The following is a 57168-nucleotide window of genomic DNA, read 5'->3' as shown; positions in this document are numbered from 1 at the left end:
CTGGCGGCTCGATCTCGCGGCGCTGGAGGCGGCGATCACCCCGCGCACCCGGCTGCTGCTCTGGTGCCACCCCCACAACCCCACCGGACGAGTCTGGACTCGCGACGAGCTGGCCGGCCTGGCCGAGCTGGTGATGCGTCACGACCTGTACGTGGTCTCCGACGAGCTGCACTGCGACCTGCTGCTGGACGAGGGCGCCCGGCACGTGCCGCTGGCGGCGGCCTTCCCCGAACTGGCCGCGCGCACCCTGACCCTCTGGGCCCCCTCCAAGACCTTCAACCTGGCGGGCCTGACCACCGCCTGCGCGGTGATCCCCGATGCCGCCCTGCGCCGGCGCTTCGCCGCCGTGGCCAGGGGACTGACGCCGGACGGCAACGTGCTGGGGCTGGTGGCCGCGGAGGCCGCCTACGGCCAGGGCGAGCCCTGGCGCCAGGCGCTGCTCGAGGTGCTGCGCGGCCATCGGCAGGCGCTCGTCGAGCGGGTGGCCCGCTGGCCGGGGGTCACGATGAGCGCGCCCGAGTCCACCTACCTGGCCTGGCTCGACCTGCGCCAGGCGTCGGCCCTGGCGGACTGCGAGTCGCCCCAGCAGGCGCTGCTCGAGCGCGCCGGGGTGGCGCTCTCGGACGGCGCCGACTTCGGCACGCCGGGGTTAGCGCGGCTCAACTTCGGCACCACGGCGACCCAGCTCGAGGCCGCCCTGGCACGCCTGGACGGCGTGCTGGGCGGATGACTCAGTAGAGCAGGGCGAACAGCTTGCGGCGGTAGGTGACCGTCAGCGGGTGGTCGGCCCCCAGGGCATCGAAGACCCGCAGCAGGGTCTTGCGGGCGGCGTCATCGCCCCAGGCGCGGTCGGCCTTCATCAGCGCCAGCAGGGCATCGAGGCCGACCTCGTAGTCGCCGTCGGCCACCCGGCGCAGGGCGCGCAGGTACTGGGCCTCGCTGTCGTCGCGCTCGCCCAGGGCGGCCAGCGCCTCGGCGTCGGGGGCCTCCTCGCCGAACTCGATGCTGGCGCGCACACCCCGGGCCGGGGCGGCGTCGCGCTCCTCCGGGGGCAGGTTGTCGAGCAGTGCGCGGGCGTCGGCGGCGCGGCCCTCGGCCACCAGGGCCCGGGCCAGCTCCACCTGGAAGGGGTAGTGCTGGGGGTTCTGCTGCACCAGCTCCTCGTAGAGGGCGCGGGCGGTGGCGGCATCGCCGGCGGCCAGGGCCTCGGCGGCCTGCTCCTCGGGGCTGGCCGGGGCGTCCTCGGGGGCCGGGAAGTAGCGGCCCAGCCATTCGCGGACCTGCTTCTCGGGCAGGGCGCCCTGGAAGTGGTCGACCAGGCCGCCCTGGCTGATCAGCTTGACGTCCGGCACCGAGCGCACGCCGAGCTGGGCGGCGATCTCCTGGTTCTCGTCGATGTTGAGCTTGGCCAGGATGAAGGCGCCGCGGTATTCGCGGGCCAGCTTCTCCAGCACCGGCATCAGGTTCTTGCAGGGCTCGCACCAGGGGGCCCAGCAGTCGAGCAGCACCGGCACCTGCATGGAGAGCTCCAGCAGCTGCTGGATGTTGTCGGCATCGGCGTCGACGATCACCTCGGGCATCGGGTCGGCGCCGGAGGCGGCCGAGCCGGCGTCGCTGGCGGGGGTGTCGGCGGCGAGGGGTTCGCCGGTGCGCGGATCGACGATAGGCATGGTCGGGTTTCCCGGGATCGAGTGGATTTGTCCACGAGATGCGGGTGACGAGTGCGGGATTCAAGGGGGAGGGGCGAAAAGGGAGGGGATCGACAGGGGGGTCGACCCAACGAAAAAGCCGGTTCCCTGAGGAACCGGCTTCTTGCGATGTTTGGTAGCGGGGACCGGATTTGAACCGATGACCTTCGGGTTATGAGCCCGACGAGCTACCAGACTGCTCCACCCCGCATCAACGTGTAGCGCATTCTACAGGGATTACCCCTTTAGTCAAGGATTGAGTTCAAACGCCTGTCCCTAGTCAAGGATTGAGTTCAAACGCTCGTCCCAGGGCCATGCGGTGGTCCATACTCTCCGGAGTTGTCATCAAACTGGCAACGCTAAAAAGAATAATTGGTGTGCAGGCCGAGGTGGCCTGGTCACAGCGTCATGACAATCAGGGAGGTTACAATGGCCAACAACGCAATCGTTGCTTGGGTGACCGGTGGAACCGGCGGTATCGGCAGTGCCATCTGTCGTTCGCTGGCCGATGAGGGCTATCAGGTGGTGGCCGGCTACCACAATCCGGAAAAGGCCAAGAGCTGGCTCGAAGCCCAGAAGGCGGATGGCTACAGCAACATCGATATTGCCGGGGTGGACCTGGTGGACTTCGAGGCCTGCGTGAACGGGGTCAAGGAGATCGAGGCGAAGCACGGCCCGATCGGCGTGCTGGTGAACTGTGCGGGCATCACCCGGGATGGCACCATGAAGAAGATGACCCCCGAGCAGTGGCACGAGGTCATCGACACCAACCTCAACAGCGTCTTCAACACCTGCCGCAGCGTGCTCGACAGCATGCTGGAGCAGCAGTACGGCCGAATCATCAACATCTCCTCCATCAACGGGCGCAAGGGCCAGTTCGGCCAGGTGAACTACTCGGCCGCCAAGGCGGGGATGCACGGGCTGACCATGGCACTGGCCCAGGAGACCGCCACCAAGGGCATCACCGTGAACACCGTGTCGCCGGGCTACATCGCCACCGACATGATCATGAAGATCCCCGAGAAGGTGCGCGAGTCCATCCGCGAGACCATCCCGGTCAAGCGCTACGGCAAGCCGGAAGAGATCGGTCGCCTGGTGGCCTATCTGGCCCACGAGGAGTCCGGCTTCATCACCGGCGCCAACATCGACATCAACGGCGGCCAGTTCATGGGCTGATCGCCCCGGTTTCCTGCGCCCCTGGTCATCGATCGGCCAGGGGCCGCCGTAACGACAAGAAGCGCGAGGCGATCCCTCGCGCTTCTGCCTTTTCTGGCCTCAGGGTTCTGGTCTCAGGGTGGGGGGAGGCGGGTCAGGCGCTCCAGCAGGCGATCCAGCTCCCCCACTTCGCGGCTCCACAGCGCCGGTGCGACCGGTCCCGTGGCCAGCAGCTCCCGCAGCACGCCGTGGACCTCCTCGGCGCGGGAGAGCTCGCGCCCGAGGTTCTCGTTGAGGCGCTCCACCTGGATCGCCAGGCGCAGCGGGTCGTCGCGATGGCTGACGCTGCCCACGGCAAGCAGGGAGAGATGCACACGCACCCTCGCCAGGCGCTCCGCCACCTCTTCGTCGGTTTCGGGCGCCTGGCGCGCGGCGTTGCGGCGGGCGTGGGCGCTGCGCATGTCATCCGCCAGGCGCGGCGACTCGGGCAGCGCCACCTCGCGGGGCTCGCCGCCGGCCAGGCGCTCGGCGCCGGCCAGGCGCTCGGCGTCGGCTGCCAGGTGGGCGAGCAGCAGCGGCTGAACCTCTCGCCAGCGCTCCACCTCTTCCACCACTGCCAGGCGCTCGAGGCGCTCGCGTCGGGCGCGCACGATGCCCGACCAGCGCCGGCGCATGCCCTCGGTGCGACGTCCGCCGGGGACGGGGAGGGGCTCCAGAGCGGCGGCCTCGGCAATGGCGGAGGCGAGCACCGCCTCGTCGGCGCTGCCGGCGGGGTGCCAGGCGTCCAGGCGTTCGATCAGCGCCTGCATGGCCTCCTGGCGTTCCCGGGCCTGACGGACGCGGTCGTCGCGCTCGGCTTCCCGGGAGGCAAACACCTGGTCGCACAGGCCGCGAAACTCCCGCCACAGCGCCTGCTCCTCGCCCCGTGGGGCGCGCCCCAGCTCGCGCCAGCGCTGCTGCAGCGCCTTGACCGCTTCGGCACGGCGGGCCGCGGGCATCGCCTGGCCCAGCAGGGCGCGCACCTGCTCGATGAGATCGCGCTTGGTCTCGGCGACCGCCCGGGCGCGCTGGTTGATCAGCGCCTGAAGCGCATGGCGGATGCGGGCGAAGCGACGCCCGATGGTCTCGGCCTGGTCGCGGGGCACCGGCGAGGCGCGTCGCCACTGGTCCCTGGCGCGGTCGCGGATCTCGCGCAGGGCGTCGGGATCGGCCTCCTCGGCGGGCTGCTCGAGCAGCGTTTCCAACTGATCGCAGAGGGCCTGCCGGGTGGCCAGGTGGGTCTGGCGCTCGGCGTCGAGGCGTTCGCGCCATGGGGCGAGCCGCTCATGGATGCGGTCGGAGGCGGCCCGGAAGCGGGCCGATTGTTCGCGATTGGCGGCGGCGTCCCCCAGCGCCTTCCACTCCTTGACCAGCTGGCGGTGGCGGCGATCCAGCGCGGCGTCGACGAGGCTCGCCTCCTCGGCCAGGGCCTCGATGGCCTGCAGCAGCTGGTCGCGCTTGGGGCCGGCCACGAAGCTGCGCCAGTCGCGCAGCTCGGCGAGACGGGCCCCCAGCTGTCGAAGGCGCGCCCGGTGGGGCTGGGGCACCCTGGCGTCGAGCCCGTCGGCGGCCTGGCGCAGGCGCTGGTGAAGGCGGCTGGCGCCCTTGAAGGCGCCGCGCTCCAGCAGGCTCTCCAGGTCGTCGAGGTCGGCGATGAAGCGGGCCAGGCGTGCCGTCTGATCTTCCTCGTCGCCCGGGGCATCCGGCTGTGCCAGACGCTGTCGGGCCCGCTGCAGCAGCGGGGCAGGGGCCAGGCCACGAGGCCAGTCGATGGCCCCCAGGAGTGCCGTGAGGCGGTCGTCATCGCCGTCGGTCAGGGCCCGCTCGAGCTCGTCGGCGCGCTCCTCCAGGCGCACCCAGGCCTGGCTGATGCGCTCGAAGCCTTCGCGGACGGCGTCATAGCGCTGGCGGAGCGCCTGGTCCGCCAGGTGCTGATCGGAGAGCGCCTGCCAGCGCTGGGCCAGCAGCTGCTTCTGGGCGCGCAGGCTGGCAATGTCCTGGGCCGTGACCACGTCGCTGCGCCCCAGGGCCTCGAGCCCCTCCTCCAGGGCCTCCACCAGCGCCTCCCTGGCCTGCTCGGCGTCCTCGCGGCGGGCCTCGGCGGCTTCGCTGGCGCGCAGCCGGGCCTCGTGGTCGCCGATCACCTTGCGACAGCGCAGGCAGGCATCGTGGAAGCGGCGCTCCTGAGTGGCATCGGGGAGATCCTGAAGCGCCATCCATTCGCGCTCCAGGTGGCGAAAGCGGCCGCCATAGAGCGGCTCCCAGGGGGCGGTGGCGTGGCGTTCCAGATCGGCCAGCAGCCCCTCGCGGCGCTCCCGGGCGGCGGCCAGCTGCGCCGAGTCGGCGCGCAGACGGTTGAGGCGCTCCCTGGCCCCGCGCATGACCTGGCGGTCGCGTCGCGCCTGCTGGGCCATGCGAGCCAGTCCGGCCTCGCTGTCGACCCGCGCGGCGGCGGCGTGGCGCACGGCGGCGATGCCGTTGTCGCAGGCCTGGCGGATCAGGGCCTCCTCGCCGTCCAGCCTGGCCAGTGCCGCCAGGCGCAGCTGCTGGTTATCGCCCTTCAGACAGAGTTCGGCGAGCAGCGCGTCATCATCGAGCCGTTCGATCAGGGCGATGCGCGTGCCCAGTTCCAGGTTGCCGTTGCCGCCGGCGAGCAGGGCGATCAGCCGGTGAGCGAGCTCCGCTGAGGCATCGCCCCTGCCGAGCAGGGTGATCAGCCGCTCAGGGTCGTCGAGGCGGGCCAGCGCCTCGCTGCGCACGCCGGGGTTCTCATCCAGGGCGAGCCGCTCCAGCGCCTGGCGGTGCTCCTCGCGGCTGAGGTCGAGGCGTGCGACGGCCTGTCGCCGTACCAGGGGGTCGGGGTGCTGCCAGCGCGGGGCAAACAGGCGGCGGAGGAGTCCGGACATGGGCGATCCTGATCAAGGGGCGCATCACGCACCGGGACGCGCCAGTCGGTTATTGTCGGGAGGGCCGGGAAGGGCCGCCAGGCGAGGCTCGGGCCTGGCCTGGGTATCTAAGCATGCGGTGCCGCTGGGGAAAAGCCCGTGCTGTGGCCGCCTGGAGACACTGACAGTGTAGGCTTGCTGGGCGTATGATCAGTTGCAGGGGGCGCGGCACTCGCTTAGCTTTGGTGGCGTACCCCGACCAACACCGATGTGGAGTTCGGCAATGAGCCTCAAAGTGGACAGGGATAGCATGGCCTTCACCTTCAAGGGCGGCATGCTGCCGATGACGGTGATGGAACTGAGCAGCGCCGACCCCGAGCAGATTCGTGAGCAGCTCGCCGGCAAGCTCAGTCAGTCCCCGGCCTTCTTCCAGCACACCCCGGTGGTGCTCAGCGTCGAGAAGCTCGACGAACCCCACCTGGCCCTGGAGCGGATCTGCGCGGTGTGCCGTGCCCACAAGCTGCTGCCGGTGGCGGTGCGCGGCGGTGCCGAGCCGGTCAAGCAGTCGGCCTGGGCGCTTGGCCTGGGCTGGTTCCCGCCCCTGGAGGCGAGCCGCCCCAGGAGCCTCGAGAGCGTGCCGCCGGTCGAAGCCGCGGTGGTCGCCGAGGAGGAGGCAGCGCTGACCTCCCCGCCGGGCGTGGCCAGCGGCGGGAGGATCTTCCGTGGCACGGTGCGCTCCGGCCAGCAGATCACCTCCCCGGAAGGGGACCTGGTGGTCATCGGCGCGGTGAACGCCGGCGCCGAGGTGCTGGCCGCGGGCAGCGTGCATGTCTACGGCGCCCTGCGCGGCCGCGCCCTGGCCGGCATTCATGGCGACCCCCTGGCTGCCATCTTCTGCCGTGAACTCCACGCCGAGCTGCTGTCGGTGGCCGGAAACTACAAGCGACTCGAGGACATCGACCCGCGCCTGCTGGGCGCCACGGTGCAGGTGCGCCTCGACGGAGACCAGCTCGGCATCACCGCGCTGACCTGAGGCACGGCAGGACCGAGAGGGTCATCTCTCTACCATTCAAAGACAGACAGGAAGCGACTCTTGGCCAAGATCATCGTTGTGACCTCCGGCAAGGGAGGCGTCGGCAAGACAACCAGCGCGGCAGCCATCGCCACCGGCCTGGCGCTTCGCGGCAACAAGACCGTGGTCATCGATTTCGACGTGGGGCTGCGTAACCTCGACCTGATCATGGGCTGCGAGCGCCGGGTGGTCTATGACCTGGTCAACGTGATCCAGGGCGAGGCCGGGCTCAGCCAGGCGCTGATCCGCGACAAGCGGGTCGACAACCTGCATATCCTTCCGGCCTCCCAGACCCGCGACAAGGACGCCCTGAGCCAGGAGGGCGTGGAGAAGGTGCTCGAGACCCTCGCCAAGGACTTCGACTACATCCTCTGCGACTCCCCGGCGGGCATCGAGCGCGGTGCCCAGCTGGCCATGTACTTCGCCGACGAGGCGATCGTGGTCACCAACCCCGAGGTCTCCTCGGTGCGCGATTCCGACCGCATCCTCGGCCTGCTGGCCTCCAAGACCCGGCGCGCCGAGCGCGGCGAGGAGCCGATCAAGGAGCACCTGCTGGTCACGCGCTACAACCCGGAGCGGGTGGACAGTGGCGACATGCTCAACCTCGACGATATCCGGGAGATCCTGGCCATTGACCTGATCGGCGTGATTCCCGAGTCCGAGGCGGTGCTGCGTGCCTCGAACCAGGGGGTGCCGGTAACCCACGATGCCGCAAGCGGCGCCGGCCAGGCCTACACCGACACGGTGGCCCGCCTGCTCGGCGAGGAGGTTCCCCTGCGCTTCCACGAGTACCAGAAGAAGAGCCTGCTGAGCCGCATGTTTGGAGGTGTTCGCCGGTGAAACTGCTTGAATTCCTGAAGCGAGAGCGCAAGAAGAGCGCGTCGGTCGCCAAGGAGCGGCTGCAGATCATCGTGGCCCACCAGCGCAGCCAGCGCGGTCAGCCCGACTACATGCCCCTGCTCGAGAAGGAGCTGCTGGAGGTGATCCGTCGCTACGTCCAGGTGGATGACGACGCCATCAACATCAGCCTCGACAGCGAGGACAACTGCTCGGTGCTGGAGCTCAACGTCACCCTGCCGAAGGGGGCTCCGGGCTGAGCAGCTCCGGCTGAGACCGGCGCGGGGCTGTGCTAGGCTGTGTCTCCATCCCGTCTGACCGTCGGAGAGCCCGCCCATGGCGCCGCCCGCTGCCCCGCTGACCTTCCTGTGGCATGACTATGAGACCTTCGGTGCCGATCCGCGCCGTGACCGCCCGGCGCAGTTCGCGGCGATCCGCACCGACGCCGACTTCAACGAGGTCGGCGAGCCGGTGGAGTGGTTCTGCAAGCCCGCCGACGACTTCCTGCCCCACCCCCAGGCCTGCCTGATCACCGGGATCACCCCCCAGCAGGCGCGCCGCCGGGGCCTGCCCGAGGCGGAGTTCGCCGGCCGCATCGAGGCGCTGATGAGTGCGCCCGGCACCTGCGTGCTGGGCTACAACAGCCTGCGCTTCGATGACGAGGTGACGCGCCACCTCTTCTATCGCAACCTGATCGATCCCTACGCCCGAGAGTGGCAGAACGGCAACTCCCGCTGGGACCTGATCGACGTGGTGCGGGCCTTCCACGCCCTGCGCCCGGCGGGCATCGAGTGGCCGCGCCGCGCCGACGGCGCGCCCAGCTTCCGCCTCGAGGACCTGACCGCCGCCAACGGCATCGCCCACCAGGGCGCCCACGATGCCCTGGCCGACGTGCGCGCCACCATTGCCCTGGCGAAGCGGCTGCGCGAGGCCAACCCCCGGCTCTTCGACTACCTGCAGGGGCTGCGCGGCAAGCGCGCGGTGGCCCGGCTGCTCGACGTGCCGGGGCGCAAGCCGGTGCTGCACATCTCGCGTCGCTACCCCGCCAGCCGCGGCTGCGCGGCCCTGGTGGTGCCGCTGGCCGAGCACCCCACCAACCCCAACGGGGTGATCGTCTACGACCTGTCGATGGACCCGACGCCGCTCTTCGACCTTTCCGCCGAGCAGATCCGCCAGCGAGTCTTCGTCAGCAGCGACGACCTGGCCGAGGGCGAGGAGCGTATTCCCCTCAAGGTCATTCACATCAACAAGTGCCCGGTGCTCTTCCCGGCCAGCGCGCTCAAGGACGTGGAGGGGCCGCACCGGGGCGAGTATGGCGAGATCGTCACCCGCCTGGGGCTCGACGTCGATGCCTGTCGCGAGCACTGGAAGCGCCTCGCCGCCCGCCCCGAGGTGGCGGCGCGGGTCAGCGAGGTGTTTGCTGCGCCGCCCCCGGCGGGCCCGGAGGACCCCGACCTGATGCTCTACGCTGGGGGCTTCTTCTCGCCGGCGGATCGCCAGCAGATGCAGCGGGTGCGTGACAGCGACCCCTGGGACCTGGTGGGGGCGCGCTTCGCCTTCCAGGACCCGCGCCTGGAGGAGATGCTGTTCCGCTACCGGGCGCGCAGCTACCCGGAGACCCTGGAGGGGGAGGAGCTGGCGCAGTGGGAGGCCTATCGCTGGGCGCGCATGAACGATGCCGCGGTGGCCGGCCTCACCCTCAAGGGCTTCGCCCGCGAGATCGAGCGGCTCAACCAGGGCGAACTCGGCGATCGCGAGCGCCAGGTCCTCGAGGAGCTGGTGATGCATGTGGAGGCGATCATGCCCCCTCAGGCCTTCGACTGAGCGCCCGAACATCGGCGATGCCTCGAGACCAAGAGGCCTTGAAGTGAAACAGCAGCGCCCGGCCATGGCCGGGCGCTGCTGTTGTTGCGGGGCAATGCATGCCGGCGCGAGGCCTACTCCTCGATCTCCGGCAGCGGCTCCAGGTGCTGGGCGAGGGCCAGCACGTCGTCCGGCTCGTCACCCGGGTCGAAGGCGACCCGGGCCACCGCCGCCTGGCGCAGCTCGGGCCACAGTTCGCGCAGCTCGTCGGCGCTGACCGCCAGGGCCCGCTCGGCGAGTCGCTCGCGGCGGTCGAACTCGGTGTCGCCGAAGGACATCGCCTGCCACAGGCGGCCGGCGCGGCCGGCCAGGCTGGTATCGCGCTGGGTCAGGCGGTCGTGGACCGCCTGGCGATAGGGCGCCAGGGCCTCGTCCTCCAGGGCCGCCAGGGTCTCCTCGAAGTCGTCCAGGAAGGCGTCGATGCGCGCCTCGATCGCCTCGCTCCCGGTATCCGGGGACTGCACCAGCAGCGCGAGCCCCGGGGCATCGAGCATCGGCGAGTAGCCGGCATGGACCACATAGCCCAGCTGCTCCTCGGTGCGCAGCCGCTGGTAGAAGGGGGTGTCGATCAGCCGGCCGAGCACCGCCAGGCGGGCCTGGCTGGTCAGCGAGCGGTCGGGCCCCTGGAGGTAGCGCAGCACCACCGACTCCTCGCGGCTGGTGTGGGGGGTCAGGCTCGGCAGGTCGGTGTCGGCGCGCAGCGGCGTGAGGTCGGGAATGGCCGCTGCATCGAGGCTCGGCGCCAGGCGTTCGGCGACCCGCCGGCCCAGGGCCTCGGCCTCCTCGGCGCCCAGGTTGCCCACCGCCATGGCCTCCAGGCGAAGCTCGGCCAGCAGGGCATCGCGGTAGTCGCGCAGGTCATCCGCGTCGAGCTCACGGCTCGCCTCCAGCAGGGCGGCGCTGGGCCACTGGGGGCGTACCAGCGCCTCGGCGAGGGTGCGACTGGCCTGGCGGTGCAGCGCCGCCTGGGGGGCGTTGCGCCACTCCCGCTGCAGCCGGTAGCGCACCCGCGCCACGCTGGCGTCGTCCACCTCGCCCTCCTGCAGCTGCTCGAGCACCCGCTCCATCATCCGCTCCTGGCGGTCGCGCCAGCCGGAGAAGGCCAGGGTGATGCCGCGGGCGTGGGCATAGGCCTCGACGTGCTGGCCGGCCAGGCGTGCCGGGTAGAGGGCCTCGTTGAGGCTGTCGTCCAGCCAGCCGGCGAGCAGGCGGGCGAGGGCGGCGTCCCGGGCGGAGCTGGCCGCGCCGGGGTGCTGTAGGCTGAAGCGCCACTCCACCTTGGGGGTGTTGAAGGTGGCATCGGCCATGTGCCAGAGGTCGAAGGCCGGCTCCGCCACCAGCCGCCGCGGGCGCTCGTCCTGGTCGTCGAGCAGGTCGAGGTCCTCGGCGATGTAGGGGTTGGGGGCGGGCAGGGCCAGGCCGGAGAGCGTCGGCGCCTCGTCGTGTCTGTCTTCACCCCAAGGGGCGTGAAACCAGGGGGAGCGCTCCTCGCCCTCCACGTCCGGAGCGCTGTAGAGGCGGATCAGGTTGTCGGGGGTGAGGGCGTCGAGGTAGGCCTCGCTGCGCTCGCGCTCGAAGCCGTCCATGCGATAGGCCGCATACTGCACGTCCTCCACCGGGAAGCGCGAGAGGTTCATGGCCAGGCGCATGGCCTCCTGCAGCGGCGCGCCATGCTGCTGGAAGCGGAACTCCTGCTCGGCAAGGCGCGCCTTCTCGTCGTAGCGCCACGCCTCCAGGCCCTCCTCGCGGACCTGCTCGATGGCGGCGAACAGGGTCGCCTCGATGGCATCGCGGGCCTCGGCGCCGGCCGGTGTCAGGCTGACGTTGACGCTGAACAGGGCGTGCTGGCCATCGCCGCGGGCGACCCCCGCCGAGAGGCCGTCGGCCCAGCCGGCCTCGCGCAGCACCGCCAGCAGGCTGCCGTCCCCCTCGTGGCCGAGCAGGTGGGCGATCAGGTCGGCGGGCTTGTGGCGGTACTCGGCGATGGGATCGGGAATCGGGAACAGCAGGCGCAGCTGGCGGCTGTCGCGCACCGACTGCAGCGCGACCCGCCGGGGCAGGGTGTCGGTAAGCGCCAGCGGTTCGGTGATCTCGGGCGCCGCGAGCCCGCGGTCGGCGATGTCGGCGAAGCGAAGCGGCTCGCCACCATGGCCTCGAGCTCATCCAGCGGCTGGGGTGCCACCAGTGCCAGGTGCATGACGTTGGCATCGTAGTAGCGCTCGTAGAAGTCGATCACCCGGTCGCGCAGGCTGGGCTCGCCCTCGGGGCGGTCGGCCAGTGTCTCGCGGCTGCCCACCGAGAAGCCGGTGGTGGGGTTCTCGGGGGTGAGCAGGCCATTGAGCACGTCGTTCTCGCGGCGCACGTCGTCGCGGATGCGCGCCATGTACTCGGAGTGCACGATGTTGCGCTCGCTCTCCAGCTGGTCGGCGTTGAACAGCGGCGAGATGAAGAACTGGCTGAAGCGGTCCAGGGCCCCTTCCAGGGCGCTCGGGTCGATATCGAAGAAGTAGTTGGTGTCCTGGGGCGCGGTGAAGGCGTTGTGGGTGCCTCCGTGGCGCGAGATGAAGCCCTGGTAGGCGTCGGCCTCGGGGAAGGGCTCGGTGCCCAGGAACAGCATGTGCTCCAGGAAGTGGGCCAGGCCGGCGAGGTCCTCCGGGTCCTGGGCGCTGCCCACCGAGACGTTCATGGAGGCGGCGGCCTTGTCGGCCTCGGGGTCGCTGACCAGCAGGGCGGTGAGGCCGTTCTCCAGGGTCAGTATCCGGTAGTCGCGGCTGTCGTGGGGGCTGACCCGCGGCGTGGTCACCTCGGCGATGGCGTCCGCGTCGGGGTGGGGCTCGGCCACGGCGGGTGCGGCGATCAGCAGGGCCGCGGCGGCGGCCAGTCCGCAGCATCGGGCAGTCAGGGTGGATGGCATCGTCTCTCCTGTGGATCTGGGCGTCGTGGCTCGGCGCATCGCGGTTCGCGGCATCGGGGCCTCAGTCGGGCTGGCGCAGCATGGGGCCGACCGGGTGGGCGCAGGCGGCATCCTGATGCGCGGGGCTGTTCACTCGTCTTGATACCGGGAAAGCGCCCAACAGTTCCCGTGGGGCGGGGACGAGCATGGCCTGGGCTGCCTCCGACGGCGTCTCGGGGTCGAGCCAGCGACGCGCGTCCTCGGGGGCGATCACCGCCGGGAGCCGATCGGTGAGCGGGGCCAGCAGCGGACCGGCGGGCACCGTGATCAGCGCCAGGGAGTCGGTGTGCTGGGCCAGGCTGGTGTGAAAGCGGCACCAGAGCCCGGCCAGCAGCAGCGGTCCGCGGTCGACCCGGGTCACCAGGAAGGGCTGCTTGAAGCGCGGCTGCGCCTTCCAGACGTAGACGCCGCTGGCCGGGACCAGGCAGCGCCGCGCCTGGAAGGCCTCGCGGAACATGGGGCGCTCCTCCAGGGACTCGGCCCGGGCGCAGTGGGGAGCATGGTCCAGCACCTCGAGCCAGGGGGGCGTCAGGCCCCAGAAGAGTCGGCCCAGGCGCGGCACGCCGGCCTCGAGGCGAATGGCCGAGAGCATGCGCCTCGGCGCCAGGTTGGGGCTGGTCACCAGGGGGGCGTCGATGACCAGCCCCGGCAGCAGGCGCTCGAGGTCGAGGGGGGCGATATGCAGTCGTCCGGCCATGGGCGCTCCGCGGGGGATGGGTCGCTCAGGGTAACCAAGGGGCGGGCCGGAAGAAAGGGTGAGGCCGGCTCGGTGACCGCGGCGGAGAGGGGAAATCGGGACGGTGAGGGCGTGGGTATCGAAAACAGTGTTCGAACTGCGCTATCCTTGGGTTCCGGAGTGCGTCGACGTCGCCGCGCTCCTGCTTATGCAATCGCCCGCTCGAGGCTCGCGAGGAAACGATGGCCCGTCCCAGACAGCATGCTCCCGAGGCGCTCCATGCCCAGGTCATGGCGGCTTGCGATGCCTGGCTGCAGGAGAATCCGGTGCACACCCTCTCCCTGCGCGCCCTGGCCCGGGAGGTGGGCTGCGCCCCGAGCACCCTGCTCAAGCTCTATGGCAGCTTCAACAACCTGCTCCAGCACGTCAACATCGAGACCCTGGCCCACCTGCGCGAGGTGATCGAGCCGCTGAGCAGTCAGGCCGCGCCGGAGCAGCGGCTCACCGCCCTGGCGCGCGCCTACTGGCAGTTCGCCCAGCACGATGCCTACCGCTGGCAGCTGCTGTTCGACTATCCCCTGGCTCAGGAGGGCGAGCTGGACCAGCGCCAGAGCGACATGATCGAGGGGCTCTTCCTGCGCGTGGAGGCGACCCTCAAGGAGTACCAGCCGGCCCTGGATGACCTGGAGGCGCGTCGCCTGGGGCGCACCCTGTGGGGCAGCGTCCACGGCCTGGTGCTGCTCGGGCTCAACGAGCGCCTGGGCTACTGGCAGGGCCAGCAGCTCGAGGTGGGCGAGCTGCTCGACCAGTTGCTCTGTACCATCCTGGCCGGGCTCAAGGCTAGGTCGACCGGGACGTGAGCATGACGGGTTGGGAGGCCTTGGGGTGGGGAGTGCTGGTCGGCCTGGGGGCGCTGCTGGCCTGGCGGGTCGTTCGCCGCCCCAGGCCCCTGGTGCGCTGGCTGGTCTACCTGGCGGTGCGCCTCATCTACCGGCTGCGACTGAGTGGCACGGCCCATATTCCCGACCGCGGGGCGGCCCTGGTGGTCTGCAACCACGTCAGCTTCATGGACGCCCTGGTCATCGGCGGCGTCAGTCGGCGCCCGCTGCGCTTCCTGATGGACAAGCCGATCTACGACTCGCCCTGGCTCAACTGGCTGTTTCGCCTGGTGGGGGCGATTCCCGTGGAGTCGGAGCGCCATGATCCGGGCAACGTGCGGCGCGCCCTCCACCAGGTGAGTCGGGCGCTGCGCGATGGCGAGGTGGTGATGCTCTTTCCCGAGGGGCGCCTGACGCCGGACGGCGAGATCCACGCCTTCCGGCGCGGCCTGGAGCTGATCCTGGCCCGTGACCCGGTGCCGGTGGTGCCGGCGGGGCTCTCGGGCCTGTGGGGCTCCTGGACCTCCCATGCCGACGGCCCGGCCCTGAGTGGCCGCCCGCGGCGCTTCCGGGCGCGGGTGGCGCTGCATTTCGGTGAGCCGCTTGCCCCGGGGCGGGCCACCCGGGCGGTGCTGGAGCGGCGGGTGAGGGAGCTCAAGGCCGAGGCCGACCAGCGGGCGCTGCCCGCGGGCGTCGAAGCCCTGGAGTGATGCCGAGACCGGCCGTCCGGCGCTGCCCGCGGGCGTCGAAGCCCTGGAGTGATGCCGAGACCGGCCGTCCGGTGCTGCCCGCGGGCGTCGAGGCCCTGGAGTGACGCCGCTCCCGGGCCGCCCTCAGCGGCGGCGCGGGGCCTGCCAGCAGCGCGCGGCGGTGATCAGGTTGTCGCGCACCTCGAGGATCTCCATGCGCACGCTGCCCACCTGCAGGCAGGCGGGGCCGTCGGGAAAGGCCTCCAGGTGCTCGAGGATCAGGCCGTTGAGGGTCTTGGGTCCGTCGGTCGGCAGCTGCCAGCCCAGCGCCTTGTTGATATCGCGAATGTTGGCGGTGCCGTCGATGAGCTGGCTGCCGTCCTCCTGTCGGTGAATCTCCTGCTCCATGCCTGCCACGTCGGTGGTGAACTCGCCGACGATCTCCTCGAGGATGTCCTCCAGCGTCACCAGCCCCTCCACGTCGCCATACTCGTCCACCACGATGCCGATGCGCCGCTTCTGCTTCTGGAAGTTGAGCAGCTGGGTGTGCAGCGGGGTCGATTCGGGAATGAAGTAGGGCTCGCGGGCCTCCTGGACGATGGCCGCCTTGGTGACCTCGTCCCGTGACAGGAAGCGTGCCGCGTTGCGCAGGTGCAGCATGCCGATGATGTTGTTGATGTCGCCCTTGTAGACCGGCACCCGGGTGTGCTGGCTGGTGCGGACCTGGGTCAGGATCTCCTCCAGGTCGTCGTCCAGATCGATGCCCACCACCTCATGGCGCGGCACCATGATGTCGTTCACGGTGACGTTCTCGAGATCGAGGATCGACAGCAGCATCGCCTGGTGGCGCTGGGGAATCAGGGTGCCGGCCTCATGGACCACGGTGCGCAGCTCGTCGCGGGTCAGATGGTCGCCGCCCCCCTCGATGCTCTTCACGCCGAGCAGCTTCAGCAGTCCGTTGGAGATGACGTTCACCAACCATACCAGCGGATAGAGCAGCCTGAGCAGCGGCTCCAGCACCCGGGAGGCGGGGAAGGCGATGCGCTCGGGCTTCACCGCCGCATAGGTCTTGGGGGTGACCTCGGCGAAGATCAGCACGGTGATGGTCAGCAGCGCGGTGGCCACGGCGGGGCCGGTGACCTCGCCGAAGAAGTAGATGGCGATGATGGTGGCGATGGAGGCCGCCAGGTTGTTGACGAAGTTGTTGCCGATCAGGATCACCCCGATCAGGCGGTCCGGCCTGGCGAGCAGCCGCACCACGCGCCTGGCCCGAGAGTCGCCGCTGTTGGCCTGATGGCTCAACCGGTAGCGGTTGAGCGACATCATGCCGGTCTCGGAGCTGGAGAAGAAGGCGGAGAGACAGATGAGCAGGAACAGTAGGCCGAACAGCAATCCCAGCGGGAAGTCGTCGCTCAAGTCGAAGGATCCTCGTTGCGTGTCAGGCCCGATTTGACGGGACGGGCGCGCGCGCTGTCAAGGCGCCGGGAGCGGCCTCAGCCGCGGCCCAGCAGCACCTCCAGTACGAACTTGCTGCCGAAATAGGCGACCAGCAGCACGCCGTATCCGCCCAGGGTCCACCGCACCGCCCGCATGCCGCGCCAGCCCAGCCGGTAGTGGCTGAACAGCAGCACCGAGAAGATCACCCAGGCGGCCAGCGACAGGATCGTCTTGTGGGCCAGGTGCTGGGCGAACATGCTGTCGAGGAACAGGAAGCCGCTGAGGATCGACAGCGTCAGCAGCCCCACGCCTCCCCAGATCAGCTCGAAGAGCACGCGCTCCATGGTGGTCAGCGGCGGCAGTGCCTGGACCAGTCCGCGGATATGGTGCTGGCGCAGGGCGCGGTTCTGCAGGCCCAGCAGCACCGCCTGCACGGCGGCGATGGCCAGCACGGCGAAGGCCAGCAGCGAGCTCAGGGCGTGCAGGGCGATGCCCGGCGTCAGCCCTTCGACGCGCTCGGGGCTTGGCAGCCCCGCGGCCAGCAGCAGCGCCAGGCCGGCCACCGGCAGGATGCCCACCGCGGCGTTGAGGATCGGCTTGAACAGGCTGACCAGCAGCAGCACCGCGACCACCCCGGCGCTGATCAGGATCACGCTGGTGGAGAGGCCGGGCAGCACGGGTGCGCCGTGGCCGAACAGGCCGATGGCCAGCGGCAGATGGCTGAGCAGCCCGAGCAGCGCCATGCCGCGCACCAGCAGCGGCTGCGGAGAGGCCCGGCGCAGCAGCACCATGCCCTGCCAGGAGGCGGCGGCCAGGTAGAGAAGGAAGGCCAGGAAGGCCAGGGAGAGCGCCTGCATCGATTGCGTTCCGTGCGCCGGTGGAAATGAATGACGTGAGCGTTAATGGCGAGGGCTACTATAACCAATCCCTCGGGCAGCGCACAGCGTGGCGGGTGCGTCACCCTGCCGCCAGGGTCGGCGGCGGATGGCGCGCGCATGGAGACTGCCGGCCACAGCGCGTATAATCGTTTCCACTTTCGGGCCGTCGTCACTGGAGAGGCCAATGTTTCAGAATCTCAGCGAGCGTCTGTCGCAGACGCTCAAGTCCATCAAGGGTCAGGCGCGCCTGACCGAGGACAACATCAAGGACACCCTGCGCGAGGTGCGCCGGGCGCTGCTCGAGGCGGACGTCGCCCTGCCGGTGGTCAAGGACTTCATCGAGCGGGTGCGCGAGCGTGCGGTGGGCCAGGAGGTCTCCAAGAGCCTCTCGCCGGGCCAGCAGTTCGTCAAGATCGTCCAGCAGGAGCTCGAGGCGACCATGGGCGAGGCCAACGAGGGCCTCTCCCTCAAGGGTTCGCCGGCGGTGGTGCTGATGGCGGGCCTGCAGGGGGCGGGCAAGACCACCTCCGTGGCCAAGCTGGCGCGCTACCTGAAGGAGCGCGAGAAGAAGAAGGTGCTGGTGGTGTCGGCGGACGTCTACCGTCCGGCGGCCATCGACCAGCTCGAGACCCTGGCCGGGGAGGTCGGCGTCGACTTCTTCCCGTCGCGCTCCGACCAGAAGCCGGTCGATATCGCCGAGGCAGCGATCAAGCACGCCAAGATCCAGTTCCACGACGTGCTGCTGGTGGATACCGCCGGCCGCCTGGCCATCGACGAGGCGATGATGGCCGAGATCCAGGCGCTGCATAAGGCGGTGGCGCCCCAGGAGACGCTGTTCGTCGTCGACGCCATGACCGGCCAGGACGCCGCCAACACAGCCAAGGCCTTCCACGAGGCGCTGCCGCTGACCGGGGTGATCCTCACCAAGGCGGACGGCGACGCCCGCGGCGGGGCGGCGCTGTCGGTGCGCCACATCACCGGCAAGCCGCTCAAGTTCATGGGCGTGGGCGAGAAGGTCGACGCCCTGGAGCCCTTCCACCCGGATCGCATCGCCTCGCGGATCCTCGGCATGGGCGACATGCTGTCGCTGATCGAGGAGGCCGAGCGCACCGTCGACAAGAAGAAGGCGGAGCAGCTGGCGAAGAAGGTCAAGAAGGGCGAGGGCTTCGACCTCGAGGACTTCCGCGACCAGCTCCAGCAGCTCAAGAAGATGGGCGGCATGGGCGGCCTGCTCGGCAAGCTGCCCGGCATGGGCCAGATGGCCGAGCTGGCCCAGGGCCCCGGCCCGGAGAAGGAGCTCGGCAAGCTCGAGGCGCTGATCAACTCCATGACGCCCCAGGAGCGCCGCCGCCCCGAGATCATCAACGGCTCGCGCAAGCGGCGCATCGCCGCCGGCGCCGGCCTGCAGGTGCCCGACCTCAACCGCCTGCTCAAGCAGCACAAGCAGATGCAGAAGATGATGAAGAAGGCGGGCAAGAAGGGCGGCATGCAGAAGATGATGCGCGGCATGTCCGGCATGATGGGCGGCGGCGGCCCCGGTGGTCCCGGTGGCATGGGCGGAATGGGCGGCCCCGGTGGGATGCCCTGGCGGTAGGCCCGAAAAAGGTTCCCAAGCGGGGCTGTTTTCCGTAGAATGCTGCCTCTTCACTGGCAGGACCGCGATGTCGCGGTCATTGTTGTGACCGAATTCAACTCAACCGAAGGACTGACTAGGCCATGGTTACCATTCGTCTGGCTCGTGGTGGCGCCAAGAAGCGCCCCTTCTACCACCTGACCGTTACCGATTCCCGCAACTCCCGCGACGGCCGCTTCATCGAGCGTCTGGGCTTCTTCAACCCGATCGCCCGCGGTCAGGAAGAGCGCCTGCGCGTCGACCTCGAGCGCGTCGCTCACTGGCAGAGCCAGGGCGCCATGCTCTCCGACCGCGTCGCCGAGCTGGTCAAGGAAGCCCGCAAGCAGGCCTGAGCCTGACTTGCTGTTGTCAGTGTTCACGAGGTCGTCGATGAGCGAACACGCTACCGTGCAGCCCGCTGACGATCATGTGGTGCTGGGCAAGCTGACCAGCCCCTATGGTGTCAAGGGCTGGCTCAAGGTGTACTCGTACACCAGCCCCATGGAGGGCGTGCTCGACTACCCCGAGTGGGTGTTGAGATGTGGCGATCGTCTGGAGCGTCGGCGCCTGGTGCAGGGGCGTCGTCACGGCAAGGGCCTGGTCGCGCTGCTCGAGGGGTGTGATACCCGCGAGGGCGCAGAGGCGCTGGCCGGGGCGGAGATCCTGCTGCCCAAGGCCGAGCTTCCCGACCTCGACACCGGTGAACTCTACTGGCACCAGCTCGAGGGCCTGCGGGTCGTGACCCGCGAGGGTGTCGTGCTGGGCTGCATCGATCACCTCTTCGAGACCGGCGCCAACGACGTCATGGTCGTGAAGGGTGCGCTGGACCCCGAGGCAGTCGACGGCGGAGAGCGGCTGCTGCCCTACCTGCCCGAGCAGGTGATCCTCGAGGTAGATCTCGAGGGTGGGGTGATGACCGTCGAGTGGGATCCCGACTTCTGATGGCCGAGGGCTCCCCCGAGCAGGCGGCGATGTGGATCGGTGTCGTCTCGCTGTTCCCGGAGATGTTCGAGGCGATTACCCGCCACGGCGTTACCGGGCGAGCGGTGGAGAAGGGGCGCATCGCGCTGGAGTTCTGGAACCCCCGGGACTTCGCCACCGACCGCCATCGCACCGTGGATGACCGCCCCTACGGCGGCGGCCCCGGGATGCTGATGAAGGTCGACACCCTGCGCGCGGCTATCTTCGCCGCTCGCGAGCGGGCCGAGCGGGCCACCGGGCAGCGCCCGAAGGTGGTCTACCTGTCGCCCCAGGGGCGACGGCTCGACCAGGCCGGAGTGCAGGAGCTGGCGTCGGGTCCCCCCCTGGTGGTGGTGGCCGGACGCTATGAAGGCATCGATGAGCGCGTGGTGGAAGCGGATATCGATGAGGAGTGGTCGATCGGCGACTACGTGCTGAGCGGCGGCGAGCTGCCGGCCATGGTGCTGATCGACGCCGCGGCGAGGCTGGTGCCCGGAGTGCTGGGCCATCAGGACTCTGCGGTCGAGGACTCCTTCAACGACGGGCTGCTGGACTGTCCGCACTACACCCGCCCCGAGGAGATCGACGGGCGCTGCGTGCCGGAGGTCCTGCTCAGCGGCAACCATGGCGCCATCCGGCGCTGGCGGTTGAAGCAGTCCCTGGGGCGCACCTGGCAGCGCCGCCCCGACCTGCTCGAGGGCAGGACGCTGGACCGGGAGCAGCGCGAACTGCTCGCTGAGTTCATCGAGGAACACGCCCTGTCGACCCGCTAGGACAGGGCGGAGGTGCGGGACACGACAAGCCCCCGAGGCCGTGGACCCGTGTCACCCATCATCTCCCGCGCTCTCGAGCTCGCTCGGGCGCCGGGATCACGATTCATCGGCACTCCAAGCCGACTGATGAATCAGGTTATCAAGGAGTTAGTTGTCATGAGCAGCAAGAACAAGGTGATCCAGGCGCTCGAAACCGAGCAGATGAGCAAGGAAATCCCGGCCTTCGCCCCCGGCGACACCGTCGTCGTCCAGGTCAAGGTCAAGGAAGGCACCCGTGAGCGTCTCCAGGCCTTCGAAGGCGTGGTGATCGGCAAGCGTAACCGCGGTCTCAACTCCGCCTTCACCGTGCGCAAGATCTCCCACGGCGTCGGCGTCGAGCGTACCTTCCAGACCTACAGCCCGCTGGTCGACTCCATCAGCGTCAAGCGTCGCGGCGACGTGCGCCAGGCCAAGCTGTACTACCTCCGCGAGCGCAGCGGCAAGTCTGCCCGCATCAAGGAAAAGCTGGCCTGAGGCTGCCGCCTCGGCCGCTGGTGGGCCGGGCGCTGCCCGGCCCCGCGAGACCCCGTCACCGCACCCGCGGGGCGGGGTCTCGTGCCATCTGGGCCACGCCTTCCTGACGCGCCATGACCTCGCCCGACAACGCTTCCCGCATCGATGCCTTCCTCGACGCCCTGTGGCTCGAGCAGGGCGTGAGCGAGCATACCCTGGCGGCCTACCGCCGCGACCTCTCGGCCTGGGCAGGGCGTCTCGACGCCCGGGGCGAGGCGCTGCTGGCGCCGGCCCCGGAGGCGCTGCCTGGCTGGCTCGATGAGCGCCGCGAGGCGGGCTATCGCCTGACCAGCAACGCCCGGCTGCTCTCGAGCCTGCGGCGTTTCTACCGCTGGGCCCTGGAATCCGGGCTCATCGAGGGCGACCCGCTGGCGGAGGTGCGCCTGCCGCGGGTGCGGCCGGCCCTGCCGGATACCCTGGAGGAGGCCGAAGTGGAGCGGCTGATCGCCGCCCCCGATATCGCCACCGACCTGGGGCTGCGCGACCGGGCCATGCTGGAGGTGCTCTACGGCGCGGGGCTGCGGGTCTCCGAGCTGGTCGGCCTGACCACCGATGCGGTCAACCTGCGCCAGGGGGTGGTGCGGGTGCGCGGCAAGGGCGACAAGGACCGGCTGGTGCCGCTGGGCGAGGAGGCGGTAGAGTGGCTGTCACGCTACCTGCGTGCGGGGCGTGGCGGCCTGATGCGCGACGTCACCCGTCCGGCGCTCTTCCCGGGCCGGGATGATCGTGCCATGACCCGCCAGGCCTTCTGGTACCGGATCAAGGCCCACGCGCGCAGCGCAGGTATCGAGCGACCGCTGTCGCCCCACACCCTGCGCCACGCCTTTGCCACCCATCTGTTGAATCATGGGGCCAACCTGCGTGTCGTACAGCTGCTGCTGGGTCACAGCGATCTCTCGACCACGCAGATCTATACCCATGTGGCGCAGGCGCGCCTGGAGCGCCTGCACGCCGACCATCATCCCAGAGGCTGAACGATGAACATCTCTTTCCGGACCCTGCTTGGCGGCCTGTTGGCCACCACCCTCGGTGCTTCCCTGCTGGTCCAGGCCGACTCGCCACAGGGCCAGGCCGAATGGCTGGCCGAGCGCCTGGCGGTCAACGGCCAGCCGATGCCGGTCCAGAGCGTCAGCGAGACCCCTGTGGCCGGCTTCTTCGAGGTGCTCCTGGAGACCGGCGAGCGCTTCTACAGCGACGCCGAGGGGCGCCACTTCCTGGTCGGCGATCTCTACGAGAACGGCGAGCAGGGGCTGGTCAACCTGACCGAGCAGGGCCGCAACGGCGAGCGCGCCGCGCGCCTGGCCGAGGTGCCGGAGGCCGAGCGGGTGATCTTCCGCGGCGCCGGTGAGAGCCGTGCCGAGGTGGTGGTCTTCACCGATACCACCTGCCCCTACTGCCGGCAGCTCCACGAGGAGGTGCCGCGGCTCAACGAGCTGGGCATCGAGGTGCACTACCTGGCCTTCCCGCGCACCGGCATGAATGCCCAGGGTGCCCGCACCCTGCAGCAGATCTGGTGTGACGCCAATCCCAGCGAGGCGATGAGCACCGCCAAGCGGCAGGAGTCGCTTTCTCGGGGCCAACGCGACAACTGCGACAATCCGGTCGAGGCGCAGTATCATCTGGGCCTGGAGCTCGGCGTCCAGGGCACCCCGGCCATCGTGCTGCCCGACGGCCGTCTGGTCCCCGGCTACGTGCCGGCGGAGCGACTGGCCGCCATGCTCGGCATCGAGGGCTGAGCCCCGCTATCCATTAAACGACAGACACCGGCTCGAGCCGGTGCAGCGGCCTGCCTCGGGGCAGGCCGCACCCGCTGAGACACAGCGTCCGGCCACCTGGCCTGGCCACAGCGCCAGGCCAGGTGGCCGGACCACAAAGAATCATCCGAGCAGGAGCGAGACATTGAAACCGGTGAGAGTAGGAATCTGTGGGCTGGGTACCGTCGGCGGCGGTACCTTCAACGTATTGACGCGCAACGCCGACGACATTGCGCGGCGTGCGGGCCGCCCGATCGTGATCGAGCAGGTGGCCTACCGCACTCCCAACCCCGAGTGCGACCTCACCGGCATCCAGACCACTGCCGACGTCTTCGAGGTGGCCACCAACCCCGACGTGGATGTGCTGGTGGAGCTGATCGGCGGCTATGACGTGGCCCGGGATCTGGTGCTCACCGCCATCGAGCACGGCAAGCACGTGGTCACCGCCAACAAGGCGCTGATCGCGGTGCACGGCAACGAGATCTTCGAGGCCGCCCACCGCAAGGGCGTGATCGTGGCCTTCGAGGCCGCCGTGGCCGGCGGCATCCCGGTGATCAAGTCGCTGCGCGAGGGCCTCGGCGCCAACCGCATCGAGTGGGTGGCCGGCATCATCAACGGCACCGGCAACTATATCTTGACCCATATGCGCGACGAGGGCCGCGCCTTCGAGGACGTGTTGGCCGAGGCCCAGGCGCTGGGCTACGCGGAGGCCGACCCCACCTTCGACGTCGAGGGCATCGACGCTGCCCACAAGCTGACCATCCTCGCCTCCATCGCCTATGGCGTGCCCCTGCAGTTCGAGAAGGCCTTCACCGAGGGCATCTCCCGGGTCACCGCCGCGGACGTGGAGCAGGCCGACAACCTGGGCTACGTGATCAAGCACCTGGGCATCTCCAAGCGCACCGACCAGGGCCTGGAGCTGCGCGTGCACCCGACGCTGATCCCCAAGGAGCGGCTGCTGGCCAATGTGCACGGCGTCAAGAATGCCATCGCTGTGATGGGCGATGCCGTGGGCCCGACCCTCTACTACGGCGCCGGCGCCGGTGCCGAGCCCACCGCCTCCTCGGTGGTGGCCGACATCCTCGACGTGGCCCGCGATATCGCCACCGATCACCACTACCGGGTGCCCTACCTGGCCTTCAGCGGCATCAGCGAGGACGTCAGCCAGCTGCCGATCATGCCCATGGAGGAGATCATCTCCGCCTACTACCTGCGGCTGCTGGCGGTGGACCGCCCCGGCGTGCTGGCCCGGGTGGCCACCATCCTCGCCGAGCAGGGCATCTCCATCGAGGCGCTGATCCAGAAGGAGGCCACCGAGGGCGAGCTGGTGCCGATCATCCTGATGACCCACCGCACGGTCGAGAAGCAGATGAACGAGGCGATCCGCCAGATCGAGGCCATGGCCGATATCGCCGGACCGGTGACCCGGATCCGCGTGGAATCACTGGACGAGCAGGAATAACTCATGCGCTACATCAGCACCCGCGGGCAGGCGCCCGCGCTCTCTTTCGAGGAGGTCGTGCTCACCGGTATGGCCAGCGACGGCGGCCTCTACGTGCCGGAAACCGTGCCTCAGCTCTCCCACGACGACCTGGCCGCCATGGCGGGCCTGTCGTACGCCGAGATCGCCTTCCGGGTGATGCAGCCCTACGTCAACGGCGAGATCGATGACGAGACCTTCCGCACCATCGTCACCGAGGCCTATGCCACCTTCAGCCATGACGCCGTGGTGCCGCTCAACCAGCTCGACGCCAACCACTTCCTGCTCGAGCTCTTCCACGGCCCGACCCTGGCCTTCAAGGACGTGGCCCTGCAGCTGCTCGGTCGCCTGCTCGACCACTTCCTGAAGAAGCGCGGCGAGCGTGCGGTGATCATGGGCGCCACCTCCGGCGATACCGGCTCCGCGGCCATCGAGGGGTGTCGCCACTGCGACAACCTCGACATCTTCATCCTCCACCCCTACCAGCGGGTCTCGGAGGTGCAGCGCCGCCAGATGACCTCGGTGCTGGCCGACAACGTCTTCAACGTCGCCATCGAGGGCAACTTCGACGACGCCCAGGCCATGGTCAAGGCGAGCTTCGCCGACCAGTCCTTCCTGAACGGCACCCGGCTGGTGGCGGTGAACTCCATCAACTGGGCGCGCATCATGGCCCAGATCGTCTACTACGTGGCCTCCGCGGTGGCGCTGGGCGCGCCGCACCGCAAGGTGAGCTTCTGCGTCCCCTCGGCCAACTTCGGCAATGTCTTCGCCGGCTACATGGCCTACCGTATGGGCCTGCCGGTGGAGCGCTTCGTGATCGCCACCAACGCCAACGACATCCTGCACCGCACCCTGGCCGCCAACGACTTCTCCAAGCAGGAGCTCAAGGCGACCCTGGCGCCCTCCATGGACATCGTGGTGTCGTCCAACTTCGAGCGCCTGCTGTTCGAGGCCTACGGTCGCGACGGCGCTGCGGTGGCGGCGCTGCTGGAGCGCTTCCAGGCCGAGCCGACCGCCCTGGCGGACGCGCCCCTGGCCAGGCTGCGCGAGCTCTTCGCCAGCCACAGCGTGGATGACGCCACCATCCTCGAGGTGATCCGCGAGGCGCACCACCGCACCCAGGAGATCCTCGACCCACACACCGCCACCGGCTACCGCGCCGCCGAGCGCGAGCGGGGCGAGGCGAGCGTGCCGATGGTGACACTGGCCACCGCCCACCCGGCCAAGTTCGCCGAAGCGGTGGTCAAGGCGGGCTTCCCGGGCGTGCCGCTGCCGCCGCACATGGACGACCTGCTGGAGCGCGAGGAGCGCTACACCGTGCTGCCGGCCGAGCTCTCTGCGGTGCAGCAGTTCGTGGTCGACAACCGCCGCTAGCTTTTCCTTGCGGGGTTGATCCGAGCGCGCATCACCGTCACCAGGGGTGGCCTTAGCATCAGCGAGGGGCGCCGGATCAGCCCCGAGCGGGCTGCTGCCTCTGCGCTCTCAACTGCCAGCACTATCTGCAGGAGTCAGGCGTGAACGCCGCAAGCGATCCCATCGAACTGAGTGAGCGCCTGAGGCCGCGCATCCTGCCGCGGCCCCGGGACGCCGCCCTCTATGCCCGCGCCCAGCGCGAGGGGCTCTCCGAGCTCCAGGCGCGGATCCTCGCCGGGCGCCTGGCGGGCTTCACGGGCGAGATCGGCCCCCTGGTCACGCCCAGCCTGCGCCACCTGGCCCACCCCGACCGGCTCGCCGATGGCCGCCGTGCCGCCGAGCGCATCGCCCGCGCGGTGGTCGACGGCGAGCATATCGGCATCCTCACCGACTACGACGTGGACGGCATCACCTCCCACGTGGTGATAAGGCGCACCCTGGTGGAGCTCTTCGGCGTGCCGGAGGCGAAGCTGCACAGCCTGATCGGCCACCGCATCCATGACGGCTACGGCATCAGCCTGCCGCTGGTGGAGCGCACCCTCGCCCTCTCGCCGCGCCCGACCCTGGTGATCACCGCCGACTGCGGAAGCTCCGATGAGCCGCGTATTGCGCGGCTGGCCGCGGCGGGTATCGACGTGGTGGTCAGCGACCACCACGCCCTGCCGGTGGAGGGGCCCCCGCCCTCGGCCCATGCCGTGGTGAACCCCACCCGAGAGGACTGCGCCTACCCCGACCCCACCATCGCCGGCTGCATGGTGGCCTGGCTGGTGATGTCGCTGGCCCGCGGCGTGCTGATCGAGTGGGGCGTGCTTGCTGAAACCACGCCCAAGCTTTCGCCCTGGCTCTCCTATGTGGCGCTCGGCACCGTGGCGGACTGCGTCTCCCTGGGCGGCAGCCCCGCCAATCGCGCCGCGGTGACCCACGGGCTGGCCCTGATCAACCGCATGGAGGCCGCCTGCTGGCGGGCCATGGCCGAGCGCCTGGGCGCCGACAGCGTGCCCTTCGACGCCGAGACCCTGGGCTTCCAGATGGGGCCGCGGATCAACGCCCGCTCGCGGCTCGACGACCCCTATGCGGCGCTGCACTTTATGCTCGCCGAGCAGGATCATGTGGCAAGCCGCTACCTCGACGTGCTCGACCAGGACAACCAGTCGCGCAAGGCGATCGAGGCCGACATGGCCGAGGAGGCGAAGGCGCTGGCGCTGCCGGCGCTGGCCGCCGGCGAGCCCGCCGTGGTGGTGTTTCTGGAGAGCGGCCACCCCGGCGTGCAGGGCATCGTGGCGTCCCGCCTGGTGCAGGCCTACGGGCGCCCGGCGCTGGTGCTGACCCCGGCGGCGGCCCCCGGCATGCTCACCGGCTCCGGGCGCTCCATCGAGGGGCTGCACCTGCGCGATGCCCTGCAGCGCACCTACGAGCTGGCCCCGGAGGCGCTGCCCCGCTTCGGTGGCCACCGCGGCGCCGCCGGCGTCGGCGTGCCGGTGGACCGGCTCGACGCCTTCAAGGCGGCCTTCCTGCAGGCGGTGGGCGAGCAGCTGGGCGGGGCGGCGCTCTACCCGAAGATCCTCACCGACGGCGAGCTGGGGGCGGATCAGCTGAGCCTGGCGACCCTGGACGAGCTGCAGGCGCTGGGCCCCTATGGCCGCGAGTTCGAGGCGCCGCTGTTCCAGGGTGACTTCGTGGTGGAGGCGCTGCGGCCGGTGGGGGCCGATGGCACCCACCTGATGCTGGAGCTCTCCTCCGGGCCGGTCAGCCTCAAGGCGATCTGGTTCCGGGCCCTGACCCCCGGCGAGATCCCCGCCTTCGGCGTCGGGGATAGGCTGCGCTGCGCCTACAAGCTCAACCGCAATCGCTGGCGGGGTCGCGAGAGCCTGCAGCTGATGGTGGAGCACGCCGCGCCGAGCTGATCCCGGGACCTGGATCAAGCGCCCCCGGGCAGCGCTTCGCTACACTGCCCCACCGTCATCCGTCGCAAGAGAGGCGCCATGGACCCGCAAGAACAGCCCACCGACCCCCATCGCCACTACGAGGATGCCTTGGCGCTGCTGATCGGCACCCTCTTCGTGGCCCTGGGCGTCACCCTCTACAGCCAGGCGCTGCTGCTCACCGGTAGCACCGCCGGTATCGCCTTCCTGCTGCAGTACGCCAGCGGCTGGTCCTTCGGGGTCTGGTTCTTCCTGATCAACCTGCCGTTCTACTGGCTGGCCATCCGCCGCATGGGGTGGTCCTTCACCCTGCGCACCTTTGCCGCCATCGGCCTGGTGTCGCTCTTCTCCGAGCTGACCGGGCGCTGGATCGTGATCGAGGCGGTGGCGCCGCTCTACGCCTCGCTGATGGGCGGCTGCCTGATCGGGCTGGGCATGCTGGTGCTGTTTCGCCATCGCGCCAGCCTCGGCGGGGTCAACATCCTGGTGCTCTACCTGCAGGACCGCCACGGCTGGCGTGCCGGCTATGTGCAGCTCGCCATCGACGGCGCCATCATGCTGCTGGCCCTTGCCCTGCTGCCTCTGGAGCGGGTCGGCCTGTCGGTGCTGGGCGCCGTGGCCCTCAACCTGATCATCGCGCTCAACCACAAGCCCGGGCGCTATATGGGGGTCAGCTGAGGCTCAGCATTCTGGTCGATCATCTTCAGGGACCCTGACGCGCCCCATATTGTTGACGATGATCTTGCGGCCATCGCCGTGGCGACCACAGACGGTGAAGGTGCCGTTGTGGCCACGGCTCCAGCCGGTGGCCTGGTAGCGCACCGGGTAGTCGCGGTTGAAGGTGATGGTCGGCCCGCGGCTGGGCTCGAGCACCCGCAGTACCTCGACGTCGGCCAGATTGCCGGCGGTGGCGTGGCCGTCGAGGATGGCGATGGGCAGCGTCCAGTCATGCTTCTCGCAGTGGGTGGCCTCCGGGCCGGTGACCGGGCAGAGGGCGATCACCTGGCGTCGGGTGACGGCGGTATTGCGGGCCAGCGCCAGGGCGGTCTTGATGCGCATCACCTCGGCGGCCACCTCGTTGCGGGCGGTGAACTGCTGATAGCGGGGAATCGCCGCGGTGAACAGAATGAGCAGCACGGCGATGGCCACGATCAGCTCGATCAGCGTCAGGCCGTGCTGGTGGAGAGCGGACCAGGGCGGCGCAGAGCGCCCTGCCTGGTGGCCGCTGGCATCGACAGGGTGGCGAACGGTGTGGCGAGGCGTGACGGGGCGCATGTGGCCCTCCCGGAGTGGACTCCCTGACCCGTGGGTGGTCCCTTCACCCTAGCCAAGCGACGCGTTCTCCCTGTCAGACAAAACGGACAATGACTGTGAGCGAATTCCTGATTGTGGGGGGCGGGGTCATCGGCATGATGACCACGCTGCAACTGGCCGATGCGGGCCACTCGGTGACCCTGGTCGAGCGGCGTTGCTGCGGCCAGGAGGCCTCCTGGGCGGGGGGCGGCATCGTCTCGCCGCTCTATCCCTGGCGCTACGGCCCGGCGGTCTCGCGCTTGTCGCGCTGGTCGGAGGGCTTCTACCCCGAGCTGGCCCTGCGCCTGCGGGAGGAGAGCGGCGTCGACCCGGAGTACCGCCAGAAGGGGCTGCTCTACCTGCGGGTGGAGGACGAGGCACGCGCCCTTGAGTGGGCCCGGGAGGAGGGCAAGCGGCTCGAGCGCGTCGACGCCGACTTCCTCTATGCCCGGGAGCCTCAGGCGGCGCCGGGCTTCCAGGAGGCGCTGTGGATGCCGACCCTGGGCAGCATCCGCAACCCGCGGCTGGTGAGTTCGCTGCGGACGCGGCTGGCGGCGATGCCCCGGGTCACCCTGCATGAGGAGGTCGAGGTGACGGGGTTCGAGGTGGCCGGCGGCCGGGTGCTGGCGGTGCAGACGACCCGCGGCGACCTGGCCGGCGGCCAGGTGGTGGTGAGCGGCGGGGCCTGGGCGGCGGGGCTGCTCGAGACGCTGGGCGTTGCCCTGCCGGTGCGTCCGGTGAAGGGGCAGATGATCCTGTTCAAGGCGCCGCCGGGGCTGGTGCAGCGGGTGGTGCTGATGGACGGCCGCTACGTGATTCCCCGCGCCGACGGTCGCGTGCTGGCCGGCTCCACCCTGGAGGAGTGCGGCTTCGACAAGACGACGGATGCCGAGGCGAGGGCGTCGCTTCGGGCCAGCGCCACGGCGATCATCCCGGCCCTGGCCGACTGCGAGGTGGAGCACCACTGGGCGGGGCTGCGCCCGGGCTCACCGGACGGGGTGCCCTTCATCGGGGCGGTGCCGGGCATCGACAACCTGCACGTCAATGCCGGCCACTACCGCAATGGCCTGGTGCTGGCGCCGGCCTCGACGCGGCTGCTGGTGGATCGGCTGCTGGGCCGCGAGCCGATCCTTGACCCGACGCCCTATGCCCTGGAAGGGCGCTGTTAGAAGGCGCTGGCCGACTTTTCAGCCAGAGCCTACTCCCGGTCGTCCGGCTTCTGCTCCTTCTTCTCCTGGAGGTAGCGATCGAGGTGGGCGCTGGAGCAGAACCACTCGCCCTGCTCGCGCAGGGCGTCGCTCTCGGGGACGTGCACCTTGCACCAGCTGCAGCGCACCATCTGGCCGCCCTCCTGGCGGGCGTCGTCGTCGTGCTCCAGCAGCTCCTCGCGGTCGAGCTTCCACTCCCGGTACATGCGGTAGAGCTTGAGGCCGGCGAAGAACAGCACGGCGAAGATGATCAGGCGGATGATCAAGAGGTTCATTCCGTAGGGGACTCCCAGGTGGGGGCGGGACGGCTTTGCCAGCCGGCGGCCCTTGCGGGACAATGGGTGTATTCGTCGATTCTCGAGAGATTTCCAAGCCCATGCAAGACCTGACGCTGGTGATGGCTCAGCTGGACCCCCTGGTCGGGGACATTCCCGGCAACACCGATCGCGCCATCGAGGCGGTGCGCGAGGCGCGCATCGAGCATGGTGCCGATATCGTGGTGCTTCCCGAACTCTTCCTGACCGGCTACCCGCCGGAGGACCTGCTGCTGCGCCCCTCCATGGAGACCCGCCTGCGGGCGGCACGCGCGCGCATGGCGCAGAAGGTGGTGCGTGACGTGCTGGTGATCGTCGGCTACCCGGGGCGCCGAGAGGGGCGCACCTGGAACCTGGCCGGCGCCCTCTACAACGGCGAGTGGCTGGGCGAGTATGCCAAGCAGGCGCTGCCCAACTACCAGGTGTTCGACGAGCAGCGCTACTTCGCCGCCGGTACCCAGCCGCTGGTGCTCGATCACAAGGGGGCGAAGCTGGGCCTGTTGATCTGCGAGGACCTGTGGGACGAGGCGCCGGCGCGCCAGGCCCGGGAGGCCGGTGCCCAGCTGCTGGTCAGCCTCAACGCCTCCCCCTTCCACCAGGACAAGCCCGCCGAGCGGCTGCGTCTGCTCGAGGCGCGGGCCGCCGAGGTGGGGCTGCCCATCGTCTACGTCAACATGATCGGCGGCCAGGACGAGCTGGTGTTCGACGGCGGCTCCGCCTGCGTGGATGCCAAGGGAAGCCTGATGATCCAGGCGCCCCACTGGCAGGTGGGGCTGATGCCGGTGCAGCTGGTCAGGGAGAAGGGCCACTGGGTGCCGCAGCCGGGCGAGACCGAGCCCGACGTTGAGCCCGAGGAGAACCTCTACTGCGCGCTGGTCACCGGGCTTCGCGACTACGTCAACAAGAGCGGCTTCGAGGGGGTGGTGCTGGGGCTCTCCGGGGGCATCGACTCGGCGCTGTCGCTGGCCATCGCCGTGGATGCGCTGGGCCCCCAGCGGGTGCAGGCGGTGATGATGCCCTACCACTACACCGCGGACATCTCGAAGGAGGACGCCGCCAGGCAGGCCGAGCTGCTCGGCGTGCACTACGAGGTGCTGCCCATCGAGCCCATGGTGGAGGCCTTCATGACGACCCTGGCCGGGGTCTTCGAGGGCAGCGAGCGCGACACCACCGAGGAGAACCTGCAGTCGCGCTGTCGCGGCGTGCTGCTGATGGCGATCTCCAACAAGAAGGGCCTGATGGTGCTCACCACCGGCAACAAGAGCGAGATGGCGGTGGGCTATGCGACCCTCTATGGCGACATGGCGGGGGGCTACAACGCCATCAAGGACGTCTACAAGACCTGGGTCTACCGCCTGGCCCGCTGGCGCAATACCCAGTCGCCGGCGATCCCCGAGCGGGTCATCGAGCGGCCGCCCTCCGCGGAGCTCGCTCCCGGCCAGCAGGACAGCGACTCGCTGCCGGACTACGACACCCTGGATGCCATCCTGGTGCGCTATATCGAGGGCGACATGAGCGCCGAGGCGATCATCGAGGCGGGCTTCGATCGCGACGATGTCTACCAGGTGGTCCGGCTGGTGGACCGCTGCGAGTACAAGCGCCGCCAGGCCGCGGTGGGGGTGCGGGTCACCCGGCGCGGCTTCGGTCGCGATCGCCGCTATCCCATCGTCAATGGCTGGCAGCCCGGCGACTAGCCCCGACGCCCCGACGCCGCTGCGCACGCCACCGCAACGCCACCTCCCCTGCGGGAGGTGGCGTTCTGCCGTGTGGGGCTCAGGGCGGGGCGGGCGCTCGGGGTCAGGCCGAGAGCGACTGGGCGTTCACGTGCCTGGGTTCGAAGGTGCGGCCGCGCAGCTGGTTGTGGCGGGGGTCGTTCTCGATCAGCACTTCCAGCACCTCACGCGCGCGGTCGCGCATCTCCAGGCCCAGGTAGCCCTCGACCATGACTGCCAGGGCGTCGCGGGTCGCCTCGCTCTCCGGGTAGTTCTCGATCACCCAGCGGCCGCGCTCCACGGCGGCCAGGTAGGCCCCGCGGCGCAGGTAGTAGTCGGCCACGTGAAGCTCGTGGCGGGACATCAGGTTGCGCAGGTAGACGATGCGCTGCTGGGCATCCGGCGCGTACTGGCTGTTGGGGTAGAGCCGCACCAGTTCGCTGAAGTCGGTGTAGGCGTCGCGGGAGGCGCCCAGGTCACGCCGGGAGATGTCGATCAGCTTCAGGCGCTCCAGGCTGAAGCGCCCGGCCTGCCAGGAGGCCAGGCCGCGCATGTAGAGGGCGTAGTCGGCCTGGGGGTGGCTCGGGTGCAGGCGGATGAAGCGGCTGGCGGCGGCGCGGGTGGCCTCCCAGTCGCCCAGCTCGTAGTGGGCGTAGATCAGCTCCAGCTGCACCTGTTCGGCGTGGCTGCCGAAGGGGAAGCGGGTGTCCAGGGCCTCGAGCCGGGTGATGGCCGCCGTGAAGTTGCGGCGCTCCAGGGAGCCGCGCGCCTCTTCGTAGAGCTCGCGCTCGGCAACGCCAGCGAACTCGTCCTGTTCTTCTTCGCTATCGCTGGAGCCGCTGCTGGCGCAGCCCACCAGCAGGCTGGAGGCCACCAGCAGGGCCGCAAGTCGGGCGGTAGGGCGGAATACGCGCATCGTGATCCTCGTGGCAAACAACGCGGACTGGCCGTGGTAGAATCGACCGAAACCCGCTCACTATAAAGCACTGCGCGGCAAAACGCAGTCACCGCGCGCTGCTCTGACCCACTCTCCTGCTGACAGGCCGCCCCGCACCCATGCCACAGACCCTGGAAGCCCAGCAACGCGTTCCCGACGCCATGGCCGGCCTGCGCCTCGACCAGGCCGCTGCCGAGCTCTTCGCCGACCACTCCCGCGAGCGCCTCAAGGCCTGGATCAAGGCCGGCGACCTGACCCTGGATGGTCGGCCCGCCAAGCCCAGGGAGAAGGTCTACGGGGGCGAGTGGCTGCGGCTGGCCACCGAGATCGAGGAGGAGACCCGCTTCGCGCCCGAGGAGATCCCGCTGGACGTGGTCCACGAGGACGACGAGGTGCTGGTGGTCGACAAGCCGGCCGGGCTGGTGGTGCACCCCGCGGCGGGCAACCCCGACGGCACCCTGCTCAATGCGCTGCTGCACCACTGCCCCCGGCTGGCCGGCGTGCCCCGGGCCGGCATCGTGCACCGCCTCGACAAGGACACCACCGGCCTGATGGTGGTGGCCAAGACCCTGGCCGCCCAGGCGGCCCTGGTGGCGCAGCTCCAGGCGCGCACGGTCTCCCGCGAGTACGATGCGGTGTGCGTGGGGGTGATGACCTCCGGCGGCACGGTGGATGCCCCCATCGGCCGCCACCCCAAGGACCGCAAGCGCCAGGCGGTGACGGCCTCCGGCAAGCCGGCGGTGACCCACTACCGGGTGGTGGAGCGCTTCCGCGCCCATACCCATGTCCGCTGCCGGCTGGAGACCGGGCGCACCCACCAGATCCGCGTGCACCTGGCCCACCTGCGCTACCCGCTGGTGGGGGACCCCACCTACGGCGGTCGCCTCAAGCTGCCGCCCGGTGCCGCCGAGCCCCTCAAGGAGATCCTGCGCGAATTCCCGCGCCAGGCGCTCCACGCCCGCAAGCTGGCCTTCGTGCATCCCGGCAGCGGCGAGACGGTGACCTTTTGCTCGGCGCTGCCGGATGACATCCTGATGCTGCTGGACTACCTGCGCCATGACCACGAGACGATGCGCTGACCCCTCCTTGCCGAGGACCCGTTGATGAGCGATGCCCCCGATCTGCGGCCGACCCTGATCCTGCCTGACTGGCCGGCGCCCACCTCCGTGGGCGCCTTCGTCACCACCCGCGAGACCGGCCCGAGCCAGGGCGACTTTGCCTGCTTCAACCCGGCGGACCACGTCGGCGACAACCCCGACCATGTGGCCCTCTGCCGGCGCCTGCTGCAGAAGCAGGTCGACGAGGAGCGGCCGCTGCTGTGGCTCAACCAGGTCCACGGCGCCCGGGTACAGCAGCACTTCGAGGCGACGCCGCCCGAGGCCGATGCCGCGGTGGCCGTCAATCGCGACTACGCCTGCGTGGTGCTCACCGCCGACTGCCTGCCGGTGTTCTTCAGCGACCTTCGCGGCACGCGGGTGGCGGTGGCCCACGCGGGCTGGCGCGGGGTGGCCGGCGGGGTGCTCGAGGCCACGGTGGCGGCGCTGGGCGTGCCGCCGGAGGAGCAGCTGGCCTGGCTGGGGCCGGCGATCTCCAACGCCCAGTTCGAGGTCGGCCCGGAGGTTCGGCAGGCCTTCACCGGGGTCCATCCCGAGGCCGCCGAGGCCTTCGATCCCAGCCCCTATCGCCTGGGCCACTACATGGCCGACCTCTACCGCCTGGCGCGCCTGCGCCTGGAACGTCTCGGCGTCGCCCACATCAGCGGCGGCCACTTCTGCACCGCCTGCGAACCGCGTTTCTACTCCCATCGCCGCGACGATGGCCGCACCGGGCGAATGGCCAGCGTGATCTGGCTGCGATAGCGCCAAGCGAGAGGCGCCGTGGGCCGGTCGAAGAGCGACTCCTTGTGCCTTGATCCGCGTCAACTTGCCACGTGCTTCCCCTGGCGGCCGACTTGAAAGCCGGCCAGCCTGACTCCATTGAGTGTGTCAAGACGAATTGACCGGGCCGAGCGGGGCGTCCGACCGCCTCGCCACCCCGATGGAGGAAGTTCTCATGCGTTTCGACAAGTTCACCGCCAAGCTGCAGAGCGCCGTGGCGGATGCCCAGTCCCTGGCGGTTGGCCGCGGCCATAACCAGCTGGAACCCGGCCACCTGCTGCTGGCGCTGCTGGATGCCCGCGATACCGGCGTGAAGGCGCTGGTCCAGAAGGCCGGCGGCGATGCCGCCCGGCTTCGCGACGCCCTGGTGGGCCACCTCGACGACCTGCCGAAGGTCGCCCACTTCGACGGCGAGGTGCAGCCCTCCCGCGAGCTGATCAAGCTGTTCAACCTCACCGACCGCGAGGCCCAGAAGCGGGGCGACCAGTACATCGCCAGCGAACTGGTGCTGCTGGCCGCCCTCGAGATGGGGCACGCGGTCACCCGGCTGCTGACCCAGGCGGGGGTGACTCGCAAGTCGCTGGAGGCCGCCGTCGACGGCGTGCGCGGCGGCGAGCGGGTCGATGATCCCAACGCCGAGGAGAGCCGCGAGGCGCTGGAGAAGTACACCCTGGACCTCAACGAGCGCGCCGCCAGCGGCAAGCTCGACCCGGTGATCGGCCGCGACGACGAGATCCGCCGCACCATCCAGGTGCTGCAGCGGCGCACCAAGAACAACCCGGTGCTGATCGGCGAGCCCGGCGTGGGCAAGACCGCCATCGTCGAGGGCCTGGCCCAGCGCATCGTCAACGGCGAGGTGCCCGAGGGCCTCAAGAACAAGCGCGTGCTGTCGCTGGACATGGGCGCGCTGCTGGCCGGCGCCAAGTTCCGCGGCGAGTTCGAGGAGCGCCTCAAGTCGGTGCTCAAGGAGCTGGCCCAGGAGGAGGGCCGGGTGATCCTCTTCATCGACGAGCTGCACACCATGGTGGGTGCCGGCAAGGCCGAGGGCGCCATGGACGCCGGCAACATGCTCAAGCCGGCCTTGGCCCGCGGCGAGCTGCACTGCGTGGGCGCCACCACCCTGGACGAGTACCGCCAGTACATCGAGAAGGACGCGGCGCTCGAGCGGCGCTTCCAGAAGGTGCTGGTGGATGAGCCCAGCGAGGAGGATACCGTGGCGATCCTGCGCGGCCTCAAGGAGCGCTACGAGGTGCACCACGGCGTCGATATCACCGACGGCGCCATCATCGCCGCGGCCAAGCTCTCGGCACGCTACATCACCGACCGCCAGCTGCCCGACAAGGCCATCGACCTGGTCGACGAGGCCTCCTCGCGCATCCGCATGGAGCTCGACTCCAAGCCCGAGGAGATGGACCGTCTCGATCGTCGGCTGATTCAGCTCAAGATGGAGCGCGAGCACCTCAGGAAGGAGACCGACGAGGCCTCGAAGAAGCGCCTCGAGGTCCTCGAGGAGCAGATCGAGGCGCTCTCGCGGGAGTACGCCGACCTCGAGGAGATCTGGAAGGCCGAGAAGGCCAGCATTCAGGGGGCGGCCCAGTTCAAGGACGAGCTCGAGCGCGCCCGGGTCGAGCTGGAGCAGGCGCGCCGCCAGGGCGACCTGGCGCGGATGTCCGAGATCCAGTACGGGGTGATCCCGGCGCTCGAGAAGAAGATCAGTGAGGCCGGCGAGGGCGAGGCCGACACTACCCGTCACCAGCTGCTGCGCTCCAACGTCACCGAGGAGGAGATCGCCGAGGTGGTCTCGCGCTGGACCGGCATCCCGGTGGCCAAGATGCTCGAGGGCGAGCGCGACAAGCTGCTGCGCATGGAGGAGGCGCTCCACGAGCGGGTGATAGGCCAGGAGGAGGCGGTGACCGCGGTGGCCAACGCCGTGCGGCGCTCCCGGGCCGGGCTCGCCGACCCCAATCGCCCCAACGGCTCCTTCCTGTTCCTGGGCCCCACCGGGGTGGGCAAGACCGAGCTGTGCAAGGCGCTGGCCCATTTCCTCTTCGACACCGAGGAGGCGATGGTGCGCATCGACATGTCGGAGTTCATGGAGAAGCACTCGGTGGCGCGGCTGATCGGCGCACACCCCGGGTACGTGGGCTACGAGGAGGGCGGCTACCTGACCGAGGCGGTGCGCCGCAAGCCCTACTCGGTGCTGCTGCTCGACGAGGTGGAGAAGGCCCATCCGGACGTCTTCAACATCCTGCTGCAGGTGCTCGAGGATGGCCGGCTGACCGACGGTCAGGGCCGCACGGTGGACTTCCGCAACACTGTGATCGTGATGACCTCCAACCTGGGCTCGGAGATCATCCAGCGCCTGGGCGGCGACGAGTCCAACGTCGACAAGAACTACGAGCAGATGAAGGAGATGGTGATGGAGGTGGTGGGCAGCCACTTCCGCCCCGAGCTAATCAACCGCATCGACGAGGTCGTGGTGTTCCACGCCCTGGGCCAGGAGCAGATCCAGGCCATCGCCGCCATCCAGCTTGCGCGGCTGCGTGCGCGGCTGGCCGAGCACGACCTCGGCCTCGAGGTCAGCGATGCGGCCATGGCGCAGCTCGCCGTGGTGGGCTTCGACCCGGTCTACGGCGCCCGCCCGCTCAAGCGGGCGATCCAGGCGCGGCTCGAGAACCCGCTCGCCCAGGACCTGCTGGCCGGCAGGTTCCTCCCGGGAGATGTCATCCACGTGGAGGCCGAGGGCACCCAGCTGGTGTTCCAGAGCTGAGGCGTACAAAGCGTTACGCGGCCGGCCGGGTGCGAGCCCGGCGACGGTCTACACTGAGGTCAGGTTGCGTCCTGTAACCCCCTTGCCCGCCCGGTGTTCAACCCGGCGGGCTCTTTTATGCCCATGCCCCTCGCCACTCTCACACTTTTTATGCGGTTGACACCGTTGCGTCGCTAATGGAATCTTGGCCCTTCCTGATTTGCGGGCGCGGAACTCTGCGGGCAACCCCCTCATCCCCGCGCGATGGGTAGGCCAGAGGGCCTCTACCCGCCGAAGGACTTCCGGGCACGGGCCAACCGCCCGTCCCGGCCAACGCCCCGACGCGGCGATCCGCCGCGATGAGAGTGCAGGCCCCAACAGGGTCTTTAACTGCCAGGGTTTGGCATCAGGTGCCGGCATGTCCGGCAGCGGCATACCGCCGCACTCGACCCCGCGCCCGCTTCGGGCGCGGATCGCACTCGAGACCTCCAGGGGAGAAACACAACGTGGAACTGCTTTCCGGCGCGGACATGATCGCCCGCTTCCTGCAGGATGAGGGCGTCGAATATATCTACGGCTATCCAGGCGGGGCGGCGCTGCACATCTACGACGCCCTGTTCCGTCAGGACAAGGTCAAGCACATCCTGGTGCGCCACGAGCAGGCGGCCACCCACGCCGCCGACGGCTACGCGCGCGCCTCGGGCAAGCCCGGCGTGGTGCTGGTCACCTCCGGTCCCGGCGCCACCAACGCCGTCACCGGCATCGCCACCGCCTACATGGACTCGATCCCGATGGTGGTGTTGTGCGGCCAGGTGATGAGCCACCTGATCGGCGATGACGCCTTCCAGGAAACCGATATCATCGGCGTGACACGCCCCATCGTGAAGCACAGCTTCTCGATCAAGCATCCGACCGAGATCCCCGAAGTCCTCAAGAAGGCCTTTTACCTGGCCTCTACCGGTCGCCCCGGCCCGGTGGTGGTGGACATTCCCAAGGACATGACCGCCCCCACCGAGCGCTACGAGTACGTCTACCCGAAGAAGGTCAAGATGCGCTCGTACAACCCGGTCACCCGAGGGCACACCGGCCAGATCAAGAAGGCCGTGGAGATGATGCTCAAGGCCAAGCGCCCGGTCTTCTATACCGGCGGCGGGGTGGTCACCGGGCGGGGGAGCGAAGGGCTCACCGATCTGGTCAAGCAGCTGGGCTTCCCGATCACCACCACCCTGATGGGCATCGGCGCCTACCCGCAGGGCGACAGGCAGTGTCTGGGCTGGCTGGGCATGCACGGCTCCTATGAATCCAACATGTCCATGCACCATGCCGACCTGATCATCGCCATCGGCGCGCGCTTTGACGACCGGGTCACCAACAACACCTCCAAGTTCTGCCCCACGGCCAAGATCATCCACGTGGACGTCGACCCGAGCTCGGTCTCCAAGACGGTGCGCGCCGACGTGCCCATCGTGGGACCGGCCGGCAGCGTGATCAGCGAGATGATCAGCCTGGTACAGGGCAAGGAGATCGCCAACCCCGAGGCCCTGGCCGAGTGGTGGCAGAAGATCGACGGCTGGCGCGAGGAGCGTGCGGGCAAGCTCTACGAGCCCTCTAAGTCCGGCGAGAAGATCAAGCCTCAGGAGGTGGTCGAGGCGCTGTGCCGGGTGACCCGCGGCGAGGCCTATGTCACCACCGATGTGGGGCAGCACCAGATGTTTGCCGCCCAGTACTACAAGTTCGACAAGCCCAACCGCTTCATCACCTCCGGCGGCCTCGGCACCATGGGCTTCGGCTTCCCGGCGGCCATGGGCATCAAGCAGAACTTCCCGGAAGAGCAGGTGGTCTGCGTGACCGGCGAGGGCAGCTTCCAGATGATGATGCAGGAGCTCTCCACCTGTAAGCAGTACGGGGTGGGCGTGAAGATCATCAACCTGAACAACGCCTCGCTCGGCATGGTGCGCCAGTGGCAGGACCTGAACTACAAGTCCCGCCATGCCCACTCCTACATGGAGTCACTGCCCGATTTCCAGAAACTGATCGAGTCCTATGGCTTCACCGCGCTGAAGGTCGAGACCCTCGACGAGCTCGAGCCGGCCCTGGAGCGCTTCCTGGCCGACAAGCACGAGCTGGTGTTCCTCGACGTGGCGGTCGACCCGCACGAGCACGTCTATCCGATGCAGGTGCCCCTGGGCGCCATGCGTGACATGCTGCTTTCCAAGACGGAGCGGACCTGATGCGCCATATCATCTCGATTCTGATGGAAAACGAACCGGGCGCCCTGTCTCGCGTGGTGGGGCTCTTCTCTCAGCGCAACTTCAACATCGAGACGCTGAACGTGGCGCCCACCGAGGAGCCGACCCTGTCGCGTCTCACCGTCACCACCGTGGGCGATGACCGGGTGATCGAGCAGATCACCAAGCACCTCAACAAGCTGATCGACGTGGTCAAGCTGGTGGACCTCACCGAGGGCAACCACATCGAGCGCGAGCTGATGCTGGTGAAGGTCAAGGCGCTGGGCGCGGCCCGCGACGAGGTGAAGCGCACCGTGGATATCTTCCGCGCGCAGATCGTCGACGTGTCGCCGAGCCTCTACACCGTGCAGATCACCGGCGATGCCGGCAAGCTGGACGCCTTCCTGCAGGCCATGGCCCCGGTGGGCATCCTGGAGGTGGCGCGTACCGGGGTTTCCGGTATTGCCCGCGGCGACAAGGTGCTGTCGCTGTAGATCGGACGGTTGCCAGACCGCCAAGGCCGCCCCGAGGGGCGGCCTTGCTGTTTTCGGGGAGAGCCTCAGCGCTCGATCACCTCATCCCATAGCGCCTGGATCAGCGGGCTTCTCAGGCGTCGCTCCAGCACGCAGAGGCCCACGTCGTAATGGGGCAGCTCCGGCTTTACCGGCAGCACCCGCACCCGCTCCTGGAGCGGGCTGTTGTCGAGCACGATCTTCGGCACCACGCCGATGCCGAATCCCAGCCCCACCATGCTGACGATCGCCTCGTGGCCCGCCACCTGGGCGTAGATGCGTGGCGCCACCCCCAGTGCCTTGAACCAGGTGTCGGCAAACTCCCGGGAGAGGCCCGCCTCGGAGAGGATCATCGGCACCTCCCGCCACTGCTCGGCGCTGGGCGACTCCGGGGTAGAGGGAATCCACGGGGCGGCCTCCCGCGGCGCGATGAACACCAGCGGCGCACGGGTCAGCGACTTGAAGGCCAGCGCCTCGGGGGTGCGTCGCGGGCGGGGGGTGATCGCCATGTCCTCCTCGCCGGCCAGCACCCGCGCCATGGCCTCGGCGGGGTCGCCGGTATGCAGCTTGAGCTCGATGCCGGGGTGGTGGGTGCGAAACTCGCTGAGCAGCGCGTAGAGGAAGCTGTAGCTGGCGGTCACCGAGCAGTAGACGCTGATCTCCCCGGTGAGTCGTAGCGCCTCGCTCTGCAGCGAGAGCCGCAGCTGTTCCCACTGCTCGAGGGCCTCTCGGGCGTAGGCCTGGAAGGTCTCGCCCTGGCGGGTCAGGGCCACGTGACGGTTGTCGCGCTCGAAGAGCGTGACCCCCAGGCTCTCCTCGAGCTGGCGGATCGAGCGGGAGAGGGTCGAGGGGCTGACGTGGCAGGTTTCGCTGGCGCGGCCGAAGTGCAGGCTGTCGGCCAGGGCGAGGAAGTGCTTGAGGGGGCGCATGTCCATGAGGTCAGTATTGCATGATCTGGCATGTCACGTTGCAAATATCGCGTTTTACGCAATGGTAGGGCTGGCGTATGGTGTCCCCATCGGATGCCGCGAACCCAGTCCCGCGTCAGACGGGGCGGGTGGCCATCAACGCTGACACCCACATTCATCGACGTTCCAGGAGCACGACCATGCACGTTTACTACGACAAGGATTGCGACCTCTCCCTCATCCAGAGCAAGAAGGTCACCATCGTGGGCTACGGCTCACAGGGCCACGCCCACGCCAACAACCTGAAGGAGTCCGGCGTCGACGTCACCGTCGCCCTGCGCGCCGGTTCTTCCTCCGCCGCCAAGGCCGAGGCCGCCGGCCTCAAGGTCGCCAGCGTGCCCGAGGCGTGCAAGACCGCCGACGTGGTGATGATCCTGGCCCCGGACGAGAATCAGAAGGCGATCTACGAGAACGAGGTCGAGCCGAACCTGAAGCAGGGTGCCACCCTGGCCTTCGCCCACGGCTTCAACATCCACTACAACCAGATCGAGCCGCGCAAGGACCTGGACGTGATCATGATCGCGCCCAAGGCCCCGGGCCACACCGTGCGCTCCGAGTTCGTCAAGGGTGGCGGCATCCCCGACCTGATCGCCATTCACCAGGACGCCTCCGGCTCCGCCAAGGAGCTGGCGCTCTCCTACGCTGCCGGCGTCGGCGGTGGCCGCAGCGGCATCATCGAGACCACCTTCAAGGATGAGACCGAGACCGATCTGTTCGGTGAGCAGGCCGTGCTGTGCGGCGGCGCCGTCGAGCTGGTCAAGGCCGGCTTCGAGACCCTGACCGAGGCGGGCTATGCCCCCGAGATGGCCTACTTCGAGTGTCTGCACGAGCTCAAGCTGATCGTCGACCTGATGTACGAGGGCGGCATCGCCAACATGAACTACTCCATCTCCAACAACGCGGAGTATGGCGAGTACGTGACCGGCACCGAGGTGATCAACGAGCAGTCTCGCGAGGCGATGCGCAACGCTCTCAAGCGCATCCAGACCGGCGAGTACGCCAAGATGTTCATCCAGGAAGGCAACAGCAACTACCCGTCGATGACGGCGCGTCGCCGCCTGAACGCCGAGCACCAGATCGAGATCGTGGGTGCCAAGCTGCGCGGCATGATGCCGTGGATCGCCGCCAACCAGCTGGTGGACAAGTCCAAGAACTGATCCCGATCGGTTGTCGGACAGACGAAGAGGGCGCGGGCATCCGCGCCCTCTTTCATTGTGGGGCCGAGCCGATGCGTGGCGTTGTGGGGGCGTGTCGGGCGTGTAGAATGAGGGTGCGCCCTCGCGGCGCCTTCATTTCGGCTATGGACGAGACGCATGAGTCAGGACCCCCGTACTACCGATCACGACCCTGCCCGGCCGGATGCCGAGCCGGACGCCCAGGCGTCACCCGAGCGGGTGCCCCCGGCCGAGGAGGATCTGGCGGCGGCCTTCGTGCGCGAGACCGAGGTGATCGAGGAGGCCGTGGAGGATGGCAAGAAGGTTCGCCGCAAGGGAATCTATCTGCTGCCCAACCTCTTCACCACCTCGGCCCTGTTCGCGGGCTTCTTCGCGATCGTTGCCGGCATCAACGGCGACTTCACCGCAGCGGCGGTGGCGATCTTCATCGCCATGGTGCTCGACGGCCTGGATGGCCGGGTGGCGCGCATGACCAACACCCAAAGCGCCTTTGGCGCCGAGTATGACAGTCTCTCTGACATGCTCTCCTTCGGGGCGGCGCCGGCGCTGGTGGCCTTCACCTGGATTCTCCAGGACATCGGCAAAACCGGCTGGGTGGTGGCCTTCCTCTACGTCGCCTGTGCCGCGCTGCGCCTGGCGCGCTTCAACGTGCAGATCGGCAGCGTCGACAAGAAGTGGTTCATCGGCCTGCCCAGTCCCTCGGCGGCGGCGCTGGTGGCCGCCAGCATCTGGACCTTCCACAGCTTCGATGCCGAGGCCTTCGGCTTCAAGCTGCTGATGCTGCTGATCGTGGCCGCCGCCGGCGTGCTGATGGTCAGCAATATCCGCTACTACAGTTTCAAGGAGGTGGACCTCAAGGGGCCGGTGCCCTTCGTGGTGCTGCTGGCCATCGTGCTCGGTTTCGTGGTGATCTCGATGCAGCCCTCGGTGATGCTGCTGCTGCTGTTCGGGGCCTACGTGGCCTCCGGCCCGGTGATGGCCGTGATGCGCAAGATGAAGAACGCGCCCCCCGCCGGCTGACTACCACCGCCTCATGATCACAGCGCCCGCCCAAGTGCGGGTGCAGTCGTTTCCGATCGCCCATCTATCCACAACCCCCTCCGCCGCGGCGCTGTGGATAGTTCGGGGCGATGTACTGACTCCCCCCCGATTCGCCGCTCTGCCATCATCCTGAAACTTTTTTACACAGAGGGCTTGCCCCGGGCCGGGGGAAGCCGTAAAGTACGCATCCGCTGCCGGTGACCAGCAAGGTTGCAGGCGGTGAAAGGTGGTAGAAGTGCTTGTTCTGCTTGAGATTTTTGAAAGTTTCGAAAATCTTCTCGCTTGACACTCACCGCGGATTCGCTAGAATGCGCACCACTTGTTCTGCAGGGCTCGCTGAGGGCTCTATTCGCAGCGCCTCGGCAAGATGAGGCGGGCAGTCAGCGAAAATCGGACGGGGTGCCACGCACCGCCAATCGCCGCTTGACACGCTGAAGCGAATCGGTAGAATGCGCCTTCCTCGCAGGGCGCTGGCGACAGAGAGTTCACTCTCACACGACAGCAAGCGAGACGCTCCACTCGAATGTCGAGACGGGAGCCGCTCTTTAACAATCGATCAGGTAATTCATGTGGGCGCTTGTCGATGTGTCGGTGACCAGTCACTGAAACATCAAGGCAAGCGACTCGTCAAAGATCTTCGGATCTTTTTGAGAACGTTTGAACCTTGAGCCAAGTTTGGTCCGCTTCCTTCTTTGAAGGGTAAGGACTATACGATCTTAAACTGAAGAGTTTGATCATGGCTCAGATTGAACGCTGGCGGCAGGCCTAACACATGCAAGTCGAGCGGCAGCACGGGAAGCTTGCTTCCTGGTGGCGAGCGGCGGACGGGTGAGTAATGCATAGAAATCTGCCCGGTAGTGGGGGATAACCTGGGGAAACCCAGGCTAATACCGCATACGTCCTACGGGAGAAAGCAGGGGATCTTCGGACCTTGCGCTATCGGATGATCGGATGAGTCTATGTCGGATTAGCTTGTTGGTGAGGTAATGGCTCACCAAGGCGACGATCCGTAGCTGGTCTGAGAGGATGATCAGCCACATCGGGACTGAGACACGGCCCGAACTCCTACGGGAGGCAGCAGTGGGGAATATTGGACAATGGGCGAAAGCCTGATCCAGCCATGCCGCGTGTGTGAAGAAGGCCTTCGGGTTGTAAAGCACTTTCAGTGGGGAAGAAAGCCTTGGGGCTAATACCCTCGAGGAAGGACATCACCCACAGAAGAAGCACCGGCTAACTCCGTGCCAGCAGCCGCGGTAATACGGAGGGTGCGAGCGTTAATCGGAATTACTGGGCGTAAAGCGCGCGTAGGCGGTCTGATAAGCCGGTTGTGAAAGCCCCGGGCTCAACCTGGGAACGGCATCCGGAACTGTCAGGCTAGAGTGCAGGAGAGGAAGGTAGAATTCCCGGTGTAGCGGTGAAATGCGTAGAGATCGGGAGGAATACCAGTGGCGAAGGCGGCCTTCTGGACTGACACTGACGCTGAGGTGCGAAAGCGTGGGTAGCAAACAGGATTAGATACCCTGGTAGTCCACGCCGTAAACGATGTCGACTAGCCGTTGGGCTCCTTGAGAGCTTTGTGGCGCAGTTAACGCGATAAGTCGACCGCCTGGGGAGTACGGCCGCAAGGTTAAAACTCAAATGAATTGACGGGGGCCCGCACAAGCGGTGGAGCATGTGGTTTAATTCGATGCAACGCGAAGAACCTTACCTACCCTTGACATCGTGCGAACTTGGTAGAGATGCCTTGGTGCCTTCGGGAACGCACAGACAGGTGCTGCATGGCTGTCGTCAGCTCGTGTTGTGAAATGTTGGGTTAAGTCCCGTAACGAGCGCAACCCTTGTCCTTATTTGCCAGCGAGTCATGTCGGGAACTCTAAGGAGACTGCCGGTGACAAACCGGAGGAAGGTGGGGACGACGTCAAGTCATCATGGCCCTTACGGGTAGGGCTACACACGTGCTACAATGGCCGGTACAAAGGGTTGCGAAGCCGCGAGGTGGAGCTAATCCCGAAAAGCTGGTCTCAGTCCGGATCGGAGTCTGCAACTCGACTCCGTGAAGTCGGAATCGCTAGTAATCGTGAATCAGAATGTCACGGTGAATACGTTCCCGGGCCTTGTACACACCGCCCGTCACACCATGGGAGTGGACTGCACCAGAAGTGGTTAGCCTAACTTCGGAGGGCGATCACCACGGTGTGGTTCATGACTGGGGTGAAGTCGTAACAAGGTAGCCGTAGGGGAACCTGCGGCTGGATCACCTCCTTATCGACGACGTCCCGACACGCGGCAAGTGCTCACAATGAATTACCTGATCGACCAGAGCAAAGACTGTTTGGGTATAGGCCCAGCGTGACCAATGGGTCTGTAGCTCAGTTGGTTAGAGCGCACCCCCCTGATAAGGGTGAGGTCGGCAGTTCAAATCTGCCCAGACCCACCATTCTCTGAACGACCGGGCAGCTCAGTTGGTTAGAGCGCACCCCCGGAAGTTCTGTGAAGAGAAGGGTGAGGTCGCGGGGTTTGTTTCAAATCTGCCCAGACCCACCAAATTTTATCCAGTCCTGCGTTATTTTGTGACTCGCATAGCAGGCTATGCGTCGCCACAAAATGCCTTGGTCTGAATAAAATTGCCCAGTGTTGGGTAATCAGTGGGGCCATAGCTCAGCTGGGAGAGCGCCTGCCTTGCACGCAGGAGGTCAGCGGTTCGATCCCGCTTGGCTCCACCATCCTCCCCCACAACAGTCATTACCTGATCGGATCCGCAGTCATAAGCCATCCTTGCACTTCGCAATGACCGGTTTATGACTGTCGATTGACAGTCTGCTCTTTAACAATGTGAATCATGCTGACAAACGTTCCTTCCTGGAGAGATTCAGGAAGAACATGAGATACGTCTCAAGCGTATCCGGCAATTGTCAAACTGTCATCGCAGATCAGACCCCCTGGGGTTATATATGGTCAAGCGATGAAGCGCACACGGTGGATGCCTAGGCAGCCAGAGGCGATGAAAGACGTGGTAGCCTGCGATAAGGCTCGGCGAGGTGGCAAACGACCTGTGACCCGGGCATTTCTGAATGGGGAAACCCACCCTGCATAAGCAGGGTATCCCACACTGAATACATAGGTGTTGGGAGGCGAACCGGGGGAACTGAAACATCTAAGTACCCCGAGGAAAAGAAATCAACCGAGATTCCCCCAGTAGCGGCGAGCGAACGGGGACCAGCCCTTAAGCATGTGACTGATTAGACGAACGCGCTGGGAAGCGCGGCCATAGTGGGTGATAGCCCCGTAGTCGAAAATCTGATCATGTGAAATCGAGTAGGTCGGGGCACGTGAAACCTTGACTGAATATGGGGGGGGACCATCCTCCAAGGCTAAATACTCCTGGCTGACCGATAGTGAACCAGTACCGTGAGGGAAAGGCGAAAAGAACCCCGGAGAGGGGAGTGAAATAGATCCTGAAACCGTGTGCGTACAAGCAGTGGGAGCAGACTTGTTCTGTGACCGCGTACCTTTTGTATAATGGGTCAGCGACTTATTTTCAGTGGCGAGCTTAACCGTATAGGGGAGGCGTAGGGAAACCGAGTCTTAACTGGGCGACCAGTCGCTGGGAATAGACCCGAAACCGGGCGATCTATCCATGAGCAGGTTGAAGGTTGAGTAACATCAACTGGAGGACCGAACCAGGATCTGTTGAAAAAGATTTGGATGACTTGTGGATCGGAGTGAAAGGCTAATCAAGCCCGGAGATAGCTGGTTCTCCTCGAAAGCTATTTAGGTAGCGCCTCACGTATCACCGCCGGGGGTAGAGCACTGTTTCGGCTAGGGGGTCATCCCGACTTACCAACCCGAGGCAAACTCCGAATACCGGTGAGTGCAGCGTGGGAGACACACAGCGGGTGCTAACGTCCGTTGTGAAAAGGGAAACAACCCAGACCGTCAGCTAAGGCCCCGAAATCCCTGGTTAAGTGGGAAACGAGGTGGGAAGGCTCAGACAGCTAGGAGGTTGGCTTAGAAGCAGCCATCCTTTAAAGAAAGCGTAATAGCTCACTAGTCGAGTCGGCCTGCGCGGAAGATGTAACGGGGCTCAAACCAGGTGCCGAAGCTACGGGTTCATCCTCTGGATGAGCGGTAGAGGAGCGTCGTGTAAGCCGATGAAGGTGGATTGAGAAGTCTGCTGGAGGTATCACGAGTGCGAATGCTGACATGAGTAACGACAAGGGGAGTGAAAAACTCCCCCGCCGGAAGACCAAGGGTTTCTGTTCGACGCTAATCGGAGCAGAGTGAGTCGGCCCCTAAGGCGAGGCCGAAAGGCGTAGTCGATGGGAAACGGGTCAATATTCCCGTACCTCACTGTATTGCGATGGGGGGACGAAGAAGGCTAGGTGAGCCAGGCGTTGGTTGTCCTGGTGAAAGCCAGTAGGCTGGGATCTCAGGCAAATCCGGGATCCTAAGGCCGAGAGGCGAGACGAACTGACCACGGTCAGGAAGTCATCGATGCCACGCTTCCAGGAAAAGCCTCTAAGCTTCAGATACAGTGGGACCGTACCCCAAACCGACACAGGTGGTCAGGTAGAGAATACCAAGGCGCTTGAGAGAACTCGGGTGAAGGAACTAGGCAAAATGGTGCCGTAACTTCGGGAGAAGGCACGCCGCGTTAGTGTGAAGGGACTTGCTCCCGGAGCACGAGGCGGTCGAAGATACCAGGTGGCTGCAACTGTTTATTAAAAACACAGCACTCTGCAAACGCGCAAGCGGACGTATAGGGTGTGACGCCTGCCCGGTGCCGGAAGGTTAATTGATGGTGTTAGCGCAAGCGAAGCTCCTGATCGAAGCCCCGGTAAACGGCGGCCGTAACTATAACGGTCCTAAGGTAGCGAAATTCCTTGTCGGGTAAGTTCCGACCTGCACGAATGGCGTAATGATGGCCACGCTGTCTCCACCCGAGACTCAGTGAAATTGAAATCGCAGTGAAGATGCTGTGTACCCGCGGCTAGACGGAAAGACCCCGTGAACCTTTACTATAGCTTCACACTGGACGCTGATGTTGCTTGTGTAGGATAGCTGGGAGGCTTTGAAACCCGGACGCCAGTTCGGGTGGAGCCAACCTTGAAATACCAGCCTGGCATCATTGGCGTTCTAACTCAGGTCCGTTATCCGGATCGAGGACCGTGTGTGGTGGGTAGTTTTTGACTGGGGCGGTCTCCTCCCAAAGCGTAACGGAGGAGCACGAAGGTACCCTCAGCACGGTTGGAAATCGTGCATTGAGTGCAAGAGCATAAGGGTGCTTGACTGCGAGACAGACACGTCGAGCAGGTACGAAAGTAGGTTCTAGTGATCCGGTGGTTCTGTATGGAAGGGCCATCGCTCAACGGATAAAAGGTACTCCGGGGATAACAGGCTGATACCGCCCAAGAGTTCACATCGACGGCGGTGTTTGGCACCTCGATGTCGGCTCATCACATCCTGGGGCTGAAGTCGGTCCCAAGGGTATGGCTGTTCGCCATTTAAAGTGGTACGCGAGCTGGGTTTAGAACGTCGTGAGACAGTTCGGTCCCTATCTGCCGTGGGCGTTGGAAGTTTGAGAAGAGCTGCTCCTAGTACGAGAGGACCGGAGTGGACGCACCTCTGGTGTTCCGGTTGTCACGCCAGTGGCATTGCCGGGTAGCTATGTGCGGACAGGATAACCGCTGAAAGCATCTAAGCGGGAAGCCCCCTTCAAGATGAGACTTCCCTGAGGCCTTGAGCCTCCTGAAGGGCCCAGCGAGACCAGCTGGTTGATAGGTCGGGTGTGGAAGCGCTGCAAGGCGTTGAGCTAACCGATACTAATTGCCCGTGAGGCTTGACCATATAACACCCAAGTGGTCTGTCGATGACAGATGACAGCGGATACGCACGAGACGTCTCGACGTCAGCATGATTCACCGTTTTTCGCCTGACGACCATAGCGTGCGTGAACCACCTGATCCCATGCCGAACTCAGCAGTGAAACCGCTCAGCGCCGATGGTAGTGTGGGGTCTCCCCATGTGAGAGTAGGTCATCGTCAGGCACCTTTTCAGAAACCCCAGCCCTATGGCTGGGGTTTCGTCGTTCTGGGGGTCTCCCCATGGAGAGTCCCGGGACGCCGACCGCCGGGTGGCCGGCCCGGTCATCCTCAGGCACTTATAGAGAAAAGCCCCGATCATCGCGAGATGGTCGGGGCTTTTCGCATTTCTGGCGGTCATGCGGCGGCCATGCCGGACTGATAGAATCACCCCCTGTTTCGTGTCGCGGCAGGTCACCATGCAAGCCAGTTCCCGTTCCATCGTCACCAACCAGCCCGGGCCCCACGAGGACCTGAGCCGGCGTGTGACGCGCGCCCTGGCGTACCCGCTGCGCAAGCCGGTGGCAGAACATACCCGCCAGGCCTTTGAGGCGGCTCGGACATGGCGTGCCGCGCGGCTCGACATGCCGCTGATTCTGGACGCCGGCTGCGGGGTGGGGGTCTCCACCCGCCGCCTGGCGGAGCGCTTTGCCAACCATGCGGTGATCGGCGTGGATCGCAGCGAGAGCCGCCTGACCCGCGAGCATGGCCCGCTGCCCGACAACGCCCTGCTGGTGCGCGCCGACCTGGTGGACTTCTGGCGCCTGGCGCTGGCCGATGGCTGGCGGCCCGTGCGCCACTACCTGCTCTACCCCAATCCCTACCCCAAGGCGGCCCATCTCAAGATGCGCTGGCAGGGCCACCCGGTCCTTCCGGTGATCCTGGCCCTTGGCGGGCGCCTGGAGCTGCGCTCCAACTGGCGGCTCTATGTGGAGGAGTTCGCCCTGGCCGTGGCCCAGGCCACCGGCCGCAAGGCCGAGGTCGGGCCCCATGTGCCGGGGAATGATTTCCTGACTCCCTTCGAGCAGAAGTACCATGTCAGCGGACAGCCGCTATGGAAGCTGGTGGTGGAGCTGCCCCATGATCCCGGCCTCGTCCCGATCTCGTGACGCTGGCTCCCTCGATATCCAGCCACTGATATCCCCCTACTGATCCAACCCCGCGGTGTTGCCATGTGTCGTCGTCTGTCGAAACTGCTTCTCTTCCTGGCCTGCCTGCTGCCGGTGACTGCCCAGGCCTCGGGCTTCACCCAGCTGGGCCGGCTGGCCGACAAGGGCTTCCTGATCAGCGCCGAGGCGCGCCTGATCGATGAGGGAACGGTGCTGGGGGCCATCGAGGCCGATCGCCAGCTCTCGCCGGCGTCGGTGACCAAGAGCTACCTGGCCGCCGCGGCGCTGGATCGTTGGGGCCCCCAGCATCGCTTCACCACCCGGCTGCTCGCCGAGTCGCGCCCGGACGGCGATGGCGTGCTGTCGGGCGACCTGATCCTCGACGGCGGCGGCGACCCGGCGCTGACCACCGAGGACCTGTGGCGGCTGGTACAGCGCCTGCACCAGGCCGGGGTACGCGAGGTGGAGGGGCGGCTGCTGGTCAGCCAGTGGCGCTTCGGCCCGGTGGAGTGCATCACCACCGACCGCTGCCAGGCCCGCGATCGCACGGCCAACGCCTACAGCGCGCTGCTCTCCTCGGCGGGGGTCAACTATGGCAGCTGGTGCGTCAGCGTGGCACCCGGCGCTGCCTCCGGGCAGCCGGCCCGGGTGACCGGCTGCGACAGCCAGGCGGCCATTCTCGAGATCGACAACCGCGTGGAGACCCGGCCGGACAACAGCGGCACCGAGCTGCGCGCCGAGCGCATCACCCGCAACGGCCATGATGTCATGGTGCTCAGCGGCCAGATCTCCACCAATGCCCGTCCCCGGGACATCTACCGGGGCAGCTCCGATCCCGCCGACCAGATGGCCAGGACCCTGCTGGCGATGCTCGACCAGGCCGGCATCGCGGTGCGCGGCGGGGTCGAGACCACCCTGGCCGAGCCGCCTGCCGGCGCCCGGTCGCTGGCCGAAGTCGAGGGCAAGCCGCTGCAGGAGCTGCTGCTGCGGGTGATGAACTACTCCAACAACTTCATGGCCGACATCCTCGCCCTGAACCTGGTGGAGACCCCCCGCGCCGATCTGCGCCTCGGCGGTGCGGCCATCGAGGCGTTCGTGGCCGGCATCCCGGACCACGGCCCGGTGACCCTGCTCAGCGGCAGCGGCCTGACCACCGAGAACCGCACCTCGGCCCGTGGCGCCAATGCGCTGCTGGAGAGCATGTTCCACCGTCCGTCGCTGTTCCCGAGCTTCGTGGCGACCCTGCAGTCCCCCGGCAACGGGGTGATGCGCTTCATCCGCCGCGGGTCGCCGACCTTCCAGCACCACGTCATGCTCAAGACCGGCACCCTCAACCAGCCGGTGGCGGTGCGGGCGGTGAGCGGCTACTTCCGCACGCGCAGCGGGCGCTGGGGGGTGTTCACCGCGCTGGTCAACGGCACCGGCAGCACCCCCTACCTGAGCTGGTCCGAGGTGCTGGATCCGCTATCGGTGGACCTCGAGCGAATGATCGACAACCATTGAGCGGCCCACCTCCCACCCAAAGGATCCCCCGATGAAGCCCGGACATACCGGTTGGCGCCACCTGGTGCACTCCACCCGCTACTCCCTCAAGGGGCTCAAGGCCGCCTGGCGCCATGAGTCGGCCTTCCGTCAGGAGCTGGCCCTCTGCGTACTGCTGCTGCCGCTGGCCTGGTGGGTCGGCCAGGGGCCGGTGGAGTGGGTCCTGCTGGTGGGCAGCTGCCTGCTGGTGCTGGTGGTGGAGCTGATCAACAGCGCCATCGAGAGCGTGGTGGACCGCATCGGTCCCGAGCACCACGAGCTCTCCGGACGCGCCAAGGACCTGGGTTCCGCCGCGGTGATGGTGTCGCTGGCCCTGGCCGGACTCACCTGGCTGCTGCTGGCCGGGCAGAAGCTGTTCGGCTGAGTCGCTCGTCGCTCCGGGTGCCCATGGCGTTCGTGCTTCGCTATGCTGGGGGCATTCGCCACCCGGATTCGAGACGCCCATGCCCCTGCCCGATGACTTCCTGCCGCTGATCGATATTCCCGAGCCCCTCAAGGCGCCCCTGACGCGTACCCGGGAGCGGCTGGCCGAGGCGCTGGCCCAGGCCGACCACCTGGCCGGCATGACCGGGCGCGAGTCGCCCCTGGAAGACTGGCAGGGCCTCTCCGAGCCGCGCCGCGAGCAGCTGGCTCGGGTGCTGGCGATCTCGGAGTTCGTGGCCGAGACCCTGGTGCGCTACCCGGAGTGGCTGCTGCACCTGGATGCCAGCGGGGAACTGGACGTCGCCCCCGACGCGGAGAGCCTGCGCGACTGGCTCGAGGAGCGCCTGGAGGCGGCCGAGGACGAGGCCGCCATGCAGGCCGCCATTCGCCGCTTTCGCCGCGCGCGGATGACCGGCATCGTGTGGCGCGACCTCACCCGGCCCGAGGGCACCGACATGTGGGCCACCGCCGCCGCGGTGTCGCGCCTGGCCGAGGTGTGCCTGGAAGGGGCGCTCACCTGGCTGGAGCGCTTCCTCGCGCCGCGCTGGGGCCGGCCCGCCCTGCGCCGCGACGGCAGCGAACAGCGCCTGGTGGTGCTGGGCATGGGCAAGCTCGGCGCCGGCGAACTCAACCTCTCCTCCGATATCGACCTGATCTTCGCCTTCCCCGAGAACGGCGAGACCGAGGGCGGGCGCAAGTCCTTGGCGCACCAGGAGTACTTCACCAAGCTGGGACAGCGGCTGATCGGCGCCCTGGATGCGGTGACCGCCGACGGCTTCGCCTTCCGGGTCGACATGCGCCTGCGCCCGCTGGGCGACGGAGGCCCCCTGGTGGGCAACTTCAGCTCCCTGGCAAGCTACTACCAGGACCAGGGGCGCGAGTGGGAGCGCTATGCCATGCTCAAGGCGCGCCCGGTGGCCGGCGACCTGGACGCCGGGGCCGAGCTGCTGGCCAGCCTGCGCCCCTTCGTCTATCGCCGCTACCTCGACTTCGGGGCCATCGAGTCGCTGCGCGAGCTCAAGGGCATGATCAACCGCGAGGTGCGCCGCAAGGGCATGGAGGGCAACATCAAGCTCGGCCCTGGCGGCATCCGCGAGGTGGAGTTCGTGGTGCAGGCCTTCCAGCTGATTCGCGGCGGGCGCGACACCGAGCTCCAGGTCACCTCGCTGAAGAGCGCCCTGGAGCGGCTGCCGGCGCTGGGCCTGCTGCCCGTCGCGGTGGTCGAGGAGCTCATCCCGGACTACGTCTTCCTGCGCGACCTGGAACACGCGCTGCAGGCGCTGGAGGATCGCCAGACCCAGAGCCTGCCCGACGATGACCTCGACCGCGAGCGGGTGGCCCTGGCCCTGGACATGGAGGACTGGCCGGCGCTGATGGCCAGGCTCGACGAGGTCCGCGCCCGGATCCGCCAGCACTTCGATGCGGTGATCGCCGACCCCGAAGAGGAGGTCGAGGAGGCGTCGGAGGAGGCGGCCGGCGGCATCGCCCTGGAGCAGTGGCGGGCGCTGTGGCGCGGCGAGCTCGACGAGGAGGAGGTCAGCGTGCTGCTGGAGGAGGCCGGCTTCGCGGAGAGTGCCACCGCGGCACGGCGGATCGCCTCGCTCTACCACTCCCGCCAGGTCCAGACCATGCAGCGCATCGGCTTCGAGCGCCTGGAGGCCCTGATGCCGCTGCTGCTCGACGCCGTGGCCGAGAGCGAGGCGCCCGACACGGCGCTGGAGCGGGTGCTGCCGCTGATCGAGGCGGTGCTGCGGCGCACCGCCTACCTGGCGCTGCTGCGCGAGAACCCCGAGGCGCTGGGCCACCTGATGACGCTCTGCGCGGCGAGCCCCTGGATCGCCGAGCAGCTGGCCCGCTACCCGATCCTGCTCGACGAGCTGCTCACCCCCGAGACCCTCTACACCCCCGCCGACAAGGCGCGCCTCGCCGACGAGCTGCGCCAGACCCTGGCGCGGATTCCCGAGGAGGACGAGGAGGCCCAGCTCGAGGCGCTGCGGGTCTTCAAGCACGCCCAGACCCTGCACGTGGCCGCCTCCGACATTGCCGGTACCCGCCACCTGATGAAGGTGAGCGACTACCTCACCTATATCGCCGAGGTGATCCTCGAGGCGGTGCTGGCCATGGCCTGGAAGCACCTGACCCGCAAGCACGGCGTCCCGGAGCTGGCCGACGGCAGCCGCGCCGGAGCCGAGCCAGACTTCCTGATCGTCGGCTACGGCAAGCTCGGCGGCATCGAGCTGGGCTACGGCTCGGACCTGGACCTGGTGTTCATCCACGACGGCGCCACCCAGGGCAGCACCGATGGCCAGCGCCCCCTGGACAACGCCGTCTTCTTCACCCGGCTGGGGCAGCGCATCATCCACCTGCTCACCGCGGTGACTCCCGCCGGCACCCTCTACGAGGTGGACATGCGCCTGCGCCCCTCCGGCAACTCGGGGCTGCTGGTCAGCTCGCTGGCCGCCTTCGCCGACTACCAGCGTCGCGATGCCTGGACCTGGGAGCACCAGGCGCTGGTGCGTGCCCGGGTGGTGGCGGGGCATCCGCGCCTGGTCGAGGGCTTCGACGCCATCCGGCGCGAGGTCCTCGGTCGTGAACGCGACGCCGAGGCGCTGCGTGAGGAGGTGGTCAAGATGCGCCACAAGATGCGCGACCACCTGGGCGGCAAGAGCGGGGAGGGGGAGTTCGACCTCAAGCACGACCCCGGCGGCATGGTCGATATCGAGTTCCTCTGCCAGTACGCCGTGCTCGCGATGGGTCACGAGGCCCCGGAGCTTCTGCAGTGGAGCGACAACATGCGCATCCTCGAGACCCTGGAGGCCGCCGAGCGCCTCCCGGCCAAGGAGTGCCAGCGCCTGCGCGAGGCCTATCTGGCCCTGCGCAGCAGTGCCCACCGCGCCTCGCTGACCCGCGAGCCCGCCCGGGGACGCAGCGACGCCTTCCAGGACCACCGCCGGGTGGTGATCGAGGCCTGGCAGCGGCTGCTTGAGCCGCCACAGGGCGAGCCCGACAAGATCGATTTCGACAAGGACTGACGGAGCAAGGATTCCCGATGAAGAAGATACTGGTACTGCACGGCCCCAACCTCAACCTGCTGGGTACCCGGCAGCCGGAGATCTACGGCCACGAGACCCTCGAGGACATCAACAACGGGCTCTATGAGCGGGCGGCGCTGGAGGGCTGGGAGGTCAGCTGCCGGCAGAGCAACCACGAGGGAGAGCTGATCGACTGGATCCAGGCGGCACGCCTCGATGGCACCGCCGCCATCATCATCAACCCGGCGGCCTACACCCATACCTCGGTGGCGATCCTCGATGCTCTCAACGCCTTCGAGGGGAGGGTGATAGAGGTGCACCTCTCCAACGTCCACCAGCGCGAGAGCTTTCGCCACCACTCCTACGTCTCGCTGCGCGCCGACGGGGTGATCGCGGGGCTCGGCAGCCAGGGCTATCTCGCCGCCCTGGAGGCGGTGATGCGCCAGCCCGGCTGAGGCCGGGTGTCAGTCGCGGCGGGGCTCGCGCTGGGCCGGGTCATCGCCCCTGGCCTCGTCGCCCTTCACCACATAGTCCCCTTCCAGCACCTGCTGCTCGCGGTAGCTGCCGTCGGCGCCGCGGGTCTCGCGGTAGCGGGTCTCCCGGTAGTGGAAGCCGCTGCCGACGTCCTCGGCCTGGTCGGCGCGCATCTTCTCCATGCGCTTCTTCAGCCGGTAGCGCAGCAGCGGCATCAGCGCCCAGCCGAGCAGCAGGAAGAAGAGCCCCAGCACCATGGCGACGATCATCATGGCGCCGAACAGCAGCCAGGCCAGCAGCATCTTCAGGCTGTCCAGCAGGCCGCCGCTGCGCCGCTGCCGGGCGCGCTGCTGCCACGCCTGGGCGGTGCGCCAGGCGACGTTGTGCTGGAAGTCTCGGCGCGGGTCCTGATCGGGACCTCGGGAATCGGACATCACTCTCTCCGTTGGGCGGCGCACGGCGCCGCAGGACATGGTGCCCCGCAAAGGGCTGCCCCTTGGAAAGCGCGCGGGGCGCTTCGTTCCGAGGAGGAATCAGGATGCGACCAGGCGCCACAGCGCGGCGGTGAGGATGCCGGCGGTGATCGCCGGCAGCGGCTTGCGCAGCGCCAGCATCACCACGGCCGTGGCGATCAGCGCCATCCGGGCGCCGCCGTCGCCGTTCACGGCCATGGGGGTGATCACCGCCACCAGCACCGAACCGGCCATGGCGTTGATGAAGCGCTCCACCCGCGGGCCGATGGGCACCCGGGCCATCACGAAGACCCCGCCGGCGCGGGTCAGGTAGGTGGTCAGCGCCATGATCAGAATGGCCAGCAGCACGCCGCCGTTGGCGGCCGTCAGGGTCATCATCTCCTCTCCTTGGCCGCGGGAGGCAGCAGCAGGCCCACCAGGCCGCCGGCCAGGGCCCCGACGATTACATGGGCGTGGGGCGGCAGCCAGGCCATCGCCGCCAGGGCGGCGATGGCCGCGGCACCCCAGGGCAGCAGCACCCCGGGGTCGCGCTTGTCACCCACCAGCATGGCCAGCAGGAAGCAGCCCATGATGGCGTCGAGCCCGAAGCGCTCGGGCTCGCCGATGCCGCTGCCGAAGGCCACGCCGAGACCGGTGCCGATCATCCAGGTGATCCACAGCGCCAGCCCGCCGCCCACCAGGATGCCCAGGCGTGCCGCCGGGGAGCCGCCGCTCATAGCCATGG

General features: G+C 67.9%; 47 protein-coding genes, 3 tRNA genes and 3 rRNA genes (2 of these 53 cut by a window edge). 38 read left to right on the top strand and 15 right to left on the bottom strand.

Annotated features, from left to right (window positions below; all coding sequences use genetic code 11):
- Positions 1 to 730, top strand: the 3' portion of a protein-coding gene (locus B6N23_RS08015) for a MalY/PatB family protein (protein WP_305503531.1). 467 nt of this gene lie to the left of the window's left edge; the window shows 730 of its 1197 coding nt (coding positions 468–1197); its start codon lies off the left edge, out of view; its stop codon occupies positions 728 to 730.
- A gap of 1 nt (position 731) precedes the next feature.
- Here B6N23_RS08015 and B6N23_RS08010 read toward each other — a convergent pair whose 3' ends face one another.
- Together B6N23_RS08010 and B6N23_RS08005 are read right to left on the bottom strand one after the other, a co-directional pair.
- Positions 732 to 1670: a tetratricopeptide repeat protein gene (locus B6N23_RS08010; RefSeq protein WP_305503529.1), complete on the bottom strand. Its 939-nt coding sequence runs from the start codon at positions 1668 to 1670 to the stop codon at positions 732 to 734.
- A 152-nt stretch (positions 1671 to 1822) separates the two neighbouring features.
- Positions 1823 to 1899: transfer RNA gene (locus B6N23_RS08005), tRNA-Met, on the bottom strand.
- Between the two features lie 218 nt (positions 1900 to 2117).
- Here B6N23_RS08005 and phbB point away from each other — a divergent pair.
- Positions 2118 to 2864: an acetoacetyl-CoA reductase gene (gene phbB, locus B6N23_RS08000; RefSeq protein ID WP_169957289.1), complete on the top strand. Its 747-nt coding sequence runs from the start codon at positions 2118 to 2120 to the stop codon at positions 2862 to 2864.
- Positions 2865 to 2977: 113 nt separating this feature from the next.
- Here phbB and B6N23_RS07995 read toward each other — a convergent pair whose 3' ends face one another.
- Complete coding sequence (locus B6N23_RS07995; RefSeq protein WP_305503527.1) at positions 2978 to 5788, bottom strand: DUF349 domain-containing protein; 2811 nt, start codon at positions 5786 to 5788, stop codon at positions 2978 to 2980.
- Positions 5789 to 6050: 262 nt separating this feature from the next.
- On the opposite strand from B6N23_RS07995, the gene minC reads away from it, so the two are divergent.
- The 4 genes from minC to sbcB all read left to right on the top strand — a co-directional run bounded on the left by minC (position 6051) and on the right by sbcB (position 9500).
- Positions 6051 to 6800 carry a septum site-determining protein MinC gene (minC, locus tag B6N23_RS07990; RefSeq protein WP_305503525.1) on the top strand — a complete coding sequence of 250 codons (750 nt, stop codon included), beginning with the start codon at positions 6051 to 6053 and terminating at the stop codon, positions 6798 to 6800.
- Between the two features lie 60 nt (positions 6801 to 6860).
- The gene (gene minD, locus B6N23_RS07985; RefSeq protein WP_305503523.1) at positions 6861 to 7679 is read left to right on the top strand and encodes a septum site-determining protein MinD; all 819 of its coding nucleotides are present in this window, start codon (positions 6861 to 6863) and stop codon (positions 7677 to 7679) included.
- A complete protein-coding gene (gene minE / locus B6N23_RS07980) occupies positions 7676 to 7936 on the top strand; it encodes a cell division topological specificity factor MinE (protein WP_305503521.1) in 261 nt (86 codons plus the stop codon). The genes minD and minE overlap by 4 nt, the downstream gene beginning before the upstream one ends.
- A gap of 76 nt (positions 7937 to 8012) precedes the next feature.
- Positions 8013 to 9500, top strand: a complete 1488-nt coding sequence (gene sbcB, locus B6N23_RS07975) for an exodeoxyribonuclease I (protein ID WP_302140696.1) — start codon at positions 8013 to 8015, stop codon at positions 9498 to 9500.
- Between the two features lie 113 nt (positions 9501 to 9613).
- On the opposite strand, the gene B6N23_RS07970 is transcribed toward sbcB, so the two are convergent.
- The 3 genes from B6N23_RS07970 to B6N23_RS07965 form a co-directional block, all read right to left on the bottom strand.
- Positions 9614 to 11581: an insulinase family protein gene (locus tag B6N23_RS07970; protein WP_439649842.1), complete on the bottom strand. Its 1968-nt coding sequence runs from the start codon at positions 11579 to 11581 to the stop codon at positions 9614 to 9616.
- Positions 11491 to 12453: an insulinase family protein gene (locus tag B6N23_RS17115; RefSeq protein WP_439649839.1), complete on the bottom strand. Its 963-nt coding sequence runs from the start codon at positions 12451 to 12453 to the stop codon at positions 11491 to 11493. The genes B6N23_RS07970 and B6N23_RS17115 overlap by 91 nt, the downstream gene beginning before the upstream one ends.
- Before the next feature lie 61 nt (positions 12454 to 12514).
- Entirely contained in the window at positions 12515 to 13189 is a 675-nt protein-coding gene (locus tag B6N23_RS07965; protein ID WP_305503518.1) for an SOS response-associated peptidase, read from the bottom strand.
- Positions 13190 to 13410: 221 nt separating this feature from the next.
- Between B6N23_RS07965 and B6N23_RS07960 the strand changes: the two genes are divergently transcribed.
- Complete coding sequence (locus tag B6N23_RS07960; RefSeq protein WP_305503516.1) at positions 13411 to 14028, top strand: TetR/AcrR family transcriptional regulator; 618 nt, start codon at positions 13411 to 13413, stop codon at positions 14026 to 14028.
- Positions 14029 to 14030: 2 nt separating this feature from the next.
- Positions 14031 to 14756, top strand: coding sequence for a 1-acyl-sn-glycerol-3-phosphate acyltransferase (locus tag B6N23_RS07955; protein ID WP_305503514.1), 726 nt, complete (start codon positions 14031 to 14033; stop codon positions 14754 to 14756).
- Positions 14757 to 14879: 123 nt separating this feature from the next.
- Here B6N23_RS07955 and B6N23_RS07950 read toward each other — a convergent pair whose 3' ends face one another.
- Complete coding sequence (locus tag B6N23_RS07950; protein ID WP_169957302.1) at positions 14880 to 16151, bottom strand: HlyC/CorC family transporter; 1272 nt, start codon at positions 16149 to 16151, stop codon at positions 14880 to 14882.
- Between the two features lie 77 nt (positions 16152 to 16228).
- Positions 16229 to 17029: a cytochrome C assembly family protein gene (locus B6N23_RS07945; protein WP_302140701.1), complete on the bottom strand. Its 801-nt coding sequence runs from the start codon at positions 17027 to 17029 to the stop codon at positions 16229 to 16231.
- A 205-nt stretch (positions 17030 to 17234) separates the two neighbouring features.
- Between B6N23_RS07945 and ffh the strand changes: the two genes are divergently transcribed.
- From ffh to B6N23_RS07890, 11 genes are all read left to right on the top strand, one after another.
- Positions 17235 to 18644, top strand: a complete 1410-nt coding sequence (ffh, locus tag B6N23_RS07940) for a signal recognition particle protein (protein WP_305503511.1) — start codon at positions 17235 to 17237, stop codon at positions 18642 to 18644.
- A 122-nt stretch (positions 18645 to 18766) separates the two neighbouring features.
- Complete coding sequence (rpsP, locus tag B6N23_RS07935) at positions 18767 to 19015, top strand: 30S ribosomal protein S16 (RefSeq protein WP_110069981.1); 249 nt, start codon at positions 18767 to 18769, stop codon at positions 19013 to 19015.
- A 37-nt stretch (positions 19016 to 19052) separates the two neighbouring features.
- Positions 19053 to 19604, top strand: coding sequence for a ribosome maturation factor RimM (rimM, locus tag B6N23_RS07930; RefSeq protein WP_110069982.1), 552 nt, complete (start codon positions 19053 to 19055; stop codon positions 19602 to 19604).
- A gap of 29 nt (positions 19605 to 19633) precedes the next feature.
- On the top strand, positions 19634 to 20395 hold the full coding sequence (trmD, locus tag B6N23_RS07925; protein ID WP_110069998.1) for a tRNA (guanosine(37)-N1)-methyltransferase TrmD: 762 nt from the start codon (positions 19634 to 19636) through the stop codon (positions 20393 to 20395).
- Between the two features lie 156 nt (positions 20396 to 20551).
- Positions 20552 to 20908, top strand: coding sequence for a 50S ribosomal protein L19 (gene rplS, locus B6N23_RS07920; RefSeq protein WP_110069983.1), 357 nt, complete (start codon positions 20552 to 20554; stop codon positions 20906 to 20908).
- A 113-nt stretch (positions 20909 to 21021) separates the two neighbouring features.
- Positions 21022 to 21921 carry a site-specific tyrosine recombinase XerD gene (gene xerD / locus B6N23_RS07915; protein WP_110069984.1) on the top strand — a complete coding sequence of 300 codons (900 nt, stop codon included), beginning with the start codon at positions 21022 to 21024 and terminating at the stop codon, positions 21919 to 21921.
- A 3-nt stretch (positions 21922 to 21924) separates the two neighbouring features.
- Positions 21925 to 22683, top strand: a complete 759-nt coding sequence (locus tag B6N23_RS07910) for a DsbC family protein (protein ID WP_305503506.1) — start codon at positions 21925 to 21927, stop codon at positions 22681 to 22683.
- 163 nt (positions 22684 to 22846) lie between these two features.
- Complete coding sequence (locus tag B6N23_RS07905; RefSeq protein WP_305503504.1) at positions 22847 to 24163, top strand: homoserine dehydrogenase; 1317 nt, start codon at positions 22847 to 22849, stop codon at positions 24161 to 24163.
- 3 nt (positions 24164 to 24166) lie between these two features.
- On the top strand, positions 24167 to 25555 hold the full coding sequence (gene thrC / locus B6N23_RS07900; protein WP_305503503.1) for a threonine synthase: 1389 nt from the start codon (positions 24167 to 24169) through the stop codon (positions 25553 to 25555).
- 140 nt (positions 25556 to 25695) lie between these two features.
- Entirely contained in the window at positions 25696 to 27498 is a 1803-nt protein-coding gene (locus B6N23_RS07895; protein WP_305503502.1) for a single-stranded-DNA-specific exonuclease RecJ, read from the top strand.
- Positions 27499 to 27576: 78 nt separating this feature from the next.
- Positions 27577 to 28194, top strand: coding sequence for a YitT family protein (locus tag B6N23_RS07890; RefSeq protein ID WP_119022992.1), 618 nt, complete (start codon positions 27577 to 27579; stop codon positions 28192 to 28194).
- 3 nt (positions 28195 to 28197) lie between these two features.
- Here the strand turns inward: B6N23_RS07890 and B6N23_RS07885 are convergent, their stop codons facing one another.
- Positions 28198 to 28791, bottom strand: coding sequence for a GspH/FimT family pseudopilin (locus B6N23_RS07885; RefSeq protein WP_305503498.1), 594 nt, complete (start codon positions 28789 to 28791; stop codon positions 28198 to 28200).
- Positions 28792 to 28886: 95 nt separating this feature from the next.
- Here B6N23_RS07885 and thiO point away from each other — a divergent pair, with 95 nt between their 5' ends.
- A complete protein-coding gene (gene thiO / locus B6N23_RS07880; RefSeq protein ID WP_305503496.1) occupies positions 28887 to 29978 on the top strand; it encodes a glycine oxidase ThiO in 1092 nt (363 codons plus the stop codon).
- A 29-nt stretch (positions 29979 to 30007) separates the two neighbouring features.
- Here the strand turns inward: thiO and B6N23_RS07875 are convergent, their stop codons facing one another.
- On the bottom strand, positions 30008 to 30292 hold the full coding sequence (locus B6N23_RS07875) for a PP0621 family protein (RefSeq protein ID WP_305503494.1): 285 nt from the start codon (positions 30290 to 30292) through the stop codon (positions 30008 to 30010).
- 101 nt (positions 30293 to 30393) lie between these two features.
- Between B6N23_RS07875 and B6N23_RS07870 the strand changes: the two genes are divergently transcribed.
- On the top strand, positions 30394 to 32025 hold the full coding sequence (locus B6N23_RS07870; protein WP_305503492.1) for an NAD+ synthase: 1632 nt from the start codon (positions 30394 to 30396) through the stop codon (positions 32023 to 32025).
- 103 nt (positions 32026 to 32128) lie between these two features.
- On the opposite strand, the gene B6N23_RS07865 is transcribed toward B6N23_RS07870, so the two are convergent.
- On the bottom strand, positions 32129 to 32959 hold the full coding sequence (locus tag B6N23_RS07865) for an outer membrane protein assembly factor BamD (RefSeq protein WP_110069994.1): 831 nt from the start codon (positions 32957 to 32959) through the stop codon (positions 32129 to 32131).
- A 140-nt stretch (positions 32960 to 33099) separates the two neighbouring features.
- On the opposite strand from B6N23_RS07865, the gene rluD reads away from it, so the two are divergent.
- The 5 genes from rluD to ilvN all read left to right on the top strand — a co-directional run bounded on the left by rluD (position 33100) and on the right by ilvN (position 40328).
- Positions 33100 to 34059: a 23S rRNA pseudouridine(1911/1915/1917) synthase RluD gene (gene rluD, locus B6N23_RS07860; protein WP_305503488.1), complete on the top strand. Its 960-nt coding sequence runs from the start codon at positions 33100 to 33102 to the stop codon at positions 34057 to 34059.
- A 24-nt stretch (positions 34060 to 34083) separates the two neighbouring features.
- The gene (gene pgeF, locus B6N23_RS07855) at positions 34084 to 34839 is read left to right on the top strand and encodes a peptidoglycan editing factor PgeF (protein ID WP_305503486.1); all 756 of its coding nucleotides are present in this window, start codon (positions 34084 to 34086) and stop codon (positions 34837 to 34839) included.
- Between the two features lie 193 nt (positions 34840 to 35032).
- Positions 35033 to 37627, top strand: coding sequence for an ATP-dependent chaperone ClpB (clpB, locus tag B6N23_RS07850; RefSeq protein WP_305503484.1), 2595 nt, complete (start codon positions 35033 to 35035; stop codon positions 37625 to 37627).
- Positions 37628 to 38112: 485 nt separating this feature from the next.
- Positions 38113 to 39837 (top strand): acetolactate synthase 3 large subunit, encoded by a 1725-nt coding sequence (locus tag B6N23_RS07845; protein WP_305503483.1) that lies wholly within the window; start codon positions 38113 to 38115, stop codon positions 39835 to 39837.
- The gene (gene ilvN, locus B6N23_RS07840) at positions 39837 to 40328 is read left to right on the top strand and encodes an acetolactate synthase small subunit (protein WP_110070877.1); all 492 of its coding nucleotides are present in this window, start codon (positions 39837 to 39839) and stop codon (positions 40326 to 40328) included. The genes B6N23_RS07845 and ilvN overlap by 1 nt, the downstream gene beginning before the upstream one ends.
- Before the next feature lie 65 nt (positions 40329 to 40393).
- On the opposite strand, the gene ilvY is transcribed toward ilvN, so the two are convergent.
- Positions 40394 to 41281 carry an HTH-type transcriptional activator IlvY gene (gene ilvY / locus B6N23_RS07835; RefSeq protein ID WP_110070878.1) on the bottom strand — a complete coding sequence of 296 codons (888 nt, stop codon included), beginning with the start codon at positions 41279 to 41281 and terminating at the stop codon, positions 40394 to 40396.
- Positions 41282 to 41352: 71 nt separating this feature from the next.
- Between ilvY and ilvC the strand changes: the two genes are divergently transcribed.
- From ilvC to aroQ, 12 genes are all read left to right on the top strand, one after another.
- A complete protein-coding gene (gene ilvC, locus B6N23_RS07830) occupies positions 41353 to 42471 on the top strand; it encodes a ketol-acid reductoisomerase (RefSeq protein ID WP_379686934.1) in 1119 nt (372 codons plus the stop codon).
- 156 nt (positions 42472 to 42627) lie between these two features.
- Positions 42628 to 43509: a CDP-diacylglycerol--serine O-phosphatidyltransferase gene (gene pssA, locus B6N23_RS07825; RefSeq protein ID WP_110070880.1), complete on the top strand. Its 882-nt coding sequence runs from the start codon at positions 42628 to 42630 to the stop codon at positions 43507 to 43509.
- 739 nt (positions 43510 to 44248) lie between these two features.
- Positions 44249 to 45795: ribosomal RNA gene (locus B6N23_RS07820) — 16S ribosomal RNA — on the top strand.
- 93 nt (positions 45796 to 45888) lie between these two features.
- A tRNA-Ile gene (locus tag B6N23_RS07815) sits at positions 45889 to 45967 on the top strand.
- A 210-nt stretch (positions 45968 to 46177) separates the two neighbouring features.
- A tRNA-Ala gene (locus B6N23_RS07810) sits at positions 46178 to 46253 on the top strand.
- A gap of 230 nt (positions 46254 to 46483) precedes the next feature.
- Positions 46484 to 49377, top strand: a 23S ribosomal RNA gene (locus tag B6N23_RS07805).
- Positions 49378 to 49461: 84 nt separating this feature from the next.
- A 5S ribosomal RNA gene (rrf, locus tag B6N23_RS07800) occupies positions 49462 to 49577 on the top strand.
- The 16S, 23S and 5S rRNA genes sit together here with 2 tRNA genes alongside, the layout of an rRNA operon.
- 233 nt (positions 49578 to 49810) lie before the next feature.
- Positions 49811 to 50500, top strand: a complete 690-nt coding sequence (gene trmB / locus B6N23_RS07795; RefSeq protein ID WP_305503478.1) for a tRNA (guanine(46)-N(7))-methyltransferase TrmB — start codon at positions 49811 to 49813, stop codon at positions 50498 to 50500.
- Between the two features lie 63 nt (positions 50501 to 50563).
- Complete coding sequence (gene dacB / locus B6N23_RS07790) at positions 50564 to 52003, top strand: D-alanyl-D-alanine carboxypeptidase/D-alanyl-D-alanine endopeptidase (RefSeq protein ID WP_305503476.1); 1440 nt, start codon at positions 50564 to 50566, stop codon at positions 52001 to 52003.
- A gap of 31 nt (positions 52004 to 52034) precedes the next feature.
- A complete protein-coding gene (locus B6N23_RS07785) occupies positions 52035 to 52406 on the top strand; it encodes a diacylglycerol kinase (RefSeq protein WP_305503461.1) in 372 nt (123 codons plus the stop codon).
- 79 nt (positions 52407 to 52485) lie between these two features.
- Positions 52486 to 55497 carry a bifunctional [glutamate--ammonia ligase]-adenylyl-L-tyrosine phosphorylase/[glutamate--ammonia-ligase] adenylyltransferase gene (gene glnE, locus B6N23_RS07780; protein WP_305503458.1) on the top strand — a complete coding sequence of 1004 codons (3012 nt, stop codon included), beginning with the start codon at positions 52486 to 52488 and terminating at the stop codon, positions 55495 to 55497.
- A 17-nt stretch (positions 55498 to 55514) separates the two neighbouring features.
- Positions 55515 to 55952, top strand: a complete 438-nt coding sequence (gene aroQ / locus B6N23_RS07775) for a type II 3-dehydroquinate dehydratase (protein ID WP_305503456.1) — start codon at positions 55515 to 55517, stop codon at positions 55950 to 55952.
- A 9-nt stretch (positions 55953 to 55961) separates the two neighbouring features.
- Here the strand turns inward: aroQ and B6N23_RS07770 are convergent, their stop codons facing one another.
- From B6N23_RS07770 to B6N23_RS07760, 3 genes are all read right to left on the bottom strand, one after another.
- Positions 55962 to 56405 carry a hypothetical protein gene (locus B6N23_RS07770; RefSeq protein ID WP_169957355.1) on the bottom strand — a complete coding sequence of 148 codons (444 nt, stop codon included), beginning with the start codon at positions 56403 to 56405 and terminating at the stop codon, positions 55962 to 55964.
- 99 nt (positions 56406 to 56504) lie between these two features.
- Positions 56505 to 56819, bottom strand: a complete 315-nt coding sequence (locus tag B6N23_RS07765) for an AzlD family protein (protein WP_119023717.1) — start codon at positions 56817 to 56819, stop codon at positions 56505 to 56507.
- A protein-coding gene (locus B6N23_RS07760) for an AzlC family ABC transporter permease (RefSeq protein WP_169957358.1) crosses the window boundary here: on the bottom strand, positions 56819 to 57168 show its end. The gene runs 361 nt beyond the window's last position; the window shows 350 of its 711 coding nt (coding positions 362–711); its start codon lies off the right edge, out of view; it ends in the stop codon at positions 56819 to 56821. The genes B6N23_RS07765 and B6N23_RS07760 overlap by 1 nt, the downstream gene beginning before the upstream one ends.

Source organism: Halomonas alkalicola (genome assembly GCF_030704205.1).
GTDB lineage: Bacteria > Pseudomonadota > Gammaproteobacteria > Pseudomonadales > Halomonadaceae > Halomonas > Halomonas alkalicola.
The sequence above is the reverse complement of the archived record's forward strand: the minus strand, read 5'-3'. Positions and strand labels throughout refer to the sequence as shown.

Bases quoted from the DNA above. Each gene is read 5' to 3' on its own strand.
- B6N23_RS07945 (WP_302140701.1), bottom strand. From the start codon at position 17,029: ATGCAGGCGCTCTCCCTGGCCTTCCTGGCCTTCCTTCTCTACCTGGCC.
- minC (WP_305503525.1), top strand. From the start codon at position 6,051: ATGAGCCTCAAAGTGGACAGGGATAGCATGGCCTTCACCTTCAAGGGC.
- B6N23_RS07875 (WP_305503494.1), bottom strand. From the start codon at position 30,292: ATGAACCTCTTGATCATCCGCCTGATCATCTTCGCCGTGCTGTTCTTC.
- clpB (WP_305503484.1), top strand. From the start codon at position 35,033: ATGCGTTTCGACAAGTTCACCGCCAAGCTGCAGAGCGCCGTGGCGGAT.
- pgeF (WP_305503486.1), top strand. From the start codon at position 34,084: ATGAGCGATGCCCCCGATCTGCGGCCGACCCTGATCCTGCCTGACTGG.
- ffh (WP_305503511.1), top strand. From the start codon at position 17,235: ATGTTTCAGAATCTCAGCGAGCGTCTGTCGCAGACGCTCAAGTCCATC.
- B6N23_RS17115 (WP_439649839.1), bottom strand. From the start codon at position 12,453: ATGCCATCCACCCTGACTGCCCGATGCTGCGGACTGGCCGCCGCCGCG.
- rplS (WP_110069983.1), top strand. From the start codon at position 20,552: ATGAGCAGCAAGAACAAGGTGATCCAGGCGCTCGAAACCGAGCAGATG.
- B6N23_RS07955 (WP_305503514.1), top strand. From the start codon at position 14,031: ATGACGGGTTGGGAGGCCTTGGGGTGGGGAGTGCTGGTCGGCCTGGGG.
- B6N23_RS07910 (WP_305503506.1), top strand. From the start codon at position 21,925: ATGAACATCTCTTTCCGGACCCTGCTTGGCGGCCTGTTGGCCACCACC.
- B6N23_RS07885 (WP_305503498.1), bottom strand. From the start codon at position 28,791: ATGCGCCCCGTCACGCCTCGCCACACCGTTCGCCACCCTGTCGATGCC.
- aroQ (WP_305503456.1), top strand. From the start codon at position 55,515: ATGAAGAAGATACTGGTACTGCACGGCCCCAACCTCAACCTGCTGGGT.
- B6N23_RS07960 (WP_305503516.1), top strand. From the start codon at position 13,411: ATGGCCCGTCCCAGACAGCATGCTCCCGAGGCGCTCCATGCCCAGGTC.
- glnE (WP_305503458.1), top strand. From the start codon at position 52,486: ATGCCCCTGCCCGATGACTTCCTGCCGCTGATCGATATTCCCGAGCCC.
- B6N23_RS08010 (WP_305503529.1), bottom strand. From the start codon at position 1,670: ATGCCTATCGTCGATCCGCGCACCGGCGAACCCCTCGCCGCCGACACC.
- ilvN (WP_110070877.1), top strand. From the start codon at position 39,837: ATGCGCCATATCATCTCGATTCTGATGGAAAACGAACCGGGCGCCCTG.
- rimM (WP_110069982.1), top strand. From the start codon at position 19,053: ATGAGCGAACACGCTACCGTGCAGCCCGCTGACGATCATGTGGTGCTG.
- B6N23_RS07890 (WP_119022992.1), top strand. From the start codon at position 27,577: ATGGACCCGCAAGAACAGCCCACCGACCCCCATCGCCACTACGAGGAT.
- B6N23_RS07765 (WP_119023717.1), bottom strand. From the start codon at position 56,819: ATGACCCTGACGGCCGCCAACGGCGGCGTGCTGCTGGCCATTCTGATC.
- phbB (WP_169957289.1), top strand. From the start codon at position 2,118: ATGGCCAACAACGCAATCGTTGCTTGGGTGACCGGTGGAACCGGCGGT.
- ilvC (WP_379686934.1), top strand. From the start codon at position 41,353: ATGGTGTCCCCATCGGATGCCGCGAACCCAGTCCCGCGTCAGACGGGG.
- rpsP (WP_110069981.1), top strand. From the start codon at position 18,767: ATGGTTACCATTCGTCTGGCTCGTGGTGGCGCCAAGAAGCGCCCCTTC.
- rluD (WP_305503488.1), top strand. From the start codon at position 33,100: ATGCCACAGACCCTGGAAGCCCAGCAACGCGTTCCCGACGCCATGGCC.
- B6N23_RS07870 (WP_305503492.1), top strand. From the start codon at position 30,394: ATGCAAGACCTGACGCTGGTGATGGCTCAGCTGGACCCCCTGGTCGGG.
- B6N23_RS07770 (WP_169957355.1), bottom strand. From the start codon at position 56,405: ATGTCCGATTCCCGAGGTCCCGATCAGGACCCGCGCCGAGACTTCCAG.
- xerD (WP_110069984.1), top strand. From the start codon at position 21,022: ATGACCTCGCCCGACAACGCTTCCCGCATCGATGCCTTCCTCGACGCC.
- B6N23_RS07965 (WP_305503518.1), bottom strand. From the start codon at position 13,189: ATGGCCGGACGACTGCATATCGCCCCCCTCGACCTCGAGCGCCTGCTG.
- trmB (WP_305503478.1), top strand. From the start codon at position 49,811: ATGCAAGCCAGTTCCCGTTCCATCGTCACCAACCAGCCCGGGCCCCAC.
- trmD (WP_110069998.1), top strand. From the start codon at position 19,634: ATGTGGATCGGTGTCGTCTCGCTGTTCCCGGAGATGTTCGAGGCGATT.
- pssA (WP_110070880.1), top strand. From the start codon at position 42,628: ATGAGTCAGGACCCCCGTACTACCGATCACGACCCTGCCCGGCCGGAT.
- B6N23_RS07995 (WP_305503527.1), bottom strand. From the start codon at position 5,788: ATGTCCGGACTCCTCCGCCGCCTGTTTGCCCCGCGCTGGCAGCACCCC.
- B6N23_RS07785 (WP_305503461.1), top strand. From the start codon at position 52,035: ATGAAGCCCGGACATACCGGTTGGCGCCACCTGGTGCACTCCACCCGC.
- sbcB (WP_302140696.1), top strand. From the start codon at position 8,013: ATGGCGCCGCCCGCTGCCCCGCTGACCTTCCTGTGGCATGACTATGAG.
- dacB (WP_305503476.1), top strand. From the start codon at position 50,564: ATGTGTCGTCGTCTGTCGAAACTGCTTCTCTTCCTGGCCTGCCTGCTG.
- B6N23_RS07865 (WP_110069994.1), bottom strand. From the start codon at position 32,959: ATGCGCGTATTCCGCCCTACCGCCCGACTTGCGGCCCTGCTGGTGGCC.
- ilvY (WP_110070878.1), bottom strand. From the start codon at position 41,281: ATGGACATGCGCCCCCTCAAGCACTTCCTCGCCCTGGCCGACAGCCTG.
- thrC (WP_305503503.1), top strand. From the start codon at position 24,167: ATGCGCTACATCAGCACCCGCGGGCAGGCGCCCGCGCTCTCTTTCGAG.